At 61.3% G+C, this 57,671-nt stretch carries 46 protein-coding genes (1 of these 46 cut by a window edge); 17 read left to right on the forward strand and 29 right to left on the reverse strand.

Going from position 1 to position 57,671, the window contains the following annotated elements; translation table 11 throughout:
• From AOA61_RS14535 to hemE, 9 genes are all read left to right on the forward strand, one after another.
• Positions 1–105, forward strand: the final stretch of a protein-coding gene (locus AOA61_RS14535; protein WP_095186126.1) for a PilN domain-containing protein. Its footprint begins 447 nt before the window's first position; the window shows 105 of its 552 coding nt (coding positions 448–552); its start codon lies off the left edge, out of view; its stop codon occupies positions 103–105.
• Positions 102–1,073, forward strand: a complete 972-nt coding sequence (locus AOA61_RS14540) for a pilus assembly protein PilP (protein WP_099602015.1) — start codon at positions 102–104, stop codon at positions 1,071–1,073. Before AOA61_RS14535 ends, AOA61_RS14540 begins: the two co-directional genes overlap by 4 nt.
• Positions 1,074–1,142: 69 nt before the next feature.
• Positions 1,143–2,468, forward strand: coding sequence for a type IV pilus secretin PilQ (locus AOA61_RS14545; RefSeq protein WP_032890266.1), 1,326 nt, complete (start codon positions 1,143–1,145; stop codon positions 2,466–2,468).
• Positions 2,469–2,472: 4 nt separating this feature from the next.
• On the forward strand, positions 2,473–2,991 hold the full coding sequence (gene aroK, locus AOA61_RS14550) for a shikimate kinase AroK (protein WP_010213757.1): 519 nt from the start codon (positions 2,473–2,475) through the stop codon (positions 2,989–2,991).
• Between the two features lie 125 nt (positions 2,992–3,116).
• Positions 3,117–4,217 carry a 3-dehydroquinate synthase gene (gene aroB, locus AOA61_RS14555; RefSeq protein WP_099602016.1) on the forward strand — a complete coding sequence of 367 codons (1,101 nt, stop codon included), beginning with the start codon at positions 3,117–3,119 and terminating at the stop codon, positions 4,215–4,217.
• A 10-nt stretch (positions 4,218–4,227) separates the two neighbouring features.
• Entirely contained in the window at positions 4,228–5,790 is a 1,563-nt protein-coding gene (locus AOA61_RS14560; RefSeq protein ID WP_095186123.1) for an SPOR domain-containing protein, read from the forward strand.
• A 353-nt stretch (positions 5,791–6,143) separates the two neighbouring features.
• Positions 6,144–10,589 (forward strand): glutamate synthase large subunit, encoded by a 4,446-nt coding sequence (gene gltB, locus AOA61_RS14570; protein WP_032890272.1) that lies wholly within the window; start codon positions 6,144–6,146, stop codon positions 10,587–10,589.
• Positions 10,590–10,621: 32 nt separating this feature from the next.
• Positions 10,622–12,040, forward strand: coding sequence for an FAD-dependent oxidoreductase (locus AOA61_RS14575; protein WP_099602017.1), 1,419 nt, complete (start codon positions 10,622–10,624; stop codon positions 12,038–12,040).
• 239 nt (positions 12,041–12,279) lie between these two features.
• Positions 12,280–13,347, forward strand: a complete 1,068-nt coding sequence (gene hemE / locus AOA61_RS14580) for a uroporphyrinogen decarboxylase (protein ID WP_032890274.1) — start codon at positions 12,280–12,282, stop codon at positions 13,345–13,347.
• A gap of 163 nt (positions 13,348–13,510) precedes the next feature.
• Here the strand turns inward: hemE and AOA61_RS14585 are convergent, their stop codons facing one another.
• Positions 13,511–14,779 carry an MFS transporter gene (locus tag AOA61_RS14585; protein ID WP_099602018.1) on the reverse strand — a complete coding sequence of 423 codons (1,269 nt, stop codon included), beginning with the start codon at positions 14,777–14,779 and terminating at the stop codon, positions 13,511–13,513.
• A 123-nt stretch (positions 14,780–14,902) separates the two neighbouring features.
• On the opposite strand from AOA61_RS14585, the gene AOA61_RS14590 reads away from it, so the two are divergent.
• On the forward strand, positions 14,903–15,796 hold the full coding sequence (locus AOA61_RS14590) for a LysR family transcriptional regulator (protein ID WP_099602019.1): 894 nt from the start codon (positions 14,903–14,905) through the stop codon (positions 15,794–15,796).
• Between the two features lie 279 nt (positions 15,797–16,075).
• Here AOA61_RS14590 and AOA61_RS14595 read toward each other — a convergent pair whose 3' ends face one another.
• From AOA61_RS14595 to AOA61_RS14690, 20 genes are read right to left on the reverse strand one after another with little or no spacing between them, the layout of a single operon-like run.
• The gene (locus AOA61_RS14595) at positions 16,076–16,522 is read right to left on the reverse strand and encodes a hypothetical protein (protein ID WP_032890299.1); all 447 of its coding nucleotides are present in this window, start codon (positions 16,520–16,522) and stop codon (positions 16,076–16,078) included.
• Between the two features lie 26 nt (positions 16,523–16,548).
• Positions 16,549–17,775 carry a beta-ketoacyl-ACP synthase gene (locus AOA61_RS14600; protein ID WP_099602020.1) on the reverse strand — a complete coding sequence of 409 codons (1,227 nt, stop codon included), beginning with the start codon at positions 17,773–17,775 and terminating at the stop codon, positions 16,549–16,551.
• A complete protein-coding gene (gene fabG, locus AOA61_RS14605; protein WP_032890302.1) occupies positions 17,775–18,503 on the reverse strand; it encodes a 3-oxoacyl-ACP reductase FabG in 729 nt (242 codons plus the stop codon). The genes AOA61_RS14600 and fabG overlap by 1 nt, the downstream gene beginning before the upstream one ends.
• Positions 18,500–18,961, reverse strand: coding sequence for a hotdog family protein (locus AOA61_RS14610; RefSeq protein WP_099602021.1), 462 nt, complete (start codon positions 18,959–18,961; stop codon positions 18,500–18,502). Before AOA61_RS14610 ends, fabG begins: the two co-directional genes overlap by 4 nt.
• Positions 18,958–20,124: a beta-ketoacyl-[acyl-carrier-protein] synthase family protein gene (locus AOA61_RS14615; RefSeq protein ID WP_095186118.1), complete on the reverse strand. Its 1,167-nt coding sequence runs from the start codon at positions 20,122–20,124 to the stop codon at positions 18,958–18,960. The genes AOA61_RS14610 and AOA61_RS14615 overlap by 4 nt, the downstream gene beginning before the upstream one ends.
• Positions 20,121–20,603: a hypothetical protein gene (locus AOA61_RS14620; protein ID WP_032890308.1), complete on the reverse strand. Its 483-nt coding sequence runs from the start codon at positions 20,601–20,603 to the stop codon at positions 20,121–20,123. Before AOA61_RS14620 ends, AOA61_RS14615 begins: the two co-directional genes overlap by 4 nt.
• The gene (locus AOA61_RS14625) at positions 20,600–21,334 is read right to left on the reverse strand and encodes a class I SAM-dependent methyltransferase (protein ID WP_032890309.1); all 735 of its coding nucleotides are present in this window, start codon (positions 21,332–21,334) and stop codon (positions 20,600–20,602) included. The genes AOA61_RS14620 and AOA61_RS14625 overlap by 4 nt, the downstream gene beginning before the upstream one ends.
• Positions 21,331–22,578, reverse strand: coding sequence for an NAD(P)/FAD-dependent oxidoreductase (locus AOA61_RS14630; protein WP_099602022.1), 1,248 nt, complete (start codon positions 22,576–22,578; stop codon positions 21,331–21,333). Before AOA61_RS14630 ends, AOA61_RS14625 begins: the two co-directional genes overlap by 4 nt.
• Positions 22,579–22,611: 33 nt before the next feature.
• Positions 22,612–24,924, reverse strand: a complete 2,313-nt coding sequence (locus AOA61_RS14635; protein ID WP_099602023.1) for an MMPL family transporter — start codon at positions 24,922–24,924, stop codon at positions 22,612–22,614.
• A complete protein-coding gene (locus AOA61_RS14640) occupies positions 24,914–25,504 on the reverse strand; it encodes an outer membrane lipoprotein carrier protein LolA (RefSeq protein WP_095186114.1) in 591 nt (196 codons plus the stop codon). The genes AOA61_RS14635 and AOA61_RS14640 overlap by 11 nt, the downstream gene beginning before the upstream one ends.
• Positions 25,501–25,926 carry a thioesterase family protein gene (locus AOA61_RS14645; protein ID WP_099602024.1) on the reverse strand — a complete coding sequence of 142 codons (426 nt, stop codon included), beginning with the start codon at positions 25,924–25,926 and terminating at the stop codon, positions 25,501–25,503. Before AOA61_RS14645 ends, AOA61_RS14640 begins: the two co-directional genes overlap by 4 nt.
• Positions 25,919–27,460, reverse strand: a complete 1,542-nt coding sequence (hutH, locus tag AOA61_RS14650; RefSeq protein WP_099602025.1) for a histidine ammonia-lyase — start codon at positions 27,458–27,460, stop codon at positions 25,919–25,921. The genes AOA61_RS14645 and hutH overlap by 8 nt, the downstream gene beginning before the upstream one ends.
• Positions 27,444–28,379: a glycosyl transferase gene (locus AOA61_RS14655; protein ID WP_099602026.1), complete on the reverse strand. Its 936-nt coding sequence runs from the start codon at positions 28,377–28,379 to the stop codon at positions 27,444–27,446. The genes hutH and AOA61_RS14655 overlap by 17 nt, the downstream gene beginning before the upstream one ends.
• Entirely contained in the window at positions 28,376–29,110 is a 735-nt protein-coding gene (locus AOA61_RS14660) for a glycosyltransferase family 2 protein (RefSeq protein WP_099602027.1), read from the reverse strand. The genes AOA61_RS14655 and AOA61_RS14660 overlap by 4 nt, the downstream gene beginning before the upstream one ends.
• Positions 29,103–30,773, reverse strand: coding sequence for an acyl-CoA synthetase family protein (locus AOA61_RS14665; RefSeq protein WP_099602028.1), 1,671 nt, complete (start codon positions 30,771–30,773; stop codon positions 29,103–29,105). Before AOA61_RS14665 ends, AOA61_RS14660 begins: the two co-directional genes overlap by 8 nt.
• On the reverse strand, positions 30,770–31,315 hold the full coding sequence (locus tag AOA61_RS14670) for a membrane protein (RefSeq protein ID WP_032890326.1): 546 nt from the start codon (positions 31,313–31,315) through the stop codon (positions 30,770–30,772). Before AOA61_RS14670 ends, AOA61_RS14665 begins: the two co-directional genes overlap by 4 nt.
• Positions 31,312–31,566, reverse strand: coding sequence for an acyl carrier protein (locus tag AOA61_RS14675; protein WP_003187949.1), 255 nt, complete (start codon positions 31,564–31,566; stop codon positions 31,312–31,314). Before AOA61_RS14675 ends, AOA61_RS14670 begins: the two co-directional genes overlap by 4 nt.
• Positions 31,567–31,575: 9 nt before the next feature.
• Complete coding sequence (locus AOA61_RS14680; protein ID WP_010563239.1) at positions 31,576–31,845, reverse strand: phosphopantetheine-binding protein; 270 nt, start codon at positions 31,843–31,845, stop codon at positions 31,576–31,578.
• On the reverse strand, positions 31,823–32,635 hold the full coding sequence (locus AOA61_RS14685; protein ID WP_032890329.1) for a 1-acyl-sn-glycerol-3-phosphate acyltransferase: 813 nt from the start codon (positions 32,633–32,635) through the stop codon (positions 31,823–31,825). Before AOA61_RS14685 ends, AOA61_RS14680 begins: the two co-directional genes overlap by 23 nt.
• Positions 32,611–33,330 carry a beta-ketoacyl synthase chain length factor gene (locus tag AOA61_RS14690; RefSeq protein WP_032890331.1) on the reverse strand — a complete coding sequence of 240 codons (720 nt, stop codon included), beginning with the start codon at positions 33,328–33,330 and terminating at the stop codon, positions 32,611–32,613. Before AOA61_RS14690 ends, AOA61_RS14685 begins: the two co-directional genes overlap by 25 nt.
• A 337-nt stretch (positions 33,331–33,667) precedes the next feature.
• Between AOA61_RS14690 and AOA61_RS14695 the strand changes: the two genes are divergently transcribed.
• Positions 33,668–34,438, forward strand: a complete 771-nt coding sequence (locus AOA61_RS14695; RefSeq protein WP_032890333.1) for a ParA family protein — start codon at positions 33,668–33,670, stop codon at positions 34,436–34,438.
• A 117-nt stretch (positions 34,439–34,555) separates the two neighbouring features.
• Here the strand turns inward: AOA61_RS14695 and trxC are convergent, their stop codons facing one another.
• From trxC to AOA61_RS14720, 5 genes are all read right to left on the reverse strand, one after another.
• Positions 34,556–34,990, reverse strand: a complete 435-nt coding sequence (trxC, locus tag AOA61_RS14700; protein ID WP_032890334.1) for a thioredoxin TrxC — start codon at positions 34,988–34,990, stop codon at positions 34,556–34,558.
• 102 nt (positions 34,991–35,092) lie between these two features.
• On the reverse strand, positions 35,093–36,556 hold the full coding sequence (gene selO / locus AOA61_RS14705; protein ID WP_099602029.1) for a protein adenylyltransferase SelO: 1,464 nt from the start codon (positions 36,554–36,556) through the stop codon (positions 35,093–35,095).
• A gap of 48 nt (positions 36,557–36,604) precedes the next feature.
• Entirely contained in the window at positions 36,605–39,988 is a 3,384-nt protein-coding gene (gene mscK, locus AOA61_RS14710; protein WP_032890337.1) for a mechanosensitive channel MscK, read from the reverse strand.
• A gap of 52 nt (positions 39,989–40,040) precedes the next feature.
• A complete protein-coding gene (locus tag AOA61_RS14715; RefSeq protein WP_032890339.1) occupies positions 40,041–41,783 on the reverse strand; it encodes a potassium/proton antiporter in 1,743 nt (580 codons plus the stop codon).
• 233 nt (positions 41,784–42,016) lie between these two features.
• Positions 42,017–43,642, reverse strand: a complete 1,626-nt coding sequence (locus tag AOA61_RS14720) for a methyl-accepting chemotaxis protein (protein ID WP_032890341.1) — start codon at positions 43,640–43,642, stop codon at positions 42,017–42,019.
• Positions 43,643–43,920: 278 nt separating this feature from the next.
• On the opposite strand from AOA61_RS14720, the gene AOA61_RS14725 reads away from it, so the two are divergent.
• Both AOA61_RS14725 and AOA61_RS14730 read left to right on the forward strand, forming a co-directional pair.
• Positions 43,921–44,151 carry a hypothetical protein gene (locus AOA61_RS14725; RefSeq protein ID WP_032890343.1) on the forward strand — a complete coding sequence of 77 codons (231 nt, stop codon included), beginning with the start codon at positions 43,921–43,923 and terminating at the stop codon, positions 44,149–44,151.
• Positions 44,148–44,438 (forward strand): cell division protein ZapA, encoded by a 291-nt coding sequence (locus AOA61_RS14730; protein ID WP_032890345.1) that lies wholly within the window; start codon positions 44,148–44,150, stop codon positions 44,436–44,438. The genes AOA61_RS14725 and AOA61_RS14730 overlap by 4 nt, the downstream gene beginning before the upstream one ends.
• Here AOA61_RS14730 and AOA61_RS14735 read toward each other — a convergent pair.
• Complete coding sequence (locus AOA61_RS14735; protein WP_099602030.1) at positions 44,435–46,237, reverse strand: acyl-CoA dehydrogenase; 1,803 nt, start codon at positions 46,235–46,237, stop codon at positions 44,435–44,437. The two genes, AOA61_RS14730 and AOA61_RS14735, sit on opposite strands and share 4 nt — an antisense overlap.
• A 228-nt stretch (positions 46,238–46,465) precedes the next feature.
• Entirely contained in the window at positions 46,466–50,419 is a 3,954-nt protein-coding gene (putA, locus tag AOA61_RS14740) for a trifunctional transcriptional regulator/proline dehydrogenase/L-glutamate gamma-semialdehyde dehydrogenase (protein WP_032890349.1), read from the reverse strand.
• Between the two features lie 461 nt (positions 50,420–50,880).
• Here putA and putP point away from each other — a divergent pair, with 461 nt between their 5' ends.
• The 3 genes from putP (at position 50,881) to AOA61_RS14755 (ending at position 55,291) form a co-directional block, all read left to right on the forward strand.
• On the forward strand, positions 50,881–52,365 hold the full coding sequence (gene putP / locus AOA61_RS14745; RefSeq protein WP_032890351.1) for a sodium/proline symporter PutP: 1,485 nt from the start codon (positions 50,881–50,883) through the stop codon (positions 52,363–52,365).
• Positions 52,366–52,534: 169 nt separating this feature from the next.
• Positions 52,535–54,550, forward strand: a complete 2,016-nt coding sequence (locus AOA61_RS14750) for a type VI secretion system tip protein VgrG (protein ID WP_099602031.1) — start codon at positions 52,535–52,537, stop codon at positions 54,548–54,550.
• Between the two features lie 15 nt (positions 54,551–54,565).
• Positions 54,566–55,291, forward strand: a complete 726-nt coding sequence (locus AOA61_RS14755) for a DUF4123 domain-containing protein (protein WP_095186102.1) — start codon at positions 54,566–54,568, stop codon at positions 55,289–55,291.
• Here AOA61_RS14755 and AOA61_RS14760 read toward each other — a convergent pair.
• Positions 55,277–56,554, reverse strand: a complete 1,278-nt coding sequence (locus tag AOA61_RS14760; protein ID WP_032890357.1) for an O-acetylhomoserine aminocarboxypropyltransferase/cysteine synthase family protein — start codon at positions 56,552–56,554, stop codon at positions 55,277–55,279. The two genes, AOA61_RS14755 and AOA61_RS14760, sit on opposite strands and share 15 nt — an antisense overlap.
• Positions 56,555–56,728: 174 nt before the next feature.
• Here AOA61_RS14760 and AOA61_RS14765 point away from each other — a divergent pair, with 174 nt between their 5' ends.
• Positions 56,729–57,565 (forward strand): 23S rRNA (adenine(2030)-N(6))-methyltransferase RlmJ, encoded by an 837-nt coding sequence (locus AOA61_RS14765; protein ID WP_016975658.1) that lies wholly within the window; start codon positions 56,729–56,731, stop codon positions 57,563–57,565.
• Positions 57,566–57,671 lie beyond the last annotated feature (106 nt).

Consider the following 57,671-nt stretch of genomic DNA (forward strand, 5'->3'; position numbering starts at 1 on the left):
GCACACTCTACGCGCCTGCAACATGTGCGAGCCGACGGCGCTCGCGGCACCAACGAATTCCAGTTGATGGTACGCCAGGGAGAATCCTCCGAGGCCCAGCCATGAGCCTGCCCAGGCTCGAATTTTCCGCGCTGACTCACAACGCTGCAAAATGGCCCTTACCTGGCAAAGTCCTGCTGGGCTGTGCGCTGGCCGGCATAGTGCTGGTGGTGGGTGACCTTCTATACCTGAGCTCATCACGGGAGCGATTGCGACAGGTCGAGGTTCAAGGTGTTGCCCTGCAGCAGCAACGCGCGGAAAGAACTGACGTGGCCGCGGATCTTGAAGACCAGGCTCGCCAGTTCCAACTGATGCAGGAAAAGGTCAGCGGCCTTCTTCAGCAATTGCCTGGTGAGTCCGAGATGCCCGGCTTGCTGGAGGACATCGCTCGGTTAGCACTGGCTAATAGGTTGGTGATAGAGAGCGTCACGCCGTTGGATGAGCTGTCTCGGCCACTCTATAACGAACAGCCTGTCCAGGTCGGCGTCACCGGCGCCTATCACGACCTGGCGACGTTTGTGAGTGCCCTGGGTGGCCTCTCGCGCATCGCTACGGTGCATGACGTTGCTCTCCGAAGTGATGGCAAGCTACTGCGGCTTGATCTGCTGGCCAAGAGCTATTGGCGTAGCCAGAAAGGCGTTAAACGGGGCGCGCCAGCCCTGCAAGAACAACCCTTTGTCTACGACGCCTCCGGTCTACGTGATCCGTTCCAGCTCCTTGCCTTGCACGTCGATCACTCGCGTGGACGGGCGGCTGTTGCCCCTGACCTGGCTCGTTCGCGTGGAGCCTTGGAAGGTCTCTCTGTGGATCAGTTCGACATGGTCGGCACATTGTCCCGCGGGGCGCAGACTTTCGTCCTGCTGCGCCAGGCCTCTACGGTGCATCGCCTGGCGGTCGGCGATTACCTCGGGCCGGATCATGGTCGAATCACAGCGATTCATGACGGCCATATCGAACTGGTCGAGTTGTTTCCCGATGAACAGGGCGCATGGCTGGAGCGCCCGCGAACCCTCGTATTAAACCTCCACTCATAACGGAATCAAACAATGAAAAGGACTTTCTCGTCCTTCGGTGTGGCGCTATGGATAGCGTTCACGGCACCGATGGCTGTTGCTGTGCCCAATCGTGTGGATCTTATCCAGCTACCGCCTCCCGGGAATGCGGTGTCGGGCGCCTATACAGGTGAAAAGCTGAGCCTCAACTTCCAGGACATTGGTCTGCGCGCCGTATTGCAGCAAATCGCCGATGTGGCCGGCCTCAACTTGGTGGTCAGCGACGATGTGCAGGGCTCCATCACCCTACGCCTCAAGCATGTGCCCTGGGATCAAGCGCTGGATCTTGTGCTGCAAACTAAAGGTTTGGATAAACGGATAAAGGCCGGAGTGCTACTGGTGGCGCCCGCCGAGGAGTTGGCCGCTCGCGAATTGCTCACGCTGGAATCGCGCAAGCAGATGGCCGACCTGGCGCCCCTGCGGCGTGAACTATTGCAGGTCAACTACGCTAAGGCGGCGGACCTGGCCAAGCTGTTCCAGTCGGTGAACGGCTTTGAAGGAACGACGGATGAGCGCGGTTCGGTGGCCGTAGATGACCGCACCAACAACATCATTGCCTACCAGACCGGCGAGCGTTTGGAAGAGCTGCGCCGGATCGTGGCGCAGTTGGATATCCCGGTGCGCCAGGTGATGATCGAGGCGCGGATTGTCGAGGCCAACGTCGACTACGACAAAAGCCTGGGCGCGCGCTGGGGAGGTCGCCTCAATCGAGGGAATTGGGCCGCCGGAGGTATTCAGAAGCCTCAGTCGGACGGTGCCCAAACTCCTGAAAATGCACCCAGCTCGCCGTTCGTAGATCTGGGTTCGCTTACTGGTACCTCCGGCCTGGGCATTGCGTATATCACCGACAACCTGCTGCTCGACCTGGAACTGACCGCCATGGAGAAAACCGGCAATGGAGAAATCGTCTCACAGCCCAAGGTGGTCACCTCCGACAAGGAAACCGCGCGCATTCTGAAGGGCACGGAAATTCCCTACCAGGAATCCACCTCCCAAGGTGCGACGTCGGTGTCGTTCAAGGAGGCCTCCCTTTCATTGGAGGTTACCCCGCAAATCACCCCCGATGACCATGTGATCATGGTGGTCAAAGTCACCAAGGATGAGCCCGACTACCTCAATAAACTCAACGACGTACCGCCGATCAAGAAAAACGAGGTCAACGCCAAGGTGTTGGTCAAGGATGGAGAGACGATCGTCATTGGCGGTGTTTTCTCCAATACCCAAAGCAAAGTGGTAGATAAAGTGCCATTTTTGGGCGATGTGCCGTATCTTGGCCGCCTTTTCCGGCGCGATGTGGTGGCGGATAAAAAATCCGAGCTGCTGGTATTCCTGACTCCGCGTATTATGAATAACCAGGCGATTGCTGTGAGTCGTTGATTCTGTGCGAAATTTGATTCTTGTAGGACCGATGGGGGCTGGAAAAAGCACCATCGGCCGTTTGCTGGCCAAAGAGCTGCGCCTGCCATTCAAAGATTCCGACAAGGAAATTGAATTGCGCACGGGTGCCAATATCCCATGGATCTTCGATAAAGAAGGCGAGCTGGGCTTTCGTGACCGCGAGCAGGCGATGATCGCCGAGCTGTGCGGCTGCGACGGCGTGGTATTGGCCACCGGCGGTGGCGCGGTGATGCGCGATGAAAATCGTCGGGCGCTGCATGCCGGTGGTCGGGTGGTCTATCTGCATGCGTCGGTCGAGCAGCAGGTGGGCCGCACCGCCCGTGATCGTAATCGCCCGTTGCTGCGCACAGCCAACCCGGAAAAAACCTTGCGGGACCTACTCACGCTGCGCGATCCGCTGTATCGGGAAATCGCCGATCTGGTGGTGGAAACCGATGAGCGGCCGCCTCGCATGGTGGTCCTCGACATTCTTGAGCGCCTGCAACGGCTGCCACCCCGTTAAAGCCAGGCCCGAAATGCGCTATTCTCGGCGGCGCGCTATCACCCTGCAGGGTGTGGCGTAGAGCCATCAGGCGACGTCGGGTCTCGACGTTGCCGGTCGTCAACACATCTTCAACGCGGGGACACATGCAGACACTTAAGGTCGATCTAGGCGAGCGCAGCTACCCGATCCATATTGGCGAAGGTCTGTTGGACCAGCCCGAGTTGCTCGCACCGCATATTGCCGGGCGGCAAGTGGCGATCATCTCCAACGAAACGGTCGCGCCGCTTTATCTTGAGCGTCTGAGCCGCAGCCTGGCGGCGTACTCAGTGATTTCCGTGATTTTGCCCGACGGCGAAGCCCACAAGAACTGGGAAACCCTGCAACTGATCTTTGATGGCCTGCTGACCGCGCGCCATGACCGTCGCACCACCGTGATTGCCTTGGGCGGCGGTGTGATCGGCGACATGGCTGGCTTTGCGGCGGCCTGCTACCAGCGTGGCGTGGACTTTATTCAGGTGCCGACCACCCTGCTGTCCCAGGTCGATTCGTCGGTGGGCGGCAAGACAGGTATCAACCATCCGCTTGGCAAGAACATGGTCGGCGCGTTTTATCAGCCCCAAGCCGTGCTGATCGATACCGCGACCCTCAACACCCTGCCACCACGCGAGCTGTCGGCGGGCCTGGCGGAAGTCATCAAGTACGGGCTGATTTGCGACGAGCCGTTCCTGACCTGGCTGGAAGAATACGTGGACGCCTTGCGCGGCCTCGACCAGGTGGCGCTCACCGAAGCGATTTCCCGCTCCTGTGCCGCGAAGGCGCTGGTGGTGAATGCCGACGAACGGGAATCCGGTGTACGGGCCACTTTGAACCTCGGCCACACCTTCGGCCATGCGATCGAAACGCACATGGGCTATGGTGTGTGGTTGCACGGGGAGGCTGTAGCGGCTGGCACGGTGATGGCACTTGAGATGTCGCAACGCCTGGGTTGGATCAGCGCCCAGGAGCGTGATCGCGGTATCCGCCTGTTCCAGCGCGCCGGTTTGCCGGTCATTCCGCCTGAGGAGATGACCGAGGCCGACTTTCTCGAACACATGGCGATAGATAAGAAAGTGATCGACGGTCGACTACGACTGGTGCTGCTGCGCCGCATGGGCGAAGCGTTAGTGACCGACGATTATCCGAAAGAGATTTTACAGGCCACGCTGGGAGCGGATTACCGCGCCCTGGCCCAGCTTAAAGGTTAATAAGATCCCGATGACTAGTTTGCATGCCGACGAGGCGTTCCTCGGCCATTACCAGTTAAGCCACGACCCTTTTGCTCCACGGGTGCCTGGTTTCAAATTTTTCCCGGCCCAGCGCAAGCCGGTGCTCGGGCAGCTGCACCACTTGGCGCGCTACAGCCAGCTACTGCTGGTCGTGACCGGTCCGTTGGGCAGCGGCAAGACCTTGCTGCGCCAGGCCCTGGTTGCCAGCACCAACAAACAATCGGTACAGAGCGTGGTGGTGTCTGCCCGTGGTGCCGGTGATGCGGCCGGCGTGCTGCGCCAGGTTGCCCAGGCCCTGGACGTATCCACTGCTGAGCCGAGCGCGATTCTCAAACAAATCGTGCAACTTGGCCTGACCGGCCAGGAAGTCTACCTGCTGGTGGATGACGCCGAGCAGCTCGACGAATCCGCACTGGAAGCGCTGTTGGCGCTGGCGGCGGGTACGCCGGAAGGTCGTCCCCATGTGTTCCTGTTCGGTGAGTCGTCGCTGATCGCCGATCTGGAGCAGATCAGCGGTGATCAGGAGCTGTTCCACGTCATCGAACTGCAGCCGTACGAAGAGGAAGAAACCCGTGAATACCTGGCTCAACGCCTCGAAGGCGCCGGGGCCGGTATCGAACTTTTCACGGCAAATCAGATCTCTGATATTCACGAAAGCTCCGACGGCTGGCCTGGCACCATCAACCAGGTTGCCCGCGATGCAATGATCGAAGCCATGATTGCCAGCCGCTCTGCGGTCAAGCGTCCAAAGATGGGGTTCACTATGCCTAAGAAGCACGTACTGGCGATTTCTGCCGTTGTCGTGGTCGCTGTTGCCGCCGCCTGGTTGATCCCGGGTCGCAACAAGGCGCCGACCACCGCCAGCGCGCCAACCGAACAGGCGCAGTTGCCACTGGGTAAACCCACGCCGAATGTCGAGTTCGCCAATTCCGGCCAACCGACCAACCTGCCAATGGTTGGTCAGCCTGTGATGCGCGGCCCACTCGCCGAAGAAGCCGGTGGCATCTCCGAAGGCGACGACGGCGTGCCCGTAGAGGGCTCCAGCGCTACACCGCCGACCGTGACTACCACCGCGCCACCTGCGGGCGTGCCAGCGGGTCAGCCGGCCGCCAAGCCAGCCGCAGTGCCGACGCCAGCGCCAACTATCGCGACTGCCAAGCCTGCACCTGTCACCAAGCCCGTAGCGCCTGCTCCAGCAGCCAAACCCGCGCCGGTGACCAAGCCTGCGGAAAAACCTGCCACTGTCGCCAAAGCAGGCGCCGCCGGCAGCAGCTGGTACGCCAGCCAGCCGACCGGTAACTTCGTGGTGCAGATCCTCGGCACCAGCTCCGAAGCTAACGCTCAGGCCTTCGTGAAAGAGCAGGGCGGCGAGTACCGTTATTTCAAGAAAGTGCTCAACGGCAAGCCTCTTTACGTGATCACCTACGGCAACTTCTCCAGCCGTGCAGCAGCTGATTCTGCGATCAAATCCTTGCCAGCGAAGGTTCAGGCTGGTAAACCTTGGCCTCGCACTGTTGCCAGCGTTCAACAAGAACTGGCAGCAACTCGCTGAAGATCCGGCGGCTTTACCCAAGCCGCCCTCCCGGCACCTCAAAAAAATCCTCAAGTGCGTGCAGCTTCCCAGAAGCCGCGCGCTTTGTGGTGTCTGCGTCACAGTAGCTTTTGAGTCGTAGCGGTCAGAATTAAAAAAGTTTTGACTAGCACAGCATATCGCTTTAAACCTTTCATAAATGCGACATAGATTTGCGACATTTCGTCGCTAAATTTGTGAGCGTCTGTGTCGGTGTGTACAATGACCTCCCTTTTGCCCCCGCTAAGCCGGCGTACGTTCGGCGTGGAAGGTAACCGGTTGAATTGAAAAGAAATTTGCCTCGGTATAAGAGGCAGCCTGGTGAGAAAGTGTCTATGAAAGCAGGTCTGTACCAACCCGATGAATTCAAGGATAACTGCGGTTTCGGCCTGATAGCCCATATGCAGGGCGAGCCCAGTCATACCCTTTTGCAAACGGCCATCGAGGCCCTGACCTGCATGACCCACCGCGGTGGGATCAACGCCGACGGCAAGACTGGTGACGGTTGTGGCTTGCTGATTCAAAAGCCCGACCAATTCCTGCGCGCGGTCGCCAAAGAGCATTTCGCTGTCGACATGCCCAAGCAGTACGCCGTGGGCATGGTGTTTTTCAACCAGGACCCGGTCAAAGCCGAAGCCGCTCGCGAGAACATGAACCGCGAGATCGTCGCTGCCGGCCTGCAACTGGTCGGCTGGCGCAAAGTGCCAATCGACACCAGCGTGCTCGGCCGCCTGGCCCTGGAGCGCCTGCCGCAGATCGAACAAGTGTTCATCGCCGGTGACGGCCTGAGCGACCAGGACATGGCGATCAAGCTGTTCACGTCCCGTCGTCGCTCGTCCGTGGCCAACGCCGCCGATGCCGACCACTACATCTGCAGCTTTTCCCACAAAACCATCATTTATAAAGGCCTGATGATGCCGGCGGACTTGACCGCCTTCTATCCAGACCTGAGCGATGAGCGCCTGCAAACCGCGATCTGCGTGTTCCACCAGCGCTTCTCCACCAACACCCTGCCGAAATGGCCGCTGGCCCAGCCATTCCGCTTCCTCGCCCATAACGGCGAGATCAACACCATCACCGGCAACCGCAACTGGGCCGTGGCCCGTCGCACCAAGTTCGCCAACGATCTGATGGACCTGGAAGAGCTCGGCCCGCTGGTTAACCGCGTCGGTTCCGACTCTTCCAGCATGGACAACATGCTCGAACTGATGGTCACCGGTGGCATCGACCTGTTCCGCGGCGTGCGCATGATCATTCCGCCTGCGTGGCAGAACGTCGAGACCATGGACCCCGATCTGCGGGCGTTCTATGAGTACAACTCGATGCACATGGAACCGTGGGACGGCCCGGCTGGCGTGGTCATGACCGACGGCCGCTATGCGGTGTGCCTACTCGACCGTAACGGTCTGCGCCCGGCGCGTTGGGTCACCACCACCAACGGTTTCATCACCCTCGCGTCGGAAATCGGCGTGTGGAACTACAAGCCTGAAGACGTCATCGCCAAAGGTCGCGTTGGCCCTGGCCAGATCCTGGCCGTGGACACCGAAACCGGGCAGATCCTCGACACCGACGCCATCGACAACCGCTTGAAGTCCCGTCACCCGTACAAGCAATGGCTGCGCAAGAACGCCCTGCGCATCCAGGCGACCATGGAAGACAACGACCACGGCTCAGCTTTCTACGACGTGGACCAGCTCAAGCAGTACATGAAGATGTACCAGGTCACGTTCGAGGAGCGCGACCAAGTGCTGCGTCCGCTCGGCGAGCAAGGTTACGAGGCTGTCGGCTCCATGGGCGACGACACGCCGATGGCTGTGCTGTCCCAGCGCGTGCGCACGCCGTACGACTATTTCCGCCAGCAGTTCGCCCAGGTGACCAACCCACCGATTGACCCGCTGCGCGAAGCCATCGTGATGTCCCTGGAAGTGTGCCTCGGTGCCGAGCGCAACATCTTCCAGGAATCGCCTGAGCACGCTTCCCGCGTGATCCTCAGCTCGCCGGTTATTTCCCCGGCCAAGTGGCGTTCGTTGATGACCCTGGAGCGTCCAGGTTTCGACCGCCAGATCATCGACCTGAACTACGACGAGAGCCTCGGCCTTGAAGCCGCTGTGCGCAACGTCGCCGACCAGGCCGAAGAAGCTGTGCGCGCCGGTCGTACCCAGATCGTGCTGACCGACCGCCATATTGCCCCAGGCAAGCTGCCGATCCACGCTTCGCTCGCCACCGGCGCGGTGCACCACCGCCTGACCGAAAAAGGCCTGCGCTGCGACTCCAACATCCTTGTCGAAACCGCCACCGCCCGCGACCCGCATCATTTCGCGGTGTTGATCGGCTTCGGCGCCTCCGCGGTGTACCCGTTCCTCGCGTACGAAGTGCTGGGCGACCTGATCCGTACCGGTGAAGTGCTGGGCGACCTCTATGAGGTGTTCAAGAACTACCGTAAAGGCATCACCAAAGGCCTGTTGAAGATCCTGTCCAAGATGGGCATCTCCACCGTCACGTCTTATCGCGGTGCTCAATTGTTCGAAGCCATCGGCCTGTCCGAAGAAGTCTGCGACCTGAGCTTCCGTGGTGTGCCGAGCCGTATCAAAGGCGCGCGCTTCGTCGACATCGAAGCCGAACAGAAAGCCCTGGCCGCCGAAGCCTGGAGCGCGCGCAAGCCGATCCAGCAAGGCGGCCTGCTCAAGTTCGTGCACGGTGGCGAATACCACGCGTACAACCCGGACGTGGTGAGCACTCTGCAAGCCGCCGTGCAGCAGGGCGACTACGCCAAGTTCAAGGAATACACCTCGCTGGTGGATAACCGCCCGGTGTCCATGATCCGCGACCTGTTCAAGGTGAAGACCTTGGACACGCCGATGAACATCAGCGAAGTTGAGCCACTGGAGTCGATCCTCAAGCGCTTCGACTCTGCCGGTATTTCCCTCGGCGCTCTGTCGCCTGAGGCCCACGAAGCACTGGCCGAAGCCATGAACCGCCTGGGTGCGCGTTCCAACTCCGGTGAAGGCGGTGAAGACCCGGCGCGCTACGGCACCATCAAGAGCTCGAAAATCAAGCAGGTTGCCACTGGCCGTTTCGGCGTGACCCCGGAATACTTGGTCAATGCCGAAGTGCTGCAGATCAAGGTTGCCCAGGGCGCCAAGCCCGGTGAAGGCGGCCAGCTGCCAGGCGGCAAGGTCAACGGCCTGATCGCCAAGCTGCGTTATGCAGTGCCTGGCGTGACCCTGATTTCGCCACCGCCGCACCACGACATCTACTCGATTGAAGACTTGTCGCAGCTGATTTTCGACCTGAAACAAGTCAATCCGCAGGCGCTGGTCTCGGTGAAACTGGTAGCGGAAGCGGGCGTGGGCACCATTGCCGCCGGTGTGGCCAAGGCCTATGCCGACCTGATCACCATCTCCGGCTACGACGGCGGTACCGGTGCATCCCCGCTGACCTCCATCAAGTACGCCGGCGCACCTTGGGAACTCGGCCTGGCCGAAACTCACCAGACCCTGCGCGGCAACGACCTGCGCGGCAAGGTCCGTGTGCAGACTGACGGCGGCCTGAAAACCGGCCTCGACGTGATCAAGGCCGCGATCCTCGGCGCCGAGAGTTTCGGTTTCGGCACCGCGCCGATGATCGCCCTGGGCTGCAAATACCTGCGCATCTGCCACCTGAACAACTGCGCCACCGGCGTCGCCACTCAGAACGAGAAGCTGCGCAAGGATCACTACATCGGCACCGTCGACATGGTGGTGAACTTCTTCACCTACGTCGCCGAAGAAACCCGTGAGTGGCTGGCCAAGCTGGGCGTGCGTTCGCTGGAAGAGCTGATCGGTCGCACCGATCTGCTGGACATCCTCGAAGGCCAGACCGCCAAGCAACAGCACCTGGACCTGACGCCGTTGTTGGGGAGCGATCACATCCCGGCAGACAAGCCACAATTCTGCCAGGTGGATCGCAACCCGCCGTTCGACAAAGGGCTGTTGGCCGAGAAGATGGTCGAAATGGCCGGTTCCTCGATCAATGACGCCAGTGGTGGCGAATTCGCCCTGGATATCTGCAACTGCGACCGTTCCATCGGCGCACGCATCTCCGGCGAAATCGCGCGCAAGCATGGCAACCAAGGGATGGCGAAAGCGCCAATCACCTTCCGCTTCAAGGGTACTGCTGGCCAGAGCTTTGGCGTGTGGAACGCCGGCGGCCTGCACATGTACCTGGAAGGCGACGCCAACGACTACGTGGGCAAGGGCATGACCGGCGGCAAGCTGGTGATCGTTCCGCCTAAAGGCAGCGTTTACAAGAGCCAGGAGAGTGCCATCATCGGTAACACCTGCCTGTACGGCGCTACCGGTGGCAAGCTGTTCGCCGCGGGTACCGCCGGTGAGCGTTTCGCCGTGCGTAACTCCGGTGCCCACACCGTGGTGGAAGGCACTGGCGATCACTGCTGCGAGTACATGACCGGGGGCTTTGTCGCGGTATTGGGCAAGACCGGTTACAACTTCGGTTCGGGCATGACCGGCGGTTTCGCCTACGTGCTCGACCAGGACAACACCTTCGTCGACAAGGTCAACCACGAGTTGGTCGAGATCCAGCGGATCAGCGGCGAAGCCATGGAATCCTACCGGAACCACTTGCAGCACGTGCTGGACGAGTACGTCGAGGAGACCGGCAGCGAATGGGGTCGTAACCTCGCCGAAAACCTCGATGATTACCTGCGTCGTTTCTGGCTGGTCAAGCCCAAGGCTGCCAACCTGAAATCGTTGCTTTCCAGCATCCGTGCCAACCCGCAGTGATATGCGCCTGAAGAGTTTGATGAGGTTTTAACATGGCTGAACGTCTGAATAACGACTTCCAGTTCATCGATGTCGGGCGCAAAGATCCGAAGAAGAAACTGTTGCGTCAACGCAAGAAAGAGTTCGTGGAAATCTACGAGCCCTTCAAACCCCAGCACTCGGCCGACCAGGCCCATCGCTGCCTGGGGTGCGGTAACCCGTATTGCGAATGGAAGTGCCCGGTGCACAACTTCATTCCCAACTGGCTGAAATTGGTGGCCGAGGGCAACATCCTCGCCGCCGCCGAGCTGTCGCACCAGACCAACACCCTGCCGGAAGTCTGCGGCCGGGTGTGCCCGCAGGACCGTCTGTGTGAGGGTGCCTGCACCCTGAACGACGGCTTCGGTGCGGTGACCATCGGTTCGGTGGAGAAGTACATCACCGATACCGCGTTCGCCATGGGCTGGCGTCCGGACATGTCCAAGGTCAAGCCGACCGGCAAGCGCGTGGCGATCATCGGTGCGGGCCCGGCGGGCCTTGGCTGTGCCGACGTGCTGGTGCGCGGCGGCGTGACCCCGGTGGTGTTCGACAAGAACCCGGAAATCGGTGGCCTGCTGACCTTCGGTATCCCCGAGTTCAAGCTGGAAAAAACCGTACTGAGCCACCGTCGTGAAGTGTTCACCGGCATGGGTATCGAGTTCCGCCTCAATACCGAAATCGGCAAAGACATCACCATGGAGCAGCTGCTCGCCGAATACGATGCCGTGTTCATGGGCATGGGTACTTACACCTACATGAAGGGCGGCTTTGCCGGTGAGGACCTGCCTGGCGTGTATGACGCGCTCGACTTCCTGATCGCAAACGTCAACCGCAACCTGGGCTTTGAAAAGTCGCCGGAAGATTTCGTCGACATGAAAGGCAAGAAGGTCGTGGTACTCGGCGGTGGCGACACCGCGATGGACTGCAACCGTACCTCGATTCGTCAGGGCGCCAAGTCGGTGACCTGCGCGTATCGCCGTGACGAAGCCAACATGCCGGGTTCGCGCAAAGAGGTGAAGAACGCCAAGGAAGAAGGCGTGAAATTCCTCTATAACCGTCAGCCGATTGCGATCGTCGGTGAAGACCGTGTCGAAGGCGTGAAGGTAGTCGAGACCCGTCTCGGCGAACCGGACGCCCGTGGCCGTCGCAGCCCCGAGCCGATCCCGGGCTCCGAAGAGATCATTCCGGCCGATGCCGTGGTTATCGCCTTCGGTTTCCGCCCAAGCCCGGCGCCGTGGTTCGAGCAGTTCGAGATCCAGACCGACAGCCAGGGCCGTGTGGTAGCCCCGGAACAAGGCCAGTACAAGCACCAGACCAGCAACCCGAAAATCTTTGCCGGTGGCGACATGGTGCGCGGGTCTGACCTGGTGGTGACCGCGATCTTCGAAGGCCGCAATGCCGCCGAAGGGATCCTGGACTACCTGAACGTCTAACCCATTTCAGGCTGAAATGCGGTCAAAAATGTGGGAGGGGGCTTGCCCCCGATAGCGGTGGTTCAGTGACAGACACTGAGACTGACACACTGCATCGGAGGCAAGCCCCCTCCCACATTGGTTTTGCAGCGCTTCCATGTCCGCGACAAATTGACCCGATAGACAAAAGGCACCGCTCTTGCCGTGCCTTTTGCGTCGCGCTCTGAGAAAATGCCCGCACTTTTTTTGCGGATGCCGACATGACTGCCCTCAAGAACGACCGTTTCCTTCGTGCCCTGCTCAAGCAACCCGTGGACGTCACCCCTGTGTGGATGATGCGTCAAGCCGGTCGCTACCTGCCGGAATACCGCGCCAGTCGCGCCCACGCCGGCGATTTCATGAGCCTGTGCATGAACCCGGAGTTCGCCTGCGAAGTCACCCTGCAGCCGCTGGACCGCTACCCTCAACTGGACGCGGCCATCCTCTTTTCCGACATCCTCACCATCCCTGATGCAATGGGCCAAGGCCTGTACTTCGAGACCGGCGAAGGCCCGCGTTTCAAGAAAGTCGTCAGCACCCTGGCCGATATCGAAGCCTTGCCGATCCCTGATCCGCACAAAGACCTCGGCTACGTGATGGACGCCGTCAGCACCATCCGCCGCGAGCTGAACGGCCGTGTGCCGCTGATCGGCTTCTCGGGCAGCCCTTGGACCCTGGCCACCTACATGGTCGAAGGCGGCTCGTCGAAAGACTTCCGCAAGACCAAGGCGATGCTCTACGACAACCCTCAAGCCATGCACCTGCTGCTGGACAAGCTGGCTCAGTCGGTCACGTCCTACCTCAACGGCCAGATCATGGCCGGTGCGCAAGCGGTACAGATTTTCGATACCTGGGGCGGCAACCTGTCGGCGGCGGCGTACCAGGAATTCTCCCTGGCCTACATGCGCAAGATCGTCAGCGGCCTGATCCGTGAGCACGAGGGCCGCAAAGTGCCGGTCATCATGTTCACCAAGGGCGGTGGCCTGTGGCTGGAAAGCATCGCCGACGCCGGCGCTGATGCATTAGGCCTGGACTGGACGTGCGACCTCGGTGAAGCCCGCCAGCGCGTGGGCAACCGCGTCGCGCTGCAAGGCAACATGGACCCGACTGTGCTGTACGCCAAGCCGGAAGCGATCCGCGCCGAAGTCGGCCGCATCCTGGCCAGCTATGGCAAGGGTACCGGGCACGTGTTTAACCTGGGTCATGGCATTACGCCGGAAGTGAACCCGGAACACGCTGGCGCTTTCCTGCAAGCGGTGCATGAGTTGTCCGCGCAATATCACGTGTAGTTCCCCTGCTTTACTTCATCACCTTCTTTCAATAAGAGGGTGATGTTGTCGCTAACAACCTGAATGAACTGTGCATGGCTAGGCGGATTTTTTTATCGCTTGGCCATAGTGCGTTTAAATCTTTTTGTTATGTGGGAGTGTTGCTACTTAAGTGTGGTGCTTTTCAGGCCGAGGCCAGCGGCGGCAACTTCGCCAACTTCAACGCGACCAGCAACGCGCCGATCAACAGCGCCACGATGAATGCACCAATGCCGTTCCATCCGGCGAGGTGCCAGAAGAATCCACCCGTGGTGCCGGCGACGCTTGAGCCAGCGTAGTAGCAGAACAGGTACAACGACGACGCCTGCCCCTTGGCCTTGACTGCTCGGCGGCCAATCCAGCTGCTGGCCACCGAGTGGGCGCCGAAGAAGCCGAAGGTGAAGATCAGCATGCCCGGCACCACCAGCCACAACGGGGAGAACAGGGTCAGCAGCATGCCGGCGAGCATCAGCACGATGGTGGCCCACAGCACACGGCGGCGGCCGAGGCGGTCGGCGAGGGAGCCGATTTTCGCCGAGCTGTAGATGCCCGAGAGGTAGACCAACGACAGCAGGCCGACCACGGCCTGGCTCAGGTCGTACGGGGCGGCCAGCAGGCGATAGCCGATGTAGTTGAACATCGTCACGAACGCGCCCATCAGCAGGAAGGCTTCAAGAAACAGCCACGGCAGGCCCGCGTCCTTGAAGTGCATGACAAAGCCGTCCATCAGGCTGCGTGGCTTGAGGCTGCTGGCGCGGAAGTTGCGCGATTCCGGGAGGATTTTCCAGAACACCGTGGCCGCGATCAGCGCCAGGGCGCCGATGATCAGCATTGCGGTGTGCCAGCTGACGAAGTCGATCAACACGCCGATGATCAGGCGTCCGCTCATGCCGCCAATGGCATTGCCACCGATGTACAGGCCCATGGCCAGGCCGATGTGCTGGGGGTGGATCTCTTCGCTCAGGTAGGTCATTGCGACGGCGGCCACGCCGCTGAGTGACAGGCCCACCAGCGCACGCATCAGCAGGATCCCTTCCCAGGACGGCATCAGGCCGCTGGCAATCGTGGCCAGCGCCGCGCAGAACAGCGCGGCGACCATCACCGGCTTACGCCCCAGGGTGTCGGAAATCGGTCCGGTGATCAGCAAACCCAGCGCAAGCATCGCCGTGGACACCGAGAGAATCAGGCTGCTTTGCGCGGCATTGATGGAAAACTCGTGGGACAGTGCCGGCATCATCGGTTGCACGCAATACAGCAGGGCAAACGTGGCAAAACCGCCGGAGAACAACGCCAGCACCGTGCGCATGAACATCGGCGTGCCTTTCTCGATGAACGCGTCATTGAGCTGAGCCACTACCTCATCGAGGGCAGTGGGCGGGACGTCTTGAGCGAGTGGAGCGACAGCAGATTTCACGGGGACCTCGGGGAGCAAAAGCCTGTCAGGGCTGGCAATGCAAAAAGAATATAGCTGGCTAATGATTCTTTCCAATATATTGTTCGACCTGTTTGATAGCTTTAACGACCTAATGGGGTTTGCATGGAATTGCGTCATCTGCGGTACTTCATCGCTGTTGCCGAAGAGCTGCACTTTGGCCGGGCCGCGCAGGTGCTGGGCATTTCGCAACCGCCCCTGAGCCAGCAGATCCAGGCGCTGGAGCAGGAGGTGGGCGCGCGGTTATTTGAGCGTACCAATCGTCGGGTTGAGCTGAGCGAGGCGGGGCGCCTGTTCCTGCACGAAGCGCGGTTGGTACTGGCCCAGGTGGACAAGGCGGCGGACGTCGCGCGGCGGGCGCAGTTGGGTGAGCTGGGGGAGTTGAAGATAGGCTTCACCTCGTCAGCGCCCTTCAACGCGAGCATTCCCCAAGCGATCTTCGCGTTTCGCCAGGCCTTCCCGGCGGTGCACTTGAACCTGCAGGAAATGAGCAGCACCGAAGTGGCCGAGTCGCTGGTGGATGAGTCGATTCAGGTGGGGTTGATGCGTCCCTTGCCATTGCCGGATTCGTTGAGTGTGATCGAGCTGATGCGCGAACCCCTGGTTGCTGTCTTGAGTGCCGGTCACCCATTGGTGGATGGCAGCGAGCGTGGCTTGCACCTGGCACAGTTGGCTGACGAGCCGTTTGTGTTTTTCCCACGCAGCTATGGGAGCGGCCTGTATGCCCAACTGCTCAGCCTGTGCCGCGACGCTGGCTTCAGCCCGCACTTCGCCCAGGAAGCGGGCGAGGCGATGACCATCATCGGCCTGGTGGCGGCGGGGTTGGGCGTGTCGGTGCTGCCGGCGTCTTACCAGCGCATCCGCATTGATGGAGTGGTGTATCGCACCTTACTGGACCCGGAGGCGGTGACCTCGGTATGGCTGGTACAGCGCAAGGGCGCGCAGACGCCGATGGCGAAGGCGTTTGTGGAGTTGTTGACGCTTAAGGCCACCCACTGATGTGCATAGGTTGCAATGCTTCATCAAAAATGTGGTGAGGGAGCTTGTTCCCTTGACGGCCAAGCGTTGCCGGGCGTACTCGGTTCAAGTGCGGGAGGAGGCTCGCTCCCGATAGGTATCTAAAACATAACCTGAGAAAACGAGAGACTCGTGGTGAGCGGGCTTGTACCGCGCTGGGCCGCGCAGCAGCCCCAAAACCAGACGTTGAGTTCTAACAGAAAAATACCATCGTCTTTATTGGGCTGCCTCGCACCGCCCGCTCCCCACGGAGTCTCGGTTTTACTTGGTGGTCCCGGTTTGCTCAAACAACTGCGCCGCCGACCCTGCCTCACTACTCACACCATTGCTGCGCAAGCCCGCCATGATGTCGCTGTCCAAGTTGTTCACCCAGCGGTTGTAGTTGCGATGAATCTTGCCGTCCTTGTAGCCCAGCTCGCGGCTGTCGCGGTAGGTGATGGCGTAACTGTTGCGGGTGTAACGGATGTCGATGGCGGCGTAGTACTGGTTACGCACGGTGATCTCGGCCTGCACCAGTTGCGGGCTCAGGCGTTGCACGTTCCACTCGCGTTTTTGCAGGGCGTTGACGATAACCGTCTTCATTTTTTCTTCGCTGACCTGGGCGTTCGCCGGCAGGTCGTGCTGGGTGTTGAGGACCGGTTTGCTGGTGCAGCCGGCAGTGGTCAACAGCGCCAGGGTGATCAGGGTGACGCGTAGCAAGGAAGACATTCCGTATTCTCCAATCGTTTAAAAAGTCAGGACCAGCGGCGGAAGATCAGCGACGTATTCACGCCACCAAACGCAAAATTGTTGTTCATCACGTAGTCGTGGTGCATCTCGCGGAATTCACCTTGCAGGTAGTCCAGCTCCCCGCACTGCGGGTCGACGGAGTCCAGATTGAAGGTGTGCACGTATTGGTTGCGGTTCATCATCTCGATGCTGAACCACGACTCCAGCGCCCCGCACGCCCCGAGGGTGTGGCCGAGGAAGCTTTTCTGCGAGCTGATGGGCATGCGCTTGCCGAACAGGCTGCTGGTGGCCAGGGTCTCGGCGATGTCGCCTTGATCGGTGGCGGTGCCGTGTCCGTTCACGTAGCCAATCGCGTCTGGTGTGAGCCCAGCGTCCTCAAGGGCAAGCTCCATGGCGCGGCGCATGGTTTTCTGTTCCGGGCGGGTGGTGTGCTGGCCGTCAGCGTTGCTGCCGAAGCCGACCAGTTCCGCGTGAATATGTGCACCCCGCGCCAGGGCGTGTTCCAGCTCCTCAAGTACCAGCATGCCGCCGCCTTCGCCGATCACCAGGCCGTCGCGGCCGCTGTCGTAGGGGCGTGGGCTGGTTTGCGGGGCGTCGTTTTTCAGGCTGGTGGCGTAGAGCGCGTCGAACACCATGGCTTCGGTGGGGCACAGCTCCTCGGCGCCGCCGGCGAGCATCAAGGGCAGGCGGCCGAACTTGATCGCCTCATAGGCATAACCGATGCCCTGGCTGCCGCTGGTGCAGGCGCTGGACGTTGGGATCAACCGCCCGGTCAGGCCAAAAAAGATGCTGATATTCGCCGCCGTGGTGTGCGGCATCATCCGTACATAGGAGTTGGCGTTCAGCCCCTCGGCCACAGAATTGAGCAGCATATTGCCGAACGCCTTGATCTCATCGGTGCTGCCGGTGGACGAACCACACGCCACACCCATGCGCCCATCCTTGATCGACTCATCACCGAGCAACCCGGCGTCCTGCAATGCCTGCTCCGCCGCCCATACCGCCAGGCGCGAGACACGGCCCATGCTGCGCAGCTGCTTGCGGGTCCAGTGGGCCGGCACGACGAAATCGTCGATAGGGCCGGCCAGGCGCGTGTTCAGTTCGGTAAAACGGTCCCACTCGTCCATGCGCCGAATGCCGCTGCGGTTGGCGCGAAAGTTGGCGGAGATGGACGCCCAATCTCCGCCCAGGGAGGTCATGCCGGCCATGCCGGTGACGACTACACGTTTCATCAGCACAAGCCTCCATTGACGGCCAACACCTGGCGGGTGATATAGGCGGCTTCGGCCGACATCAGGAAATTCACCGCACCGGCGACTTCTTCGGGAGTGCCCATGCGCTGTGCCGGGATCATTTTCATCAGCTCTTCCACCGGTACGTTTTCATCCAGCATCGCGGTGTCGATCAAGCCGGGGGCTACGCAGTTGACAGTGATCTTGCGCTTGCCCAGCTCGATGGCCAGGGCTTTTGCCGCGCCGATCAAGCCGGCTTTCGAGGCGCTGTAATTGACCTGGCCGCGATTGCCGATCAGCCCCGACACTGAGGTAATGCACACGATACGCCCGGCTGCGCGACGGCGAATCATTGGCATCATCACCGGGTGCAGCACGTTGTAGAAACCATCCAGGTTGGTGCGCATCACCACGTCCCAATCGTCTTCCGACAAGGCCGGGAACGCTCCGTCGCGGGTCAGCCCGGCATTGAGCACCACGCCGTAGTAGGCGCCATGTTGCTCGACGTCGGCCTCAAGGATTTCCTTGCAGGTCGCACGATCCGCCACATCGAATTGCAGCACCCGTGCCTTACGGCCAAGGGCTTCGATTTCGACTTGCACTGCATCGGCTTCGGCACGGCCGCTGCGGCAATGCAGCACGATGTCATGGCCGGCCTGGGCCAGGCGCAGGGCAATGGCGCGGCCGATGCCACGGCTGGAGCCGGTGACCAGTACGGATTCAGTCATGGCGTTTCGTCCTTCGATTCTTCTAAATAATTGGCCGCCTGGGGCGGTCGAAATACGTTCAAGCGGGCGCTGGCCTGGATACCGTCGCCGGTCAGGTGGCATTCGAACACACCCATGCCGTTGTCGTCTTCCAGGGAGCGCAGGCCGTGGATGGTCAGCTCGGCGCCCACCGGGAAGTGTTCCACGTTGCATTCGAACTTACGTGTGCCGAGCAGGAAGCCCAGTTCCACCGCCTCGCCCCTTTGGCGTGCGCGGCAACCGGCGTAGGCGGCGACGCTCTGCGCCATCAACTCGATGCCGACCCATGCCGGCAAGCTGCCGTCAGGGCGGTTGAACAGGCCGCCAGGCTTGACGGTGAGACGGGTGTGAATCTGCTCTTCGTCGAACGACAGCACTTGGTCGATGAGGATCATGTCGCCCGCGTGGGGCAGTAGCTCGGCGAGTGGCCAGTTGGTCATGGGGCCTCTCCGATAATCAGGCTGACGTTATTACCGCCGAAGGCAAACGAGTTGCTCATCAGGCAGGTTTTTCCCAAGGTTTCGTCGCTGCGTGCCCATTGCAAGGCGGGCAACGCGGGGTCGGCCTGGCCGTCCCATACGTGGGGTGGGACGCGGCCGTGAGTCAGGCTCAGCCAGCAGAAGGCCGCTTCCAGCGCACCGGCGGCGCCGAGGGTGTGGCCGCTCATGGGTTTGGTGGATGAGCAGGCTACGCCTTCGGGGAACAGGCTGGCGACGGCCAGGCTTTCCATGGCGTCGTTGTGCTGGGTGGCGGTGCCATGCAGGTTCAGGTAGCCGATCTGCTCCGGCGCCAGTTTTGCGCTGGCCAGGGCCTTGCGCATCGCCTGCAACGCGCCTTTGCCGGTAGGTTCGGGCGCGGAGATATGGTGTGCGTCGCAGCTGGCGCCGCTGCCCAGCAAGGCAATCGGTGCCGGCGCTTTACTCATCACAAACAGCACCGCCGCTTCGCCGATATTGATGCCGTTGCGGTTCGCCGAAAAAGGGTTGCAACGTTCATTCGAGACGGCTTCCAGCGCGCTGAAACCATTGAGGGTCAGCTTGCACAAACTGTCCACGCCGCCACAGATCACCGCATCGCACACCCCCAGATCAAGCAAGCGCTGGGCGCTCATCAGGGCGCGGGCGCTGGAGGTGCATGCGGTAGAAATCACGTAGGCAGGGCCGCTCAGTTGCAGCCAGTCGGCGAGGAAGTTCGCCGGGGCGCTGAGTTCCTGTTGCTGGTAGTCGTAGTCGCAGGGGAAGTGCTTGTCGCGCAGGTACAGGGCGATGCCGCGGCTGGCTTCGTCGATGCCCGAGGTGCTGGTGCCCAGCACGACGCCAACGCGCGAAGCGCCGTAGGTGTGGATCGCCTGACGAATCTCGTTCTCGATCTGCAACGCCGCTTCCAGCAACAGTTGGTTATTGCGGCTGCTCTGTTGGCCGAGTTCCACCGGGATGGTTGCCAGCTCGCCGTGCACACTGCCGACCGGCAACACGCGCTCCGGCACCCAACCGCTTTCGGCGCGCATGCCTGAACAGTCACCGGCAAACAGGCTGCGGCTGACGTGCTCCTGACCGCGACCAAGGGCGCAAATCACGCCGAGGGCGTTGAGGTAGGCGGTCATTGGGCGGCACCGAGCGGTGTAATGCGGTAGCTCAAGGGTTGGCCGGTCATGGTCACACTGAAGACTTCTGAGGATTGGTAGACGATTTGCCAATGCCCCGGCAGGGTACGTGTGAGGCCCCTTGCCTGGGCGCTGGGGTAAAGCGCGCGCACGTCATCGGCTGAGGCCAGGGCAAACAGCAGGGCGGCGAACAGCTCCCGCGCCTGGGGATTGGGCGGCAGCAAGCCGTCGGCCTGCCAGGCGCCATCGATCAGTTTTTGCCGGGCCAGCGGGATGCCCAGCGGGTCCATCATCGACCAGCGGATTGCGCTGCCTTCGCGCTGGACCACCAGGAACCAGTCCTGGCTCTGTCCATCTGCATGGCGCTGCACATGCAGTTGCATCGGCAACGCCAGCGCGGGCGTTTTTTCCGGCAACGGCGGCTGGCTGGCGCAGGCGCTCAGCAATAGCAGGCAACCGATCAACAGGCTGCGCATCATGGTGCGCAGCTCGCCAGAGGCTTGCGCGCTACACAGTTGACCAGGGTTTCTTCGCGCTGGCCCACCGGCGGCGGGTTGCGCAGGCCCCAGCGCTCCAGCAGGCCGAAGTCGCTGGAACGGCTCCACCACAGGTACGGGTATGAAACGTTCTGTGGGCCGAATTCAAAGCCCTGCTCGCGGAGCATCTCCAGGTATTCTTCGGCGCTTTTCTGCACATGCATGGGGTGGCGGAACAGCCAGCGGATCACCCAAGTGTCGATATAGGCTTCGGTGGATTCGGCAAACAGCAAATAGCCTCCCGGCTTGAGCACTCGGTAAAACTCTTTGAGTGCGCGATGCTGTTCGACCAGATGATGGAAGGTCTGGTGGCAGAACAGGATATCGACGCTCTCGTCCGGCACATCGAGGGTGGCGCAGTCGCTGCCGATCAGCTCGATGGCCAGGCCCTGGCGCGTGGCTTCAGCCTTGCTCAATTCCAGGCTATGAGGGTCTGCGTCCAGCCCGATCAGGCGCTCGGGGGCGAACACCTGCTGCAAATACTGGAAGGACTTGCCCTGGCCGCAGCCGGCGTCGAGCAATACCGGCGCTTCGGGCAGTGGGTCGGTGAACAGGCTGCGCAGGTCGTTGATCGCCACGCGCAGCACATGGTGCTGCCAGGTGTGGCTGCGCAGGAACCACAAACCGAATTTGGTTTCTTCGACGTAGTTTTTACTCAGGTATTGAGAAGTCATGTCGGTTCACTCGCGCAAATCTCCGACAACATCCGCAACCGCCGCTTGGGCTCGCTGACAAACGGATTACGCTCGTCCCACGCGTAGCCTGCGAGAATCGCGCTGATCATGCGGCGAATCTCCGGCGAGCTTTCAGGGTGGAAAATCACATCCTGGAATGTCCCTGCGTACCAGCCTTCGACGTAGCAGCGGAAGGTGTCGACGCCGCGCTTCAACGGTGCGGCAAATTCGGTTTGCCAGTCCACGGTTTCGCCTTTGAGCTGACGGTCCAGCAGGGCGGCCGCCATGCTCGCTGAGCGCATGGCGATGGTCACACCGGAGGAGAACACTGGGTCGAGGAATTCCGCCGCATTGCCCAGCAGTGCAAAGCCCGGGCCGTGCAGGGTTTTGACGTTGGCCGAGTAGCCGCCGATGGTGCGCGCTGGCGTGTCCCACACCGCGTTGTTCAGCACGCCGGACAGGCTTGGAGTTTCGTCGATAAAGGCGCGCAGGCAGGCGTCGAGGTCAGCGTCGCGGCCGTCGAAATGCTCCTTGGCCGCGACCACGCCCACCGAGCACCGGCCATTACTGAACGGAATGGTCCAGAACCAGATGTCGCGTTTGGTCGGGTGAGTGGTTACCAGGATCTTGGTACGGTCGAAACCTGGGTGTTCGATGCGGTCTTCAACATGAGTGAACACCGCCTGGCGTACCGGGAAATTCGACGGTGCTTCCAGATCCAGCAGGCGCGGCAGCACGCGGCCATAGCCGCTGGCATCGAGCACGAACTTGGCTTTGATGTGGTACTCGCTGCCGTTTTCGCGGCGCACATGCAGGTAGCGGCTATCGCCCGCGAAATCCACGCCGACGATGGTTTCACCGTAGCGGATCTCCACGCCCTGCAATGCCGCCTGGTCGGCCAGCAACTTGTCGAACTCGCCTCGCTGCACCTGGAAGGTGGTCGGCTTGCCGTTGCTGAAGGTGTCGCTGAAGTCAAAGGCGCTGTAACGCTCGCCCCAGGCGAACGCTGCCCCGGTTTTTACCTGGAAGCCGGCGGCCTGCACGGCGTCGAGCATGCCAGCTTCTTCGATAAAGTCGATGCAGTGGGACAGCAGGCTTTCGCCGATCGAGAACCGTGGAAAATGCTGGCGCTCGATGATCAATACATCATGCCCTTTGCGCTTGAGCAGCGCGGCGGCGATGGCGCCGGACGGGCCGGCACCAATCACGACAACCTGGCGACGTTCCATTTCAACTGTGGGCACGAGGGCTCCTTGCCGCTATGGCGATAATCCGATTCATAAGGCGTGTTTCTGATGGCCAGCCCAGGGCGCCAGCATAAAGCTGAATGCCAGGCCCAGGCTGACCGATAAGCCGAAATTACTCACTGCGGGCGTGCTGGACACCGCCAGCAGGCCGAACGACAACCACGTTGTCAGCGCCGCAAGCAGTGTACCCAGCAGGCTCACGGCAGCACCGCCGATCTGCTCGCGCATCAGGATCGCGTAGTCGACGCTGATCGCCGTCACCAGCAGCAAGCCGAACAGGCTGAACAACGTCAGCGGCTGGCCCAGCCAACCGAGGCTGGCCAGGCTGCACAGTGCGGCGAGTAATGGCAGTGCAACGATGCGCAGGGCGCCGCCGAAACCAAACGGCAGGATCAGCAGCAACACGATCAGCACGCACGACATCAATTTCAGTTCCGCGGCGCTGATCTGGGTGGCGGCGAAGACGCGGTTCAGATCACCGAGGCGATCCACCAACTGCACGCCCGGCAAGTCCACGGCCTGTACCCGCAACAGCGCTGGGTTGTTCAGACCTTGCAGGCTGACCATCGCGGCAACACCGCCGTCCACCGGGCCGAGCCACAGTGTGCGCCAGGGTTCGGCCATCGGGCCTGCCAGTGCCGCGTCGATGTCTTCGGTGGGCAGCGCTTGCAACTGCGCAACTTCAGCTTGCAGGGCGCTGGCCGGCACGCCGAGGTCCAGCAGCGGCTGCCAATGCTGTGGCAGTGTGTTCAGTGCTTCGCGCAGTTGTTGCTGCTCGGCGGGCAGGTTGACCAGTTGATTGAGCGCCAGGTAACCCTGGAGCTTGTCCATATTCACCAATTGATCCAGGCGCTGGCCCAACGCGGCTAGGCGCTCCAGCAATTGCTGTTGATTCTCGGCGCGCACCAGGAAGAACTGGCTGGTGGGTTGGAAACCTGTGATGCGCGCCACGGCCTGGGCCTCTTGCAGCAACTGCGGCGGCGCGCCGATCCACTGGCGGATATCGTTTTTGCTATTGAGCTGCCACAGGCCACCGGCGCAAAACAGCAACACCAGCGCCAGTAGCGCCGGGCTCGGCACGCGCGTGAGCAACGCGGCGCGAATCTGCCACAGGCATTCGGCGATACGCAGCGGCCATTGCGCCGGACGCAGTTCGACGCCCTTGAGCAATGCCGGCAACAGGCACACGGCCGACAGATACGCACCGACCAGGCCCGCCGCGGAGAACACCGCGATCTGGGTCAGCGCCGGGAACGGCGTCCAGGCCAGCGCCAGGTAACCGATGCAACTGGTGGCCAGGCTCAGGCTCAACCCTGGCAGGGTCAGGCGCAACGCCGGCCAACTGCGCCAGGGCTTGAGGCTCCAGCTTTTTGACAGGTAGTGCAGCGGGTAATCCACCGCGACGCCAATCAAGCTGGAGCCAAGCACCAAGGTCATCACATGCATATGGCCAAACAGCGCCACACACGCCACGGCGCCAAACAGCATGCCCACCAGTACCGGCACGAAAGCCAGCAATACCCGCCATCGGCGGAACGCCAGCAACAGCAACAGCAGGATGCCCACGGTCGCGCCGCCACCGACCCAGGTGATTTCCCGTGTGGCCTGCTGCTGACCATTGGCGGCGTATAACAAACCACTGGCCGCCAGCAGTTGCGCGCCTTGCTGGCCGGCCTGTTCACGGCTGGCCTGGAGCAAATCCGCTACTTGCAGCGGCAGTTTCATATCAAAGGCATTGCCGGTGGTGCGCGCGCGCAGCAACACCCAACTTTTGCCGTCGGCATCGGCGATCAACGCGCCGCTGCCGATATCCAACTGCACCGAGCCACGTTGCGGCTGGCTGTTCTGGATGCGTCCGGTCAGGCCCAGCCAGTCATCCTGGCTCGGCACCAGGCTGAAGCCGGTGAACGGGTCGAACAGCGCCTGCACGCGCTGCTGGATAAAGGCGTCGGGGTGTTCAATCAGTCGCTCGCGGTCCTTGGTTGAAAGCATCGCCAAACGGCCGCGCAGCAATTGCTCGCGCAGTGCCGGCAAGTCGGCTTGCAGGTTCCACTGCACCTTTTCAAACAGACCGCTGGCCTGCCAGCGCTCGCCCAACTGTTGCGCCACAGCCACCGCTTGCTGGCGGTCGGCATGCCCCACCAGTACCAGCATCTCGCGGTTCAGCGGTTCCTGCATGCGCTGTTCGGCTTGCAGTTCCAAGGCGTTCGGCGTGCTGCCCGGCACCAGTTCCATCAGGTTGGCCGACAGCGGCGCACCGTGGCGCCACTGCCAGCCGGCCAGGGCCAGCACCGCCACCAGCAGGATCAGGAACAGGCGCGGTAACAGGCGCTCACTGGGCAAAGTCGTGTTGCTCCGCGTCGCTCAACGGTTGTTCGGCGGTGCTGTCCTGCATGCGCAGTACGGTGCTGTCACCTTGGGTTTCCAGCAGTTCGATTTTTTGCACCAGCGCGCCGCCGTCGATATTGATCTGGGTGAACACTTGTTTCAGCAGCAGCGACCGAGGGATCAGCGTCAGCTTCCATTGCGTAGCCTCGCCTTGCAGTTGCAGCTCGAAATCCCGCTGCAAGCCGCTGCTGTCGCCCTGGAGTACGGCGAGGAACAACCGATTCTGCTCGGCACCGGCGCTCTTGTTTGGCAGTGTCTGCCAGCCATTGGCTTCACGCCGGGCGATGCCTTGGGCGCTGATGCGGTAGTCCTGTTGCAATGGGGTTTTGAGCAGCCATAGCAGGCCGTGGTCTTTGGCGAGGACGAAAGTACCCTTGCTGACCAAAGGCTGTGGCAGGGCGCGCAGGTGTTTTTCCTGGGTGAAGCTGCCGTGGATCACGGAAGGTTTTGCCAACTGATCGCTGAGTTGTTGCAGGTCGAAGGCGTGGGCGCTGACGCTCAGCAGCAGGCCAACAAACAGGATGATCGCTCTCATGCCAAGGCCCTCTCGACCGCATCTGTGAACACTTTGGGTGAGGCCAACTGCATCTCGCGGCTGGCCATCTCCACCGCCACTTGCACGGTACTGGCGCGGGTCAAACGCTCACCGCTGGCCAGGTCCGTAATCAGGTAATTGACCTTCAAGCGGTTCTCCCATTCCACCAGGCTGGCGCGCACGTTGATCGTCTGGCCGAACACTGCCCCGCGCACGTAGCGCAGTTGCATGTCGATGACCGGCCAGGCATAGCCGGCTTCGAGCATCGCTGTGTAGTTGTGGCCGATCTTGTCCAGCAGCGCGCAGCGCGCCACTTCCAGATACTTCACGTAGTGCCCGTGCCACACCACGTTCATGGTGTCGACATCGAAAAATGGCACGAGGATTTCGGTGTCGCAGTGCAGTACGCCGGGGCTACGCATGCAGCCTCCAGTGTTGCTCGGCGATGCGTTGCAGGCACAGGCGCAGTTCGCCTTCCAGGGCGCGGTCTTCGATCACCGGCGGGAAGTCCTTGGCCAGTTCCTCATGCATGGCGGCCAACGCCGGTGGCAGCGCCCGCGCATCCTTGGCCTGGGCGCGCAGCCACACACCTTGGTTGGCGGCGAGCAAGGTGGCGGCGGCAACCTGTTCGGTCAGCTCCAACACGCGAATTGCATCGCGGGCGGCGATGGTGCCCATGCTCACTTTGTCCTGGTTGTGGCACTCGGTGGAGCGCGAGAACACGCTGGCCGGCATGGTGTTTTTCAGCGCTTCGGCGGTCCAGGCGCTGGTGCCGATCTGCACGGCCTTGAAGCCATGGTTGATCATCGCGCGGTCAGCCGGCGCGCCAGACAGGTTGCTCGGCAGGCCGTGGTTGTAACGCACGTCAACCAGCAACGCGAGTTGGCGATCGAGCAGGTCAGCTACGTTGGCCACCAGGGTCTTGAGGCTGTCCATGGCAAAGGCGATATGACCGCCGTAGAAGTGCCCACCGTGCAGCACGCGTTCTTCTTCGGCGTCGATGATCGGGTTGTCGTTAGCGCTGTTCAGCTCGATCTCGATAAACGAACGCAGCCAGTTCAGGCTGTCCGCCAGCACGCCGAGGACGTGGGGCGCGCAGCGCAGCGAGTAGCGATCCTGCAGGCGGTGCAGCGGCGCGGTCGGCGCGTCGATCGCCAGGTCCTTGCGCAGCCAGGCGGCGACTTGCATCTGCCCAGGGTGCGGCTTGGCGGCGAACAGGCGCTCGTCGAAGTGTTCCGGGTTGCCCTGCAGCGCGACCACGTTGAGCGCGGTGATGCGTGTGGCGAGTTGCAGCAGGTAGTCGGCGCGGGCGAAGGCGAGGCAGGCGAGGCCGGTCATCACGGCGGTGCCGTTCATCAGTGCTAGGGCTTCTTTCGGACGTAAAACCAGCGGGTCCCAACCCAACTCGCGGTGCACGTCGGCGGCCTGGCGACGTTCGCCACGGAACATCACCTCGCGCTCGCCGGACAGGGTCGCGGCGACGTAGGACAGCGGCGTCAGATCACCGCTGGCACCCACCGAACCTTCTTCCGGGATCAACGGCAGCACGTCGTGTTCGAGGAACGCGTGCAGGCGCTCCAGCAACTCCACGCGCACGCCTGAAACGCCGTGGCACAACGACTGCAACCGCGCGGCCAGCACGGCACGGGTGGCTTGTGCATCGAGCAATTTACCCAGGCCGCAACCGTGGAAGGTGTACAGGTGACGGGGCAGGGCCTCTACGTGTTGCAACGGCACTGCGACCACGCACGAGTCGCCGTAGCCGGTGGTCACGCCGTAGATCACGCCTTCCTTGTCCAGCAGCGAGTCGAGGAACTGCGCGCCTTTGGCGATGCGCTGGCGATACGCGGCGTCGCCCTGCAACTGGGTGGGCGCCTGACGGTTGGCCAGGGCCAGCACGTCTTCGATGCGCAGGGGGCGTTCGCCAAAGGTTACCGGCTCAAGATGCGTCGTCATCGGTCTTCCAGAAAGGGTAAAAGTTGAACCATTGTTGGGGCGCTTCCAGGCAGAACTGGCCCAGGCGTGCGGCGTAGCGTGAGGTCCACTGAGCGATGACCTGCTCGCGGGTGCTGCGCTTCCATTCGATCAAGGGTGTGAACGGTTCGATAGTCAGGCGATAACGCCCAGCGTGCTTAAGGCACATCAGCAGGTTGACCGGGCATTTGAGCAGGCCGGCCAGCAGCCATGGGCCTTGGGGGAATGCGGCGTCATGGCCGAGGAAATCCACGCGCACCGTGCGCCCGCCGTGCAGCGGCACGCGGTCGCCCGCAATCGCCAGCCACTCTCCCTCGTCCAGGCGCTGGCTCAGCAGCAACATCGTCGCCGGGTCCAACTCGCTGACCTGGATCAGGCGCAGATGACTCGCCCCGGCTTCGCCCAACAGGCGGTTGAATTGTTCGGCGTGCTTGGTGTGCACCAGCACGTTCATGGTGACCTTTTCGCCGATTTCCGCCAGCGCGCGGCACACTTCGAGGTTGCCCAAATGTGCGCCGACCAGCATCTGGCCGCGCTCGCCGCGCAGTTGCCCGCGTAGTTTCGCCGGGTCGTTGATTTCGATTTGTTCCAGGCGCAGCTTGCCGTTCCACACGTCGAGTTTGTCGAGCAGGGAATCGGCAAAGGCCATGAACTGGCCGAATACTTTGCGGTGGCTGGGGCGCAACTCATCGCGCCCGCTCCATTCGGCCAGGCGCTGCTGGTATTGCCAGGCGCTCTGGCGCGCGCTTCGGCCGAACAGGAAAAAGTACAGCACGATGCCGTACAGCACCGGGCTCAGCAGGCGTCGGCCGAGGATTTTGGCCGCGAAGGCGGTGAATTTCATCAGCCAGTAGCTGCCGCGTTCTTCGCGGTCGGCCCAGTGTTGCGTGTTGTCGCTCATGCCTTGCACCGTCGCCACAGGATCATCGGCGCGCGCACCAACATGCCGAAAAACAGCCGCGTATGCATGGCGCTGATACGCACGTTGTCGTGGAACAGGCGAAAGTGCGACAGGCCGTCGGTGGGGTAATGCACTTTCGTCGGCAGCCAGCGCATCGGCTGATTACGCCATGCCAGGCGCACCAGGATGTCCGAGTCGAAGTCCATGCGCGTGCCAATGTAGGTCGAGTCCATCAGCGCCAGCACCGGTGTCAGCGGGTAGACGCGAAAGCCGCACATCGAGTCGCGGATCTGCAGAGACAGCGTGTTGATCCACACCCACACGTGGGTCAGGTAGCGCGCGTACAAGCGGCCTTTGGGCACGCTTTCATCGTATTCGGGGTAGCCGCAGATAATAGCGTCGGGGTGCCTGCGCGAGGTATCGACAAACGTTTCGACTTCGCGCAAATCATGCTGACCGTCGGCGTCCACTTGCAGGGCGTGGGAATAGCCAAGGCGTGCAGCTTCGCGGAAACCCGCCATGACCGCGCCGCCCTTGCCTTGGTTGTGTGGCAGGGTCAGCAGAGTCACGTTATTGAGGGTCGCCAATTGCGCCAACACCGCCGCGCACGCCGGGCTGCTGCCATCGTCGACCAACAGGCAGGGCAGGCCACTGTTCAACAGGCTTTGGACCACGGCGGGCACGGCGGCTTCGTGGTTGTAGACCGGGATCAGGGCGCAGGGGTTATGCATCGACAGTCTCCAGTAGAATCCGCCCACTGGAGCAGGCCGCGACGCCGTTGCGGTAGGCGAAATACAGCTTGCCGCGCTCCTGGTCGAAGCGCAGGTGCAATTCGATACGATCGCCGGGGCGTATCAGTTGCTGGAACTTGAGCACTTCCATCCCGGCAAAGGTCGCGGGCAGGTCGAGCAGTTGCTGGCCCAGGTTGAACGCCCATTCTACTTGCACCACGCCCGGCAGCACGGGGGTGACCGGGAAGTGCCCGCTGAAGTAGGCCAGGTCCGGCGGCACACTCAGTTGCACGGTCCATTCGCCATCGGCTTCGATCTGCCCCAACACCTCCGGCGCCTTTGGCCGTGGCGCCAGCAGCAGCGCGGCCACATCGGCCTGGGGCAGTTTGCCCTGGGCGTTCAACGGCAACTGTCGCAGCAGGCGCCAGCGACGGGGCAGGGCCAGGGCTTCGCAATGCTGGCTCAGATGCTGGCGCAGGGTTTGAGTGAGGCTGCGGCGGCCTTGGTTGCGCAGGGCGTGTAGGCCCTCAGCGCTCAATACCACTAGGGCACCGAGTGACGCGCGGTTTTCTTGCACCACGCCCAGGCGCGTTTCCGCGACCCATGGGTGGGCCATCAGCGCTTGTTCCAGCATCGGCAGGGAGATGCGTTTTTCTTCCAGCTTGACGATGCGGTCCAGGCGACCCAGCAACTCGAAGCGACCATCGGCATGGATATGTGCAGCGTCAGCGGTCTGTTCAATATGCCCTGCTGGCAGGTAAGGCGAGGCGATGTGCAGAGCGCCGTCGGCGTCCTGGCTCAGTTGCACATCGGCAAACGGCTGCCAGGGTTGCGCGCCCTGGCGCCAGGCGATGCCGCCGGTTTCCGAGCTGCCGAGAATTTCCGTCGGCCATTGGTGCAAACGCTCGTAAAGACTGGTGGCGGCTTCGACGGGCAAGGCGCCACCGGAAGAGAACACTCGCGACACCTGGCTCAGCGCGGGCCAGTCGAGGTTGTCGCCCATGCGTTTGAGCAGTGCCGGGCTGGCCACCCAGGCAAATTGAGGGTGTTCGCGGCTGGCGCGTTGCAAGTCTTCGGGAAAGGCCAGTTGCTTGCGCACAAAGGTACGACCGGCGCACAACGGCCACAGCACCCGGAACAGCAACCCGTAGATGTGCTGGGTGGCGACGCTGCCGATGATGCAGGCGTCTTTAAGGTCCGCACCCCACAAGGCTTCCAGCGCTTGAACCTCGTTGGCTAATTGGCGCAGGGTTTTGTCGATACGCTTGGGCTCGCCGCTGGAGCCGGAGGTGCACAGGCTCAGTTGACACGTGTCCAGGTCGAGCGCGGCAGCAGGCAACGGCGCCTGGTACAGCGCGTCGAGATCGGCGGGTTCGACCAGCCAGGCGTCGACGGCATCGGCCCAGCGTTGGCGGGTCTGGGGCTGCAGATCGGCGGGAAGCAGTACGCTGACCCCTGCGCGCCAGGCGCCCAGCAGGGCGATCGCCAGCACGCCGGCATCTTCCAGGTGCACCGCCAGACGCCGAATACCGCGCGCTTGCAGGCCCGCGGCCAGGCCGAGTGATTGTTCCCACAGCTGGGCGTGATTCATTGCAGGTTCGGTGGTCACCAAACGCTGTTGCAGCGGCTCAAGCAGCAAGTGCTCAAGTTTCAACCCATTCATATGCGGCCTCGAACCCTTTGTCGTACAAGCCATTCCACGGCAAACAACAGTCCCATCAATCCGTAGGCGATCAGGCCGTTGTACAACGTCCACCAGCTCAGTGGCGCCCACAAGGTTAGGGCGGCAGCGAGCAGGCCATTACACAGAAAAAACACGCTCCACACCACGGTGACCTGGCGGGTATACACAATCGCGTTGGGCGGTAACTCCGGGTCGGTCATGCGTGCCAGGCGCTCCACCATCGGCGGGCCGTATTTCAGGCTCAGGCCAAACAGCGCGAGCATGAAGGCACTGACCAGGCTCGGGTACCAGCGCAGCAAGTGCGGGCTGTCGAACCAAGCCAGTAACAGGCAAAACACGATCATCGCCAACGCCATCCAGCGGCTGCCGGGACGTGGTGCGCCGATGAACGCGCGCAACAGCCAGAGGCTGCCCAGCAGCAGCCCGAATTGCCACGGCGCAAAATGCTCAGTGCCGTAATACACCGCAAAGGGGTACAGCAGCCCCGCCAACAACAGGCCAAGGCCGATCAGCCGGCTCATGCGGCGGGTTGGACCAGACGGTACACCGCCTCTACCACGTCGTTCACTGTGCGCACGGCCTTGAACTCTTCGGCGGCAATCTTCTTGCCGGTCTGGCGCTTGATATGGTCGATCAGGTCTACGGCATCGATGCTGTCGATTTCCAGGTCCTGATACAGGTTGGCGTCAAGGGTGACGCGCTCTGGGGGGAGTTCAAACAGTTCCACCAAGGCATCGCGCAGGGTGTTGAAAATATCGTCACGAGTTTGCATGGTCCGGTCTCAAGCTGCCTGTCTGGCCGTAACGAACGCCGCAAGGCTCGCCACGTTGGTGAAGTGATTACGGGTGTCCTTGGCGTCGGCATCGATTTTGATGCCGTATTTTTTTTGAATCGCCAGACCCAATTCCAGGGCGTCTACCGAATCCAGGCCCAGGCCTTCGCCGAACAGGGTTTGGTCGCTACCGATGTCGTCGGCGCTGATGTCTTCCAGACCCAGGGCCTCGATGATCAGCGTCTTTATGTCGTGCTCAAGGCGGTGTTGGTCGCTCATCTTCGGCGAGCTCCTTAATGAAATAGTGGTGCAGGTGATCGTTGAGCTTGCGTGAAGCCTGAGGCGCGGGCCCCAGTGCCGCGAACGCCTGTGGTTCTATATCGGCACCCACCCGCAAACTGAAGTGAAAGCGGCGTTTCGGGATGCGATACCAGGGTTCGGCTTTGGTCAAGGTGGTTGGGCTGACCTTGATCACCACGGGGGTGATGATTGTCGCACCCCGCAGCGCAATGGCGGCGGCGCCGCGATGAAAGGCGGGCGCCGCGCCGGGTGTGGTACGAGTGCCTTCAGGAAAGATGATCAGCGTCTGGCCTTCGCGCAGGGCGTCGGCGGCGGCATCGAGCATCTCCGCGCTGCCGTCATTGCTGATATAGCCCGCATCGCGTATCGGCCCCCGGGTGAACGGGTTCTGCCACAGGCTTTGCTTGACCACGCAGTTGGTCTGGCGCATCAGGCCGATCAGAAACACCACATCGATCAGCGACGGGTGGTTGGCAACGATCATCTGGCCGGGGCGGCCGAGTTTCTCGGCGCCTTCGACGCTGTAGGTCAGCACGCCAGCGCGATGCATCATGCGGATAAAGAACCAGAACAGCTTGCTGATGGTGTGACGGGCACGGCGCTGGTGCTTGTCGGCACTGCCCGGCAGGCAACTGAGCACCGGAAACACCAGCAAACGTAGGCACAGCCCGCCGACACCAAACAGGAAGAAGCTGGCGGCGGTGGCAAACAGGCGCCAGTAGTAGGCGTCCCGTGGCTTGTCAGTCAGAGCTTGCGTTGCCAGTTCCATACACGGTTCTTCCAGGCATGTTGGCAGGCGCCCTGTTCGGTGAGCAGGGTGCGCAGCAGGTTCAGGGCGTGGGGCCACTGGGTTTGATTGGCTTGGACAGTGCCGGGTGTGAGTTCCAGTTGCCACTCGTCGCCTGGTGTGAGCAACAGGCCGAGGGCGTAGGGGAAGGGCACGTCAACGATCCAGCTGGCGTAGGCCTCGGGCGGCTGTTCTTCGGTGATCACCAGCAATACCGCCGGGGCGCCTTCATTGAGCAGCGCGGCGGCTTCGAGCATGCCGTGCTCCAAGCCATCGCCGGCGGCGGCGAGGGCGGTCATTTCACTGGTTTCATTACGCAGAATCGACCAGAGGCCAATCACTGCGTTATGCACAGACAGGCTGAACTGGGTCGGGGACAGCGGCTGCTCGTTGGCCAGGTCGCTGAGGATGTCTAGAGTGCGTGGGGTTTCGCCGTGCCGGGAAATAAACACCAGCGGCAGGTCTTGCAGGCCTTCTGCAAGGGGCCAGCCCACGCTGAAGGCCATGCGCGCCAGCCGGCTCAGGCGGCGGCGCTGCATGGCGGGCAAGAAGGATACGTCGGGCGAGGCATCGCTGGCGGGCAGCAGCACCGGCGCCTGGCACCATGCGCGCCATTCGTCCGCACTTTCCAGTCCTGGGGCCCAGGCACGCCATTGGGCAATGTTGAAGTTGATCACTGAGAAGTTATCCCGCCCCTGCGGGCTTCCATGTGCGGCTTTTGGCCCCGAATACCGGGACAGGGAGCAATAGCCGAATGGCGCGCATTATCCCGGTGCCGCGGGGTTCTAGCAAACTTTGGTAAAGATTTGTTCACGGCTGAATACAATTTGTTGGTAAGGATTTACAGATTGTCCTTTATCGATGGCTGAGTTGGATTGTCGGACCGTTCCTATTCTTTTGTGTGTGAGGTGCGACGACCTGTCTAGAGTGCGGCAATGGATGGATGAACGAGGTAGCTAACAGGCGCTTTTGCCCTCTACACTCGGACATTCATTGATACACGGAGGTTTTTCCATGCGGCGTGTGGTGTTCAATCAGAAAGGCGGCGTTGGCAAGTCCAGCATCGCCTGCAACCTGGCGGCGGTCAGTGCCAGCGAAGGCTATCGAACCCTGTTGGTGGACCTCGATGCACAAGCCAACTCAACCCAGTACCTCACCGGGCTGACCGGCGACGACATTCCCATGGGGATCGCGGATTTTTTCAAGCAAACCCTGTCTTCCGGGCCGTTTTCGAAGAAGAACAAGGTCGATATCTACGAAACGCCCTTCGATAACCTGCACGTCATCACCGCGACGGCCGAACTCGCGGACTTGCAGCCCAAGCTTGAAGCCAAGCACAAGATCAACAAGCTGCGAAAGCTGCTGGATGAGCTGAGCGAAGATTACGACCGGATTTACCTGGATACACCGCCAGCCCTGAACTTTTATGCGGTTTCGGCGCTGATTGCTGCTGATCGTGTACTGATCCCCTTCGATTGCGACAGCTTCTCACGGCAGGCCCTGTATGGCCTGCTGGCCGAAATCGAAGAATTGAAGGAAGACCACAACGAAGGCCTCGAAGTCGAAGGTATCGTGGTCAACCAGTTCCAGGCCCGAGCGAGTCTGCCGCAGCAGATGCTGGAGGAGTTGATCAACGAAGGGTTGCCGGTGCTTCCGGTGTACCTGGCCAGTTCGGTGCGCATGCGCGAGTCCCATCAGGAAAACAAGCCGCTGATCCACCTCGATCCACGGCACAAGCTGACCCAACAGTTCGTGGAATTGCATAACTTGCTGGAAAACGCCTGACCTGTGGGAGGGGGCTTGCCCCCGATAGCGGTATGCCAGCTAGCTCATCTGGAGCTGACCCACCGCATCGGGAGCAAGCCCCCTCCCACACTGCCCAGCATTGTCCTTGAGGTTCGGTTACACCCCCTGGCTACGCAACCAACTCATCAACTGCGGCAACGGAAACGCTCCACTCTGACGCGCCACTTCGCGACCATTCTTGAACAGAATCAGGCTCGGAATTGACCGAATCCCCAACTGCGCCGACAACTGTTGATTGGCCTCGCTGTCCAGCTTGGCCAACCGGCACTTGCCCTCCAACTGTCCGGCAGCCTGTTCAAACACTGGTGCGAACGACTTGCACGGTCCGCACCAGTCGGCCCAAACGTCTACCAGAAGCGGCAGGTCGCCTTTGATCTGGCTGGCGTAGTCGCCTTGTTTCAGCTCAAAAGGCTTATTCAACAAAACGGGCTGTTTGCAACGCCCGCATTTGGGCGCATCTGCCAGGCGTTCGCCGGGGATGCGGTTGAGGCCGTTGCAATGAGGGCAGGGTATGACGAGAGGTTCGGACATTGAGGGCTCCTGGAAATGGCCAATAGGCTCTATTTGGAGCCAGCAATGATAGTTATCAAGCGAAACACATGATTGTAGAAAGGGCGCTCATTGCTCTCGTGGTCACGACGAACAACTGATCTCCAAATGCTTTCCCCAATCCGGCGGCCGCTGCGCGTACTGCTCCATCCCCGCTTGCTCCTCGAACGGCCTGGAAAGCACCTCATGCAATCGCCGAACTTCGCTGTAGTCGCCCGACTCGGCTGCGGTGATGGCGTTCTGGGCGAGGTAGTTGCGCAGGATGTACAGCGGATTCACGGCGTGCATCCGCTCGCGGCGCTGTTCCTCGCTGGAGTCTGCGTCTCGTGCGACACGTTCCTTGTACTGCTCGGCCCAGGCATCGAACCCGGCCATGTCGACAAAATCATCGCGCAACCGCGCTACGGCCAGCGCCGCTGACTCATCCCCAAGGCGACGGAAGAACAGCGTGTAATCCACACCGCTGTTCTGCATCAGTTTCAGCAGGCGCTCGACCAGTTGCTGGTCGTCGTCTTCGGCGGTGGTGAGCCCGAGTCGGCGACGCATCAGGTCCAGGTAGTGCGCCTGGTACAGCGGCAGGTACAGGCCGAGGGACTCCTTCAAGGCATCGACGCTGATAAACGGCGTGAGCGCCTGGGCCAGCGCACTGAGGTTCCACTGTCCAATCGGCACCTGATTGCTGAAGGAGTAGCGCCCTTCATGGTCCGAATGGTTGCAGATGAAGTGCGCGTCAAAGTCATCAAGAAACGCGAACGGCCCGAAGTCGAAGGTGATGCCCAGGATCGACATGTTGTCGGTGTTCATCACGCCATGGCAGAAACCATAGGCCTGCCATTTGGCGATCATCTCGGCGTTGCGTTCGACGATTTCACGGAACATCGCCAGGTACGGTTCGGGCTGTTCGCGGCACTCGGGGTAGTGCAGGTTCAGCACGTGCTCGGCCAGTTCGGCTTGCTGCTCGGGCTTCTTGGTGTAGTAGAAGTATTCGAAATGCCCAAAGCGGATATGGCTGGGCGCGAGGCGCAACACCATGGCACCCCGCTCCTGTTTTTCCCGCCATACCGGCGTGCTGGAGCCGATTACACACAGCGCGCGGCTGCTGGGAATGCCCAACGCGTGGAGGGCTTCGCTGGCGAGGAATTCACGAATCGAGGAGCGTAAGACCGCGCGGCCATCGCCCATCCGCGAGTAAGGCGTCATCCCGGCACCCTTGAGGTGCAGGTCCCAATGTTCGCCGGCCTCGTTGTACACCTCGCCCAGCAACAACCCACGGCCGTCGCCCAGCTGAGGGGTATAGCCGCCGAACTGGTGCCCGGAATAGATCATCGCGCGCGGTTCTGCTTCGGCCCACAGCTTGTGGCCGCTGAACAGTTCGGCGAATACCGGCGTTTCGGCCACCGCCGGGTCGAGGTCGAGCAGGGCCATGGCGGCGTTGCTCGCCACGACAAGGCGAGGCTCGTCGAGGGGTTCGGGCAAAACGTGGGTTGAGAACGCGTCGCCCAGGCGTGCGAAGCGGTTGTCGAAGGTCAGTTCGTCGAGGGCTTTCACCGGCCATCTCCAGCAGAATGTCCGAGCATTCTGCTGGGGATAGACGCTTTAGTCGAGTTTGCTGGGCGGCGGTTCCGGCGCATCGTCGACTTTGCCGGGTGGCGGCTCGGGGGCGTCCTGTTCGGTGGCGGGCCCGGCGATGGTCTTGCGATCATCCTCGACCGGCACCAGTTTGTACTCCTGGCCATGCATGTTCTTGAGGTACACCTCCATCTGCCGGAACGAGATGTTGATGTGCTGCTTCTTGAACTCACGGTTGATGTAGCGGTTGACCTCGTCGAGTACCGGGTTGCGGTCACCCAGGTCGCGCACGTGCATACGCAGTTCGTGGTCGAGGGTGCTTTCGCCGAAGTTGAGGAAGTACACGTGAGGTTCCGGTTCCTTCAGCACCCGTGGATTTTCCCTCGCGGCCTTGAGCAGCAATTCCTTCACCAGGTCCAGATCGGAGCCGTAGTCCACGCCCAGTTTCAGAGTGACGCGGGTGATGGTGTCGGTCAGCGACCAGTTAATCAGTTGCCCGGTAATGAACGTCTTGTTCGGGACAATGATGTCCTTGCGGTCGAAGTCGGTGATGGTGGTGGCGCGGATGCGGATTTTGCTCACCGTGCCCGACAGGTTGCCGATGGTGATGGTGTCGCCGATACGCACCGGGCGTTCGAACAGGATCATGATGCCGGAGATAAAGTTGGCGAAGATCTCCTGCATGCCGAAGCCCAAGCCCACCGACAGCGCGGCGACCAGCCACTGCAGCTTGTCCCAGCTCACGCCGAGGGTAGACAGGGTGGACACGAAGCCGACGCCGGCAATCACATAGGACAGCAGCGTGGTGGTGGCGTAGGCGCTGCCCTGGGCCAGATCCAGTTTGGACAGCACCAACACCTCCAGCAGACCGGGCAGGTTGCGCGCCAGGGCGAAGGTGATACCGATGATGATCAGCGCGCCGAGCAAGTCGCCGATGCTGATGGGCACCATGCTGATATTGGCACCGGTGCCGCTGGTGTATTCGTACAGCGTGACGTTATCCAGGTACGAAAACACCGAGATCAGGTCCGACCACACCCAGTACAACGCGGCGATAAAGCCGCCCAGCAGGGCCAGGCGAATCAGGCGCATGGACTGTTCGTTGACCTGCTCGATGTCCAGGGTTGGCTCTTCGATTACCGCTTCGCCGTCACCTGCTTCCTTGGCGGCCTGGCGTTTGGCCAGGGCGCGGGAATAAGCCAGGCGCCGGGCGGCAACGCCTAGGCCGCGGACGAAGGTGGCTTCGATGACCAGCCAAAACATCAACAGGTACAAGGTGTTGATCAGTCGGTCGCTGAGCTTGAGGGCGGTGTAGTAGTAGCCAAAGCACACGGCAATAAACAGGGCGATCGGCAGCGCGGTGAATACCAGGCCCACGGACTTGCGGAACAGCGAGGCTTTTTCGTGGGTAGGGCTGTGCAGCAGCAGGCGCCCGAGCAGCCAGGCCATCAGGGCGTAGCAGGTCAGGACCACGGCGATGCCCAGCACGTCGTCCGCCAGTGCCGCCGGTTGATGCTCGGCAATCGCCACCACGGCCACCAGAGCCAATACCACCAGCCCGAGTTTGCGCACCCAACCCTGGAGGAATTCGACCTGGGGTTTTTCCCAGCGGAAGTGCAGTTCCGCCACGCCGCCCGGCGCCAGGATGCGGTAGGCGGTGTAGAACACCAGCCACGCCTGGGCCAGTTGCAGCAGGGCTGAACCCAGGTTGGCGTTTTGCCCACGGGCGTCGATCTGCAGCGCGTAGCCGCACAGCGCCAGTCCCAGCGATACGGGCATGGCCAGCAGGATATTGATCAAGATGGCTTGCGGCGTGTGCCACTGGCTGTCGCGCTTGAAGTGCCCGATGTCCAGATGGACCTTGTTCAGGCGTTGGTACAGGGCCTTGCGTCGCCACAGCAGTGCGCCGATCAATAGCAGCAATGGCAGGAACAGTAGCGGGCGCTGGGTCAGGCCGTCGTACAGCTCACTGACGCTGGACGCCCAGGGCAGGGTGGTGACTTGCTTGCTCAAGTGCGCCGGCACGGTTTCCAGCCACTCGGTGTCCAGCGGCTTGTTACTGGGGATCCAGAACATCTGTTCATCCAGCGTCGCGCGCAGGGTGGTGGCGGTGCTGAGCAGTTGTTTCTGGTTCAGTTGCAGGGTGATGGACTCATTGAGCAGCGCGCTCAACTCACGACTCAGACGCTCCAGCAGGTCGCTGCGGGTAATCGCAAGCTCCAGCAGGGTTCGGCGCAGTTGCGGGGTGATGTCATCCGGTGGCTGGTTGGCCAGCAGATTGTCCACATAGGTGCTGGGGGAACTGATCAGCTCACGCTGTTGGTTGACCTCAAACTGGTACAGGCGAATGTTGGCGATGTCGTCCGCCAGGTCGCGGTCCACCGTCAGGCGTGGCAGCGCTTGTTTTTGCTTATACAGAATCTTCGACAGCAGCAGGCTGCCCTTGAGCACGTTGATCTGCTCGTCCAGGGCCGAGTCGCTCTGGGTCACGGTGTCCAGTTGCTGCTTGGTCTGCAGGTTCTTCTGGGTCAGGTCGTTGAGGCGGTCGGTGCTTTTGAGCAGGTAGTCGGACAGCTTCAGGTTGGCCGCGCTTTCGGTGGCCAACAGGCTGCTGCCACCGGCCTTTTGCGCTTCGATGGACTGCTGGGTGACGGTCTGTTGGGACTGGGCCAGGCGTTTCTGGTTGATCAGGGTTTGCAGGTCCTGGATTTCTTGTTCCAGGCGCGCGGTCTTTTCCACCACGAGGTCGTGCTGGCTGTTGCCCAGGTCTTGCAGTTGGCTGTTGCCGGCCAGTTCCTGGCGGCGCAGGGGGATCAGGGCATTGAGCGCAGCGAGTTCGGCATTCAGTTGGTTGCGCTGGTCGCCGCTGAGGGCTTTGCCATTGTCTTTACCGGCCTTGAGGGTCGCGTTGATCTGCTGGATGCGCGTCTGGCTGCTGCTGATTTCGGTCTGCGCGCGTTCGGGGCGTGTTTGGGCAGCGATGGTCAGGCTGTTGGCTTCGGCCAGGTCTTTTTGCAGGTCGCCTTGCTGGGTGGTGCGTTGCACCAGCAATTGCTCAAGCTGTGGCACGGGCAGCGTGGCATAGCGTTGGGCCACCGGGATGATTTTGGTGGCCTTGAGCCGGGTCAGCTCGCGCTGGTTTTCGCTGGTCTGGCGCGGCGCGTCTTCCAGCTGGCGCTTGAGGTCAGTGAGGCGCTGCTCATAATCCTGCTGGTTGCCCAGGTAGGTCAGGGTCTGTTGCAGGATCGACTGCAGCGCCTTCATGTCGGCGTCGGGCAGTTTGCGATCAGGCAGCTTGTCCAGGGTTTGCTGAATGGCGTCGGCGCTGGGCGGCTCGGCGGCGTAGACGCTGCCGACACAAAGGGTCAGGCCCAGCAGGGCAGTGGCGAGAAAAGTGCGCAGGGTTGGCATAGAGACCGGTCTTGCAAGGTGAAGAATCGGGAGCGTGCTGTCGCTCCGCAGTTTAGAGGAAGAGTCCGGGGCCCGGGCGACTTCCTTCGGGGAATCTGACGCCCACTTTGCCGATCTTGTTCCCGTCCATGACCGCGACGGTCCAGATGGTGTTGTTCCACTCCACCTGGTCGCCGACGATAGGGGCGCCGCCGACTTTCTGGTTGATGAAGCTGCTCAGTGGCATGTCCGGGTCGATACCTTCCAGCTTCAGGCCGTAAAGGGCCGAAACCGCGCCCAGTTGGGCGTCGCCTTCCAGCACGAAGTCGCCGAAGAAGCGCAGATCGAGGCCGCGTTGTGGTGCCTGGCTGAACAGTTTGCCGAGGGCTGGCAGGTTGTGTTCATGGCCGATCACACAGAGCAGATCGTCGACTTCCAGCACCGTACTACCCGACGGATGGAGCAGTTGCTGGCCCCGGAACAGCGCAGCAATCCGCGTGCCTTCAGGCATTTTCAGTTCGCGCAGCGCTGCCCCGATGCACCATTTTTCGGCGCCCAGGCGGTAGACGAAAAGCTCCCACTCGCTGGTGACGTGTACTTCCAGGGCGGCGCGAGAGATCGGCGCGGGGTCCGGCGGTACGGTCACTTTCAGCAACTTGGCCACCCACGGCAGGCTCGTGCCCTGCACCAGCAGCGAGACCAGCACGATAAAGAACGCCAGGTTGAAGTACAGCTGTGCGTGGGGCAGTCCGGCCATCAGCGGGAATACCGCGAGAATGATCGGGACTGCGCCGCGCAGACCGACCCAGGCGATAAAGCCTTTTTCGCGACCGTGGAACGCTTTGAACGGCAGCAGGCCGACGATCACCGACAGAGGACGCGCAAACAGGATCATCCACAGCGCCAGGCCCAGGGCCGGCAGAGCGATTGGCAGCAAATCATGGGGCGTGACCAGCAGGCCAAGCACCAGGAACATGCCGATTTGTGCGAGCCAGGCCATGCCGTCGAGCATGTGCAAAATGCCATGCCGACTGCGCACCGGGCGGTTGCCGATTACCAGGCCGCACAGGTACACGGCAAGGAAGCCGCTGCCGTGCAAGGCGTTGGTCAGTGCGAAGACGAACAGGCCGCCGGCGATCACCAGGATCGGATAAAGGCCGGTCGCCAGATTGATACGGTTGACCATCTGCAGCATCAGCCAACCGCCGCCGAGGCCGACGATGCCGCCGATGCCGAACTCGCGCACCAGGTGGGTCAGCAGGCTCCAGTGCAGGCCGGTCTGGCCGCTGGCGAGCATGTCAATCAGGGTGACGGTGAGGAACACCGCCATTGGATCGTTGCTGCCGGATTCGATTTCCAGAGTGGCGGTGACCCGTTCGTTCAGGCCCTTGCCGCCGAGCAGCGAGAACACCGCCGCAGCGTCTGTGGAGCCGACAATCGCGCCAATCAGCAAGCCTTGAATAATATTGAGGTCAAACAACCAGGCCGCCGCCATACCCGTGAGGCCGGTGGTAATCAACACCCCCACCGTGGCCAGGGACAGTGCTGGCCAAAGCGCCACTCGGAAACTCGCCACCCGCGTGCGCAACCCGCCGTCAAGCAGGATTACGGCCAGTGCGAGGTTGCCCACCAGGTAGGCGGTTGGGTAGTTATCGAAAATGATGCCGCCGCCATCGACGCCGGCAACCATGCCCACGGCCAGGATGATCACCAGGATCGGGATGCCCAAGCGCGACGAAAGAGAACTCACCAGAATGCTCGCACTCACCAGCAACGCGCCGATCAAGAACAGGCTGTTGATGGTCGTCGCATTCAAAGGCAGTACTCCATGAGCAAATAAGACGGGACGCAAACTGACCATGCAGTCTGCGTGCCAGGGATTCTAACCTGTTGAATTGCTGTGCTGTCAAAAAGCTTTTAACGCCGGGCGCAGATCTGAATGTGGGAGGGGGCTTGCCCCCGATGGCGGTATGTCAGTCAGCTTATCTGTAACTGACCCACCGCTATCGGGGGCAAGCCCCCTCCCACATTTCAAGCCAGTGCAGGCAGTTAGAGGCGAAAGCGGCCGACCATCCCATTCAAATCCACCGCCAGGCGCGACAGCTCACTGCTGGCCGCACTGGTCTGGCTGGCGCCGGTCGCCGACTGCACCGACAGGTCACGAATGTTCACCAGGTTGCGGTCCACTTCCCGCGCCACCTGCGCCTGCTCTTCCGCCGCGCTGGCGATCACCAGGTTGCGCTCGTTGATCTCGACAATCGCCGTGTTGATGGTGTCCAGCGACATCCCGGCACCTTTGGCGATGTTCAGCGTCGACTCAGCGCGCTCGGTGCTGTTGCGCATCGAATCCACCGCGTGCTCGGTGCCGGCCTGGATACTGCCGATCATCCGCTCGATCTCGCTGGTGGACTGCTGGGTGCGATGGGCCAACGCCCGTACTTCATCGGCAACCACCGCGAAACCACGCCCGGCTTCGCCGGCACGCGCGGCTTCAATCGCCGCGTTCAGGGCCAGCAGATTGGTCTGGTCAGCCAGGCCGCGAATCACGTCCAGCACTTTGCCAATATCACGCGACTCATTGGCCAAGTCGCCAATCAGGGTGGCGGTGGCTTGTACATCGCCGCTCATGCGCTCGATGGCGCTGACGGTTTCCTGCACCAAGTCACGGCCGTCACCGGCTGAGGTGGTGGCGTTGCGCGAGGCCTCGGAGGTGCTCACCGCATTGCGCGCGACTTCTTCGACGGCGCTGGTCATCTCATTGACGGCGGTGGCGGCTTGCTCGATCTCGTTGTTCTGCTGGGTCAGGCCACGGGCGCTTTCGTCGGTGACGGCATTCAGCTCCTCGGCGGCGGAGGCCAGTTGGGTGGCGGAGCCGGCGATGCGTTGCAGGGTGTCGCGCAGCTTGTCTTGCATCTTGGCCATGGCGGCCAGCAAGCGTCCGGCTTCGTCGTTGCCGTCGACCTTGATCGGCCGGGTCAGGTTGCCTTCGGCAACTTCTTCCGCCGCTTCGAGCGCTTGGGAAATCGGCAGGGTGATGCTGCGGGTCAGCAGCCAGGCAAACAACATCGTCAGCGCCGTGGCGATCACCAGCAGGCCCACGACCAGATTGAACGCCAAGTTGTATTGGTCTTCGGCCTCCTGATTTGTGGCCAGGGCCATCTTGTTATTGAGGTCCAGCAGGCGCGTCAGCACGGCGTTGACCTGCTCGGAGTTGCTCAGCAACTCGGTGTTGAGCAGGCTGCGCAGCTCGTCCACCTGGTTGGCCCGTGACAGGCTCTTCATGCGCTCTTCAATTTGATGGTACTGGCCAAGCAAGCGCACGTACTCGTTGTAGGTGGCGCGCTCTTCGCTGCCTTCAATCAGTTTTTCGTAAATGCCCTGGGCTGTGCGGATCTGCTGGTTACGCAGTTCGAAGGCTTCCAGGGTCTTTTGCTGCACGTCCGGCTCGCGGTTGGTCAGCAAGCGGTACGACAGCACTCGCAGGCGCAAGGTCAGTTGGGTGAACTCATCGAGGGCGCGAATGCTTGGCACGCTGGACAAGGTGATGTCTTCGGTGGCAGCACGGATTTTGCTCATCTGGTTGAGGGCGAATACACCGAGAAACAGCATGAGTGCACCAATCAACGCAAAACCGAGGAAGGCCCTCGGAGCGATATTCATATTACGAAGCGACATGCGGGAATCCTGGGGAGAAGCGCGATCCGTGCGAGGGGTGAGACGGGGTGTGCATCTCTATCGGTCGTACGACTAAAGTCTAAAGGGGCGTGTGCGTTTTTGTCGCATCTGACGAGGGGTTTGGCCGATTCAGGAACCAGATCGGGTAAATGCAGTCACTAAGGCTCGAAAGTGCGGCCCGGCCCCTAAAAATCGGGCTGCGCGCCGGGGATAACCCTGGCATCCGAGGTGAATTTTCTTTATCGTCACCGCCCTTTGAAAAAGCCCGAGAAATCAAAATGTTAGAAGCATCCCTCAGCCAATTGGAACAACTGGTCAACGACCTCGTACAGCAGAATCAAGACCTGCTGAGCAGCAACGAATCCCTCAAGGCCGAACTGGCTAACGCCAAGGATGAGAACGACAGCCTGCAACTGAGCTTGATGGAGCAGGAAGAAAAACACGGCGCCACCGCTGCCCGCATCCAGGCGTTGGTTGAGCGTGTGAGCGCAGGGCCTGTCGGCGCATGAATGAAGGGATAAAGGTCGTTTCGATTCTCGGAGAGGATTACTCGATCAAGGCGCCAGCCGGGGAAGACAAGACCCTGATGCACGCCGTGACCATGCTCAAGGCCTCCCTGGCCACCACCAAGAAAAAGTACCCGACCCTGATCGGTGACAAATTACTGGTGCTGGCGGCGCTGAACCTGTGCGCCGAGCAGATTGAACTGCAGCAGGCTCATCAGCAGGAACTCGACCGTTACCAAGAGCAAGTCAGCGCCACGGTCGAGGTGATTTCCAAGGCGATCCAGCCTTAGAACCACGCATCCTGCATCCCCAGGCACGTATCATCCCGCGCCTCCAGAATCGCCAGTTCATGATGGCAGCCCGGTACTTCCCAGGTCAGGAAGTAACGGGCGGCCTGGAGCTTGCCTTTATAGAAGGCAGCATCCGCCGCATTGCCCTTGGCCAGCCCTTCTTCGGCGCGAATCGCCTGTTCCAGCCAGCGCCAGCCAATTACCGTATGCCCGAATACCTTCAGGTACAGCGCCGAGTTCGCCAGGCTGCTGTTGACCTTGCCGTGGGCGAGATCCGTCAGCAGGCCGATGGTCACGCTTTGCAGGCGGGTGACCAGGTGTTCCAGCGGCTCTCTTAATGCCGTCAGGCCTGGATATTCCTGCGCCCGCGAGCCCGTGTCGGCGATCAGGCGGATCAGTTGCTTGAGCCCCGCGCCGCCGTTCTGTGCCAGCTTGCGGCCTAGCAAATCCAGAGACTGGATGCCATGGGTGCCTTCATGGATCGGGTTCAGGCGGTTGTCGCGGTAGTACTGCTCCACCGGGTATTCACGGGTGTAGCCGTGGCCGCCGAGGATCTGGATCGCCAGTTCGTTGGCCTTGAGGCAAAACTCCGACGGCCAGGATTTAACGATGGGCGTGAGCAGGTCCAGCAGTTCGTGGGCCTGTTTGCGTTCGCTCTCGGTTTCCAGCGTCGTGGTGTCATCGAACAGGCGCGCGGCATACAGGCCCAGGTCGAACGCGCCTTCTACGTAAGCTTTTTGGGTCAGCAGCATGCGCTTGATATCTGCGTGCTGGATGATCGAAACCGGCGCGGTGCTTGGGTCTTTGCTGTCGGGCAGACGACCTTGCGGGCGTTCGCGAGCGTATTCCAGGGAATACAGGTAGCCGGCGTAACCGAGCATGACCGCGCCCATGCCGACGCCGATGCGTGCCTCGTTCATCATCTGAAACATACAGCTCAAGCCCTGGTGTGGTTTACCCACCAGATAGCCGACGCAGTTGCCGTTATCGCCGAAGTTAAGCGCGGTCGACGTGGTGCCGCGCCAGCCCATCTTGTGAAACAGCCCGGCCAACAGCACGTCGTTGCGTGCACCGAGACTGCCGTCATCGTTAACCAGGAATTTGGGCACGATGAACAGCGAAATGCCCTTCACCCCGGCCGGCGCATCCGGCAGCTTGGCCAGCACCATATGCACGATGTTTTCCGACAGCGGGTGGTCGCCTCCGGAGATAAAGATCTTGTTGCCCTTGAGTCGATAGCTGCCGTCAGCCGCAGGTTCGGCGCGGGTACGAATATCCGACAGCGATGAGCCTGCGTGGGGTTCTGTCAGGGCCATGGTGCCGAAGAAACGCCCGTCGATCATCGGTTGCAGGAAGCGCTGTTTTTGCTCCTCGGTGCCGAAGCTTTCGATCAGGTTGGCCGCGCCCATGGTCAGGAATGGGTAGGAAGTGGATGCCGCGTTGGCGGACTGGAAGTGCGCAAAGCAGGCCTGGGACAGCAAGGTCGGCAACTGCATGCCACCCGCTTCGAAACTGCGGGCGGCATTGAGGAAGCCGGCTTCCAGGAACGCATCCACGGCCGGTTTGACTTCCGGAATCAGGATCGCCTTGCCGTCTTCGTAGCGCGGTTCGTTTTCGTCGTTTTTGCGGTTATGCGGCGCGAAATATTTTTCGGCGATGGAGCGCGCGGTGCTGATGGCCGCATCGAAGGTTTCGCGATTGTGCTCGGCAAACCGCTCGCGCTGGGTCAGGCCCTCGGCATCGAGGACTTCGTACAGCTCGAAAGCCAGATTGCGGGAACTGAGCAGCATCTCGGACATGGCGGCTTACCTTTGGAGGAATTGGCCTGAGTCTAAGTGCGCGAATTAAGGGTGAACAGCAAGATTGATCTAAGTGATGGAGTGGCAAAACACAGATGATCATTTGAAGTGCGATCAAATGTGGGAGGGGGCTTGCCCCCGATTGTGGTGGGTCAGCCAGAGATAAGTTGACTGATCCACCACAATCGGGGGCAAGCCCCCTCCCACATGTTTACCGCGTTTCGTCAGTTAGCCGATGGTCATCAGGCTGGCGTTACCGCCCGCTGCAGCGGTGTTAACGCTCAACGCCCGTTCGATCACCAGGCGCTCCAAGGCAATGGATGTTTCGCCCTGAGACAAGCCATGCACCCCGACAATCGCCCCACCGCGCTGCGCCACTTGCTGGCACACCGCACGCAGTTGGTCTGAATCACCGTGATGCAGGACGGCGTCAAACACCACCTCGTCCTTGGTCCAATCCGCCACGCGCTTGATCTTCGCTTGAATTTCCTTCGGCAAGCGCAGGAACACGGCCTTGGTCAGGTCAGTTTCCGGCCATACCGCCGAACCGCCGACGGCCAATACCGCCGCCAGTTGAGTCAACAGATCGCCTTCCACTTCCGCCAGGCACAGTACGTGCTCGCGGGGCAGGATGGCGTAGCTGTTGCGCTCGCCGGTCGGACCGGCCAACTGACGGGTGATACCGCTTTGGGATTGCGCGGCGAACTGGCTGCACAGAGCACTCAGCTCGCTGAACGAATTGCTGTCGGCCCAGGTTTTCAGGGCGGTCAGCGGTTGGCTCATCGCGTCGCGCAGACGCACATCCGGTGCAGTCAACGTGTCGCCACGTACGAAGGATTGCTCGATCGCATCGGTAGGACGGGTCGACAGCAAGCGGTACAGGTACAGCGGACCACCGGCTTTCGGGCCTGTGCCCGACAAGCCTTCGCCGCCGAACGGTTGCACGCCGACCACGGCACCCACGATGTTGCGGTTTACGTAGACGTTACCGGCATTGACGTTGTCGATCACCTTGGCGATGGTCTCGTCGATACGGGTGTGCACGCCCAGGGTCAGGCCGTAGCCGGAGGCGTTGATCTGGCCGATGAGCTGGTCGATCTCTTTGCGCTTGTAGCGCACCACGTGCAGTACCGGGCCGAAGATCTCGCGTTGCAGTTCGTCAAAGCTTTCCAGTTCGATCAGGGTTGGCATCACGAAGGTGCCGCGCTTGATTTCTTCACCGTCGGCAATTGCCACCTGGTACACATTGCGGCCTTTGTCGCGCATGGCCTGGATGTGTTTCTCGATGCCGGCCTTGGCTTCGGCGTCGATCACCGGGCCGATGTCTACCGACAGGCGCTCCGGGTTGCCAAGGCGGCATTCAGCCATGGCGCCCTTAAGCATTTCGATGACGCGGTCTGCCGAATCTTCCTGCAGGCACAGTACCCGCAGGGCCGAGCAACGCTGGCCGGCGCTGTCGAAGGCCGAGGACACCACGTCGATGACCACTTGTTCGGTCAGTGCCGAAGAATCCACGATCATCGCGTTCTGGCCACCGGTTTCGGCGATCAGCGGGATCGGACGGCCCTGGGCATCCAGGCGGCCGGCGACATTGCGTTGCAGCAGGCGCGCGACTTCGGTGGAACCGGTGAACATCACGCCTTTGACGCGATCATCACCGACCAGGCGGGCACCCACGCTTTCGCCCTGGCCCGGCAGCAGTTGCAGCACGCCTTCCGGAATACCGGCTTCCAGCAGGATGCGCACGGCTTGTGCAGCCACCAGCGGGGTTTGCTCGGCAGGTTTGGCCAATACCGGGTTGCCGGCGGCCAATGCGGCTGCGACTTGACCACTGAAAATCGCCAGCGGGAAGTTCCAAGGGCTGATGCAGACCACTGGGCCCAGCGGACGGTGGGCATCATTGGTGAAGTCGTTACGGGCCTGTACGGCGTAGTAACGCAGGAAGTCCACGGCTTCACGCACTTCGGCGATGGCGTTCGCGAAGGTTTTGCCGGCTTCGCGAGCCAGCAGTCCCATCAGCGGTTGGATCTCGCCTTCCATCAGGTCGGCGGCACGTTCCAGAATCGCGGCACGCTCGGCGGGCGGGGTGGCCTGCCAGATCGGGCCAGCGTTGATGGCACATTGAATCGCGTTGTCGACGTCTTCGACGGTAGCTTCTTGAACCTGACCAACCACATCACGCAGGTCAGACGGGTTCAGTACTGGCGCAGCCGGTTGATCACTGGTGGCGCAACCCAGCATCGGCGCGGCTTTCCAGTTGTTGTGTGCGGTTGCCAGCAAGGCGCAGGACAGCGACGCCAGGCGGTGTTCGTTGGCCAAGTCGATACCGGCCGAGTTGGCGCGGTCGCTGCCGTACAGGTCGCGCGGCAATGGAATACGCGGGTGCGGCAAGCCGAAGCCGCCTTCCTGCGTGGCCATTTGCTCGATGCTGGCCACTGGATCAGCCACCAGCTCCTGAATGGAGATGGACTGGTCGGCGATGCGGTTAACGAACGAGGTGTTGGCGCCGTTTTCCAGCAGGCGACGCACCAGGTAAGCCAGTAACGTTTCGTGGGTGCCGACCGGTGCGTACACGCGGCACGGACGGTTCAGTTTGCCGTCGGAAACCTTGCCTACGACCTGCTCGTACAGCGGCTCACCCATGCCGTGCAGGCATTGGAACTCGTACTGGCCGGGGTAATAGTTCTGACCGGCGATATGGTAAATGGCGGACAGGGTGTGGGCGTTGTGCGTGGCGAACTGCGGGTAGATGACTTCCGGCACCGACAGCAGCTTGCGTGCACAGGCAATGTAGGAAACGTCGGTGTACACCTTGCGGGTATACACAGGGTAGCCTTCCAGGCCTTCGACTTGGGCGCGTTTGATCTCGCTGTCCCAGTACGCGCCTTTTACCAGGCGGATCATCAGGCGATGGCGGCTGCGGCGCGCCAGGTCGATGACGTAGTCGATTACATAGGGGCAACGCTTTTGGTAGGCCTGGATCACGAAACCGATGCCGTTCCAGCCGGTCAGTTGCGGCTCGAAGCACAGGCGCTCCAGCAGGTCGAGGGACAGCTCCAGGCGGTCGGCCTCTTCGGCGTCGATGTTCAGGCCGATGTCGTATTGCTTGGCCAGCAAGGTCAGGGACAGCAGGCGCGGGTACAGCTCGTCCATCACGCGCTCGTACTGCGCACGGCTGTAACGCGGGTGAAGTGCCGACAGCTTGATGGAAATGCCCGGGCCTTCATAAATCCCACGGCCGTGAGACGCTTTGCCGATGGAATGAATCGCTTGTTCGTATGACGCCAGGTATTTCTGGGCATCGTGTTCGGTGAGTGCGGCTTCACCGAGCATATCGTAGGAATAGCGGAAACCTTTGGCTTCGAACTTGCTGGCGTTGGCCAAGGCTTCGGCGATGGTTTCGCCGGTGACGAACTGCTCGCCCATCAGGCGCATGGCCATGTCGACGCCCTTGCGGATCATCGGCTCGCCGCTTTTGCCGATGATGCGGCTCAGGGACGAGGTCAAGCCGGCCTCATTATGGGTGGCGACCAGTTTACCGGTCAGCAGCAGACCCCAGGTGGCAGCGTTGACGAACAGCGACGGGCTGTTGCCCAGGTGCGGATGCCAGTTGCCGGTGCTGATCTTGTCGCGGATCAGCGCGTCACGGGTGCCCTTGTCCGGGATGCGCAGCAGCGCCTCGGCCAGGCACATCAGGGCCACGCCTTCCTGGGATGACAGGGAAAATTCCTGCAGCAGGCCCTGAACAATGCCGGCACGACCGCCAGCACTTTTCTGATTGCGCAGTTTTTCGGCAATCGAGGCGGCGAGCTTGTTGGTGGCTTCAGCCATTGGAGCCGGCAGACGCGCCTGCTCGATCAGCATCGGCACCACTTCCGGCTCTGGGCGACGGTAAGCGGCAGTGATGGATGCGCGCAGTACGGACTGCGGCAGGATGCTCTCGGCGAATTCAAGGAAGCACTGGTGCGCATGGTCGGCCTGGACCTCACCCGCGTCATCGGCATCCTTGCTGCTCAAACCGTTGAGTTCGGTCAGGGTTGCACCACCCTCCAGTTTCTCCAGGTAATTGAAAATCGCCTGCTTGATCAGCCAGTGCGGCGTGCGATCAATGGAGGTCGCGGCTGCCTTCAGGCGTTCGCGGGTCGGGTCGTCAAGTTTGACCCCAAGGGTGGTCGTCGCCATTTTCTTATCCTCATGGGTGCCACTACCGAGTGGCATTAGCTGGCGGCAAGATTAGCTTTGCGCATGCAGAGGTGCAACCGGGTGCAACCCTTTTTATCCATGAAATTTTCGACGCTTCATCCGAATTAATTTTGACGCCAGCAGAATGCGCTTTGTCTTGGTGCTTTTACTTCTTAGATCGGCTGTTCTTGCTCCGAAAGGGAGCAAAAACAGGGTGTTTTGCGGATTTTGTACTCAGGTGCAACTTATTCCCCAGAAACTGGTTGCACCTTATTTGCTTTGTTGAATAGCATTCGCGGCCAAGGTGCAACCATCCGTAAACCGGGGTTCATCGGCTGACGGCTTTCCTGGGGAAACGTCAGTCATAAATGCGCGGCATGCAGCTACGTTTACCCACTGACCAGTGGGTGGCCGTCTGACAGACCGCCGCTACATAAAAACAAAGCCAGGGCGTCACTCAAATGAGCGTAAGTAATCCAACTCTGATCACATTCGTGATCTACATCGCAGCAATGGTGCTGATCGGCTTCATGGCCTATCGCTCCACCAACAACCTTTCCGATTACATCCTTGGCGGTCGCAGCCTCGGTAGCGTGGTGACAGCGTTGTCCGCCGGTGCTTCCGATATGAGCGGCTGGTTGTTGATGGGCCTGCCGGGCGCAATCTACATGTCCGGTCTGTCGGAAAGCTGGATCGCCATTGGCCTGATCGTCGGTGCCTACCTCAACTGGCTGTTCGTGGCCGGTCGCCTGCGGGTACAGACCGAACACAACGGCGACGCCCTGACGCTGCCGGATTACTTCTCCAGCCGTTTCGAAGATAAAAGCGGCCTGCTGCGGATCATCTCCGCCGTGGTCATCCTGGTGTTCTTCACCATCTACTGCGCCTCCGGCATCGTGGCCGGTGCCCGTCTGTTCGAAAGCACCTTCGGCATGTCCTACGAGACCGCGCTGTGGGCCGGCGCTGCGGCGACAATTGCCTACACCTTCGTCGGTGGTTTCCTGGCAGTGAGCTGGACTGACACCGTACAAGCCACGCTGATGATCTTCGCGCTGATCCTCACGCCGATCATCGTGCTGCTGGCCACCGGTGGTGTCGATACGACCTTCCTGGCGATCGAAGCGAAGAACCCTGACAACTTCAACATGCTGAAAAACACCACCTTCATCGGCATCATTTCGCTGATGGGCTGGGGCCTGGGCTACTTCGGCCAGCCGCACATCCTCGCGCGTTTCATGGCGGCGGATTCGGTGAAGTCGATTGCCAACGCACGCCGTATCTCCATGACCTGGATGATCCTGTGCCTGGGCGGCACTGTGGCCGTGGGCTTCTTCGGTATCGCTTACTTCTCGGCGCACCCGGAAGTGGCTGGCCCGGTCAACGAGAACCACGAACGTGTGTTCATCGAACTGGCCAAGCTGCTGTTCAACCCATGGATCGCGGGCGTACTGCTGTCGGCCATCCTCGCGGCCGTGATGAGTACCCTGAGCTGCCAACTGCTGGTGTGCTCCAGCGCCCTGACCGAAGACTTCTACAAAACCTTCCTGCGCAAGACCGCCTCCCAGGTTGAACTGGTCTGGGTCGGCCGTCTGATGGTGCTGCTGGTGGCGCTGATCGCCATCGCCATGGCTGCCAATCCAAACAACCGCGTACTTGGCCTGGTCAGCTACGCCTGGGCCGGTTTCGGCGCGGCGTTTGGTCCTGTGGTACTGATCTCGGTGATCTGGAAAAACATGACCCGCAACGGCGCACTGGCCGGCATCCTGGTCGGCGCGATCACCGTGATCGTGTGGAAGCACTTCGAACTGCTGGGCCTGTACGAAATCATCCCAGGCTTCATCTTCGCCAGCCTCGCGATCTTCTTCGTGAGCAAGATGGGCGCCCCGACCGCCGGTATGGTCGAGCGCTTTGATGCGGCGGAAAAAGACTACAACCTCAACAAGTAATTCGCCGGGCGTTAAGCGCTCTACGAATTGAAAAAAGGCCCGCGTCCTACGGATGGCGGGCCTTTTTTTGCGCGTGTGTGTAGGGAGTTGCTGATTTATCGGGCGTGCGCTCTGCCGTGCAAAACAGTGGTGCAGAATCCACCGCCTACTCCTCGCAGAGAAACACCGGATGTTCGCTCCTGCCAATCAAAGTGCTTTTACCCTGACCCTCGACGGGGAGCCCAGTGAACTCAATGTTTTTGAGTTTCACGGTGCGGAAGCCATCAGCCAGCCGTATTGTTTTGACCTTGAACTGGTCAGTGAGCAGCCTGACCTCGACCTGGAAAGTTTGCTGCATCGCCAGGTTTTTCTGCGTTTCGATGAGCTCGGCCATGGCGTCCACGGCCTGGTCTATCGGGTGGCGCAGGGCGACTCCGGGCGGCGCCTGACGCGTTATCAGATCAAGCTCGTGCCGCAATTGGCCTACCTGGCCCACAGCAGTCACCAGCGTATTTTTCAGCATCAAACAGTGCCGCAGATTGTTGCGCAGGTGCTGGTAGAGCAGGGGGTCCCTGCCGATCAATTCGAATTTCACCTGAGCGGTGTTTACCCCGAGCGCGAGTATTGCGTGCAGTTTGCTGAAAGCGACTTATCGTTCATTCAGCGGCTGTGTGCTGAGGAGGGGATTCACTATCACTTCCAGCACTCGCCTGAACGACACTTGCTGGTATTTGGCGATGATCAAACAGTATTCGCCCAACCCAATCAGCCAACGCCCTACATGCCAGGCTCAGGGATGGTGGCGGATACACCCGCGATCAAGCGCTTTGCCGTGCAACTGGAAACCCGCACCACGGCGGTCAACCTGCGTGACTACGATTTCCGTAAACCTAGCCTGGTGCTGGAGAGTGACGTGGCCAGCGAACAGCTGCCACGTCTTGAGGCGCAGGGCTATCCCGGCCACTTTTGCGACCGGTCCCACGGCAAGTACCTCGCGCAACGGGGGTTGGAGCGCCACCGTAGCGACTATCGAATTGCCCGCGGCAGCGGTGATGAGCCGGCATTGGTCAGCGGCCATTTCCTTACGTTGACCGGTCACCCGCGCGATCCATGGAATGACTTGTGGTTGGTGACTCACGTCACTCATGAAGGCAAGCAACCCCAGGTGTTGGAGGAGGCGGTGACCGAGGTCGCCGGTGGCGATTTTCGTCAGGGTTATCGCAACGAGTTTGTTGCTGCGCCGTGGGACGTGATTTTCCGACCGCCTTTGCCTGAGCAACCGCGGCCGACATTGGCGGGTTATCAAAACGCAGTGGTGACTGGCCCCGCCGACAGTGAAATCCACTGCGATGAATACGGGCGGGTCAAGGTGCAACTGGCCTGGGATCGAGCCGGGGAGCACAACGATCATTCCAGCTGCTGGCTGCGTGTCGCCAGCGGTTGGGCCCATGACCGCTATGGTGCGGTGCTTATTCCGCGAGTGGGTATGGAAGTGCTGGTGGGGTTCGTCAATGGTGATATGGACATGCCGCTGGTGGTGGGTTGCCTGCCCAACGCTGCGACGTCGCTGCCCCTCGACCTGCCGGCCGACAAAACCCGCAGCATCTTGCGCAGTCGGAGCAGCCCCGGTGGCGGTGGCTACAACGAACTGCGCATCGAAGACCGCAAGGGCGCCGAGGAAATTTACCTGCGCGCCCAGCGAGATTGGACCCAGCACGTGCTGCATGACCAGCGGGTGGAGGTCGACAATCAACGTCGTATCAGGGTGGCGGGCGAGTCGCACCATGAGCTTCAAGGCGAAGAGCTGCGCATCACTCACGGCAATCGGCTCACCGAACTCAAGCAGGATGATCACCTGGTGATCGGCGGCTCGCAGCAGGTAAAGGCTGGGCTGACCATTCAGATCGGTGCAGGCCAAAGCGTTGTTATTGATGCGGGGGCCATCGTGACGATCCAGGCGGGAGGGCAGTCGATCACGTTGTCTGCGGGCGGTATTTTCAGCAGTGTGCCGATTCAGTTGGGAAGTGGTCCTGCTCCTGTGGCAGCGCCGTTGATGCCTGGAGTGAAGGAGAAGCTGTTGGCGGTTATCCCCGCGCCCCTGAGCCTGGTGCAGGTGGCTAGCCTCAAGCGTAGCGCTCCCTTTTGCGAAGAGTGTGAGCGCTGCAAGAGAGGGCAGTGCGATATCGCTCATTCAGCTCAGCCTTAAAAGGAAGTTATCCCCATGTCTGAACGGTTGATCCCCAGCGCTTGGCTTACACAATTCCCTCTGCTTCCCAATGAGCAGCTCTTCGTGGTGTTGGGCGCTGCCAGCGACGCCAATCCGCTTGCTGCCTGGCGAGCCACCTCAGCCGCATCGCTGCCCCAATCAATTTGGACAGGCACGGCTTACGCCGAATGGGAGGAGGTCATGCCTTACTTGGGCATCGTCGAACCTGACAGCGCCTTTCTTGAATGGGCTGCAACCACTGAAACAATGGATTGGGGGTGGCTGGCGGTATCTTCCAGTCCGTTAGACGTCGTCATCGCGCACCTCCAAAGTTTGACCAAGGTCTATCTGCCGGATGGCCAGGAAGTGTTTTTGCGATTCTGGGATGGCACCCAGTGTCTGCCGATGTTGCAGGGGCTAGGCGATGAGGCGGCAAAAGTATTGCCGGTGTTCCAGCGCTACTTGATCAACGGCCAGCCGCTGACGGTCGCGACGGGGCCTGCGACCGAGGCCAACACCAGCCCTTGGTGGCGAGTCCCCGCATCGCTCTTGGCACACCTGGCAGAGCAAGCACCGCAAACCTTGATCGACAACCTCTTGCAGTGGCTGCAAGAGCAGCGGCCCGACCTGTACACCGCCTTCACGTTGGCGACCTTGCAGCACAAGGTCGCCTATTTCGCTCGTCGGCCGGATGTCACCCATGGGGCGTTGGCCGAATATCTGGCCTTAGAGTTGAGTTGAGCCCAGCGCCTGTTGCAGGTCCTCGATCAAATCTTCAATCGCCTCGATGCCCACTGACAGGCGAATCATCTCCGGCTTCACGCCGGCCTTGGCCTGTTCCTGTTCGTTCATTTGTCGATGGGTGGTGGACGCGGGGTGGCAGGCCAGGGACTTGGCGTCGCCGATATTCACCAAGCGTTTGAAGATTTGCAGGGCGTCGTAAAAGCGCACACCTGCCGCGTACCCGCCCTTCAGGCCGAATGAAAGGATCGCCGAGGGTTTGCCTTGCAGGTATTTCTGCGCCAATGCGTGATGGGGGTGATCCGGCAGCCCCGCATAGCTGACCCATTCCACATCGGCATGGCCTTGGAGGAATTGCGCGACCTTGAGGGCATTTTCCGTATGGCGTTCCATGCGCAGGGCCAGGGTTTCCAGGCCCTGGAGCAGCAGGAAGGCGTTCATGGGCGCCAGTGCTGCGCCGGTGTTACGCAACGGGACGGTGCGCGCGCGGGCGATGAAGGCGGCGGGGCCGAACTTTTCGGTGTAGACCACGCCGTGGTAAGCCGGCTCGGGCTGGTTGAGGCCGGGGAATTTTTCCGGGTATTGGGTCCAGGGGAAGGTGCCGCTGTCGACGATCGCACCGCCCAGGGAGTTGCCATGGCCGCCGATGTATTTGGTCAGCGAGTGCACCACAATGTCGGCGCCGAACTGGATCGGCTTGCACAGGATCGGTGTGGCCACGGTGTTATCCACCATCAGCGGCACGCCGCGGGCATGGGCGACCTCTGCCAGGGCTTCGATGTCGATGATATTGCCCGCCGGGTTGCCGATGCTTTCGCAATACACCAGCTTGGTGTTGTCGTCGATCAGTTCGGCAATGGCCGCGGCACTGTCGTCGCGGGCGAAGCGTACGTCGACGCCAAAGCTGGGCAGCAAGTGGGCGAACAGGGTGTAGGTGCCGCCGTAGAGCTGTGGCGTGGTGACGATATTGTCGCCGGCGCGAGTGAGGGTCTGGATCGCATAGTGAATGGCCGCGCTGCCGGCCGACACGGCCAGTGCCGCAATACCGCCTTCGAGGGCGGCGATGCGTTGCTCCAACACATCATTGGTGGGGTTCATGATGCGCGTGTAGATATTGCCGGGCACGTCGAGGTTGAACAGGTCGGCACCGTGCTGGGCGTTATCGAATTCGAAAGCGACGTTCTGGTAGATCGGCACGGCGACGGCCTTGGTTGTCGGGTCCGACTTGAAGGCGTGGTGCAGTGCGATGGTGGCGTCTTTCATGATTGTTATTGACCTCCCTGGATGGTGGATGGCCACAATAAATCCGCCTTGGCGCCAGCATTTAGATTTTTTTCAGTCCCCGTCCTGCTTTTACGACATAAGCACCGCCCGGCATGCAGCCCTGCACCTTTGCGCCCGTAGAAGGTAAACTTCGCCCCCTGCGCAGGAGCAACCATGAATTATCGTCACGCCTTTCACGCCGGCAACCACGCCGATGTCTTCAAACACCTGACCTTGACCCGCCTCATCGCCCTGATGTCGCGCAAGGAGCAGCCGTTCGCCTACCTCGACACCCACGCAGGGATTGGTCTGTACGACCTGCAAGGCGACCAGGCCAATCGCACGGGTGAATATCTGGAAGGCATCGCGCGCCTATGGGGCGAAAGCGACCTGCCGCCGCTGACTGCCGATTACATGCGCGTGCTGCACGAGATGAATCCTGACGGTCAGTTACGCTACTACCCTGGCTCGCCGGAATTGGCGCGGCGCCTCACGCGCCCACAGGACCGCGTGTTGCTCAATGAAAAGCACCCGGAGGACGGCGTGCTGCTCAAAGACAATATGAAGGGTGATCGCCGCGTCAAAGTGCACTTGGGCGAAGGCTGGCATGTGCCGCGTGCCTTGCTGCCTGTGCCGGAAAAACGCGCGCTGATGCTGATCGACCCGCCGTTTGAAAAGCTCGACGAGATGCAACGCTGCGCCGCCTCCCTCAAGGAAGCCGTCAGCCGCATGCGCCAAACCGTCGCGGCGATCTGGTACCCGGTGAAGGATCAACGCATGCTGCGTCGCTTCTACCAGGACCTGGCCGGCACCGGTGCGCCGAAGTTGCTGCGTGTGGAATTGCTGGTGCATCCGCTGGACACGCCCAACACCTTGACGGGCTCGGGCCTGGCGATTGCCAACCCGCCTTGGGGTCTGGAAGAGGAGTTGCGTGAACTGCTGCCGTGGCTGTCCAAGAAGCTTGGCCAGACCCAGGGTGGGTGGCAGATGGATTGGCTTATTGCCGAATAATCCTCGGTGCTGATCAAGTGTGGGAGGGGGCTTGCCTCCGATAGCGGTGGGTCAGCTACAGATGTACTGACTGACATTTAGCTATCGGGGCAAGCCCCCTCCCACA

Origin of the sequence: Pseudomonas sp. 2995-1, from assembly GCF_002742505.1 — a bacterium.
In the GTDB taxonomy this organism is placed as follows: domain Bacteria; phylum Pseudomonadota; class Gammaproteobacteria; order Pseudomonadales; family Pseudomonadaceae; genus Aquipseudomonas; species Aquipseudomonas sivasensis.

Excerpts from the sequence above, each read along its gene's own strand:
- AOA61_RS14540 (WP_099602015.1), top strand. The coding sequence starts at position 102 with ATGAGCCTGCCCAGGCTCGAATTTTCCGCGCTGACTCACAACGCTGCA.
- AOA61_RS14545 (WP_032890266.1), top strand. The coding sequence starts at position 1,143 with ATGGCTGTTGCTGTGCCCAATCGTGTGGATCTTATCCAGCTACCGCCT.
- aroB (WP_099602016.1), top strand. The coding sequence starts at position 3,117 with ATGCAGACACTTAAGGTCGATCTAGGCGAGCGCAGCTACCCGATCCAT.
- AOA61_RS14560 (WP_095186123.1), top strand. The coding sequence starts at position 4,228 with ATGACTAGTTTGCATGCCGACGAGGCGTTCCTCGGCCATTACCAGTTA.
- gltB (WP_032890272.1), top strand. The coding sequence starts at position 6,144 with ATGAAAGCAGGTCTGTACCAACCCGATGAATTCAAGGATAACTGCGGT.
- AOA61_RS14575 (WP_099602017.1), top strand. The coding sequence starts at position 10,622 with ATGGCTGAACGTCTGAATAACGACTTCCAGTTCATCGATGTCGGGCGC.
- hemE (WP_032890274.1), top strand. The coding sequence starts at position 12,280 with ATGACTGCCCTCAAGAACGACCGTTTCCTTCGTGCCCTGCTCAAGCAA.
- AOA61_RS14590 (WP_099602019.1), top strand. The coding sequence starts at position 14,903 with ATGGAATTGCGTCATCTGCGGTACTTCATCGCTGTTGCCGAAGAGCTG.
- AOA61_RS14595 (WP_032890299.1), bottom strand. The coding sequence starts at position 16,522 with ATGTCTTCCTTGCTACGCGTCACCCTGATCACCCTGGCGCTGTTGACC.
- AOA61_RS14600 (WP_099602020.1), bottom strand. The coding sequence starts at position 17,775 with ATGAAACGTGTAGTCGTCACCGGCATGGCCGGCATGACCTCCCTGGGC.
- fabG (WP_032890302.1), bottom strand. The coding sequence starts at position 18,503 with ATGACTGAATCCGTACTGGTCACCGGCTCCAGCCGTGGCATCGGCCGC.
- AOA61_RS14610 (WP_099602021.1), bottom strand. The coding sequence starts at position 18,961 with ATGACCAACTGGCCACTCGCCGAGCTACTGCCCCACGCGGGCGACATG.
- AOA61_RS14615 (WP_095186118.1), bottom strand. The coding sequence starts at position 20,124 with ATGACCGCCTACCTCAACGCCCTCGGCGTGATTTGCGCCCTTGGTCGC.
- AOA61_RS14620 (WP_032890308.1), bottom strand. The coding sequence starts at position 20,603 with ATGATGCGCAGCCTGTTGATCGGTTGCCTGCTATTGCTGAGCGCCTGC.
- AOA61_RS14625 (WP_032890309.1), bottom strand. The coding sequence starts at position 21,334 with ATGACTTCTCAATACCTGAGTAAAAACTACGTCGAAGAAACCAAATTC.
- AOA61_RS14640 (WP_095186114.1), bottom strand. The coding sequence starts at position 25,504 with ATGAGAGCGATCATCCTGTTTGTTGGCCTGCTGCTGAGCGTCAGCGCC.
- AOA61_RS14645 (WP_099602024.1), bottom strand. The coding sequence starts at position 25,926 with ATGCGTAGCCCCGGCGTACTGCACTGCGACACCGAAATCCTCGTGCCA.
- hutH (WP_099602025.1), bottom strand. The coding sequence starts at position 27,460 with ATGACGACGCATCTTGAGCCGGTAACCTTTGGCGAACGCCCCCTGCGC.
- AOA61_RS14655 (WP_099602026.1), bottom strand. The coding sequence starts at position 28,379 with ATGAGCGACAACACGCAACACTGGGCCGACCGCGAAGAACGCGGCAGC.
- AOA61_RS14660 (WP_099602027.1), bottom strand. The coding sequence starts at position 29,110 with ATGCATAACCCCTGCGCCCTGATCCCGGTCTACAACCACGAAGCCGCC.
- AOA61_RS14665 (WP_099602028.1), bottom strand. The coding sequence starts at position 30,773 with ATGAATGGGTTGAAACTTGAGCACTTGCTGCTTGAGCCGCTGCAACAG.
- AOA61_RS14670 (WP_032890326.1), bottom strand. The coding sequence starts at position 31,315 with ATGAGCCGGCTGATCGGCCTTGGCCTGTTGTTGGCGGGGCTGCTGTAC.
- AOA61_RS14675 (WP_003187949.1), bottom strand. The coding sequence starts at position 31,566 with ATGCAAACTCGTGACGATATTTTCAACACCCTGCGCGATGCCTTGGTG.
- AOA61_RS14680 (WP_010563239.1), bottom strand. The coding sequence starts at position 31,845 with ATGAGCGACCAACACCGCCTTGAGCACGACATAAAGACGCTGATCATC.
- AOA61_RS14685 (WP_032890329.1), bottom strand. The coding sequence starts at position 32,635 with ATGGAACTGGCAACGCAAGCTCTGACTGACAAGCCACGGGACGCCTAC.
- AOA61_RS14695 (WP_032890333.1), top strand. The coding sequence starts at position 33,668 with ATGCGGCGTGTGGTGTTCAATCAGAAAGGCGGCGTTGGCAAGTCCAGC.
- trxC (WP_032890334.1), bottom strand. The coding sequence starts at position 34,990 with ATGTCCGAACCTCTCGTCATACCCTGCCCTCATTGCAACGGCCTCAAC.
- mscK (WP_032890337.1), bottom strand. The coding sequence starts at position 39,988 with ATGCCAACCCTGCGCACTTTTCTCGCCACTGCCCTGCTGGGCCTGACC.
- AOA61_RS14720 (WP_032890341.1), bottom strand. The coding sequence starts at position 43,642 with ATGTCGCTTCGTAATATGAATATCGCTCCGAGGGCCTTCCTCGGTTTT.
- AOA61_RS14725 (WP_032890343.1), top strand. The coding sequence starts at position 43,921 with ATGTTAGAAGCATCCCTCAGCCAATTGGAACAACTGGTCAACGACCTC.
- AOA61_RS14730 (WP_032890345.1), top strand. The coding sequence starts at position 44,148 with ATGAATGAAGGGATAAAGGTCGTTTCGATTCTCGGAGAGGATTACTCG.
- AOA61_RS14735 (WP_099602030.1), bottom strand. The coding sequence starts at position 46,237 with ATGTCCGAGATGCTGCTCAGTTCCCGCAATCTGGCTTTCGAGCTGTAC.
- putA (WP_032890349.1), bottom strand. The coding sequence starts at position 50,419 with ATGGCGACGACCACCCTTGGGGTCAAACTTGACGACCCGACCCGCGAA.
- putP (WP_032890351.1), top strand. The coding sequence starts at position 50,881 with ATGAGCGTAAGTAATCCAACTCTGATCACATTCGTGATCTACATCGCA.
- AOA61_RS14750 (WP_099602031.1), top strand. The coding sequence starts at position 52,535 with ATGTTCGCTCCTGCCAATCAAAGTGCTTTTACCCTGACCCTCGACGGG.
- AOA61_RS14755 (WP_095186102.1), top strand. The coding sequence starts at position 54,566 with ATGTCTGAACGGTTGATCCCCAGCGCTTGGCTTACACAATTCCCTCTG.
- AOA61_RS14760 (WP_032890357.1), bottom strand. The coding sequence starts at position 56,554 with ATGAAAGACGCCACCATCGCACTGCACCACGCCTTCAAGTCGGACCCG.
- AOA61_RS14765 (WP_016975658.1), top strand. The coding sequence starts at position 56,729 with ATGAATTATCGTCACGCCTTTCACGCCGGCAACCACGCCGATGTCTTC.